The organism is Stecheria intestinalis (assembly GCF_009696165.1).
Classification (GTDB): Bacteria; Bacillota_I; Bacilli_A; order Erysipelotrichales; family Erysipelotrichaceae; genus Bulleidia; species Bulleidia intestinalis.
This window is the reverse complement of record NZ_VUMN01000023.1, coordinates 1-50,488: the sequence shown is the minus strand read 5'-3', so window position 1 is coordinate 50,488 and position 50,488 is coordinate 1. Positions and strand designations below refer to the sequence as shown.

The 50,488-nt window shown below is 49.9% G+C and carries 43 protein-coding genes; 12 read left to right on the top strand and 31 right to left on the bottom strand.

Features of this window, described 5'->3' with window-relative positions; all coding sequences use genetic code 11:
* Positions 1 to 286: 286 nt before the first annotated feature.
* The 11 genes from FYJ51_RS09555 to FYJ51_RS09505 form a co-directional block, all read right to left on the bottom strand.
* Complete coding sequence (locus FYJ51_RS09555) at positions 287 to 895, bottom strand: hypothetical protein (RefSeq protein ID WP_154505275.1); 609 nt, start codon at positions 893 to 895, stop codon at positions 287 to 289.
* 180 nt (positions 896 to 1,075) lie between these two features.
* A complete protein-coding gene (locus FYJ51_RS09550) occupies positions 1,076 to 2,914 on the bottom strand; it encodes a sensor histidine kinase (RefSeq protein WP_205946283.1) in 1,839 nt (612 codons plus the stop codon).
* Between the two features lie 348 nt (positions 2,915 to 3,262).
* On the bottom strand, positions 3,263 to 5,281 hold the full coding sequence (locus FYJ51_RS09545; protein ID WP_154505271.1) for a clostripain-related cysteine peptidase: 2,019 nt from the start codon (positions 5,279 to 5,281) through the stop codon (positions 3,263 to 3,265).
* Positions 5,278 to 5,577, bottom strand: a complete 300-nt coding sequence (locus FYJ51_RS09540) for a hypothetical protein (protein WP_154505269.1) — start codon at positions 5,575 to 5,577, stop codon at positions 5,278 to 5,280. Before FYJ51_RS09540 ends, FYJ51_RS09545 begins: the two co-directional genes overlap by 4 nt.
* Positions 5,578 to 5,623: 46 nt before the next feature.
* On the bottom strand, positions 5,624 to 6,373 hold the full coding sequence (locus FYJ51_RS13875) for a LytR/AlgR family response regulator transcription factor (RefSeq protein ID WP_154505267.1): 750 nt from the start codon (positions 6,371 to 6,373) through the stop codon (positions 5,624 to 5,626).
* A 113-nt stretch (positions 6,374 to 6,486) separates the two neighbouring features.
* Positions 6,487 to 6,756 (bottom strand): hypothetical protein, encoded by a 270-nt coding sequence (locus FYJ51_RS09530; protein ID WP_154505265.1) that lies wholly within the window; start codon positions 6,754 to 6,756, stop codon positions 6,487 to 6,489.
* 107 nt (positions 6,757 to 6,863) lie between these two features.
* Positions 6,864 to 7,562, bottom strand: coding sequence for a TIGR00266 family protein (locus FYJ51_RS09525; RefSeq protein ID WP_154505263.1), 699 nt, complete (start codon positions 7,560 to 7,562; stop codon positions 6,864 to 6,866).
* A gap of 59 nt (positions 7,563 to 7,621) precedes the next feature.
* Positions 7,622 to 8,008, bottom strand: a complete 387-nt coding sequence (locus FYJ51_RS09520; RefSeq protein ID WP_154505261.1) for a hypothetical protein — start codon at positions 8,006 to 8,008, stop codon at positions 7,622 to 7,624.
* 568 nt (positions 8,009 to 8,576) lie between these two features.
* Positions 8,577 to 9,113: a bifunctional pyr operon transcriptional regulator/uracil phosphoribosyltransferase PyrR gene (gene pyrR / locus FYJ51_RS09515; protein ID WP_154505259.1), complete on the bottom strand. Its 537-nt coding sequence runs from the start codon at positions 9,111 to 9,113 to the stop codon at positions 8,577 to 8,579.
* A 17-nt stretch (positions 9,114 to 9,130) separates the two neighbouring features.
* Complete coding sequence (gene mgtE / locus FYJ51_RS09510) at positions 9,131 to 10,543, bottom strand: magnesium transporter (RefSeq protein ID WP_154505257.1); 1,413 nt, start codon at positions 10,541 to 10,543, stop codon at positions 9,131 to 9,133.
* 176 nt (positions 10,544 to 10,719) lie between these two features.
* The gene (locus tag FYJ51_RS09505) at positions 10,720 to 11,811 is read right to left on the bottom strand and encodes an endonuclease/exonuclease/phosphatase family protein (protein WP_154505255.1); all 1,092 of its coding nucleotides are present in this window, start codon (positions 11,809 to 11,811) and stop codon (positions 10,720 to 10,722) included.
* Positions 11,812 to 12,331: 520 nt separating this feature from the next.
* Here FYJ51_RS09505 and FYJ51_RS09500 point away from each other — a divergent pair.
* Both FYJ51_RS09500 and FYJ51_RS09495 read left to right on the top strand, forming a co-directional pair.
* On the top strand, positions 12,332 to 14,050 hold the full coding sequence (locus FYJ51_RS09500; RefSeq protein WP_154505253.1) for a carbon starvation CstA family protein: 1,719 nt from the start codon (positions 12,332 to 12,334) through the stop codon (positions 14,048 to 14,050).
* A gap of 12 nt (positions 14,051 to 14,062) precedes the next feature.
* Positions 14,063 to 15,088, top strand: coding sequence for a branched-chain amino acid aminotransferase (locus FYJ51_RS09495; RefSeq protein ID WP_154505251.1), 1,026 nt, complete (start codon positions 14,063 to 14,065; stop codon positions 15,086 to 15,088).
* 7 nt (positions 15,089 to 15,095) lie between these two features.
* On the opposite strand, the gene FYJ51_RS14010 is transcribed toward FYJ51_RS09495, so the two are convergent.
* Both FYJ51_RS14010 and FYJ51_RS09485 read right to left on the bottom strand, forming a co-directional pair.
* A complete protein-coding gene (locus FYJ51_RS14010) occupies positions 15,096 to 15,602 on the bottom strand; it encodes a [Fe-Fe] hydrogenase large subunit C-terminal domain-containing protein (RefSeq protein ID WP_154505249.1) in 507 nt (168 codons plus the stop codon).
* A 103-nt stretch (positions 15,603 to 15,705) separates the two neighbouring features.
* A complete protein-coding gene (locus FYJ51_RS09485) occupies positions 15,706 to 15,963 on the bottom strand; it encodes a hypothetical protein (protein WP_154505247.1) in 258 nt (85 codons plus the stop codon).
* A 325-nt stretch (positions 15,964 to 16,288) separates the two neighbouring features.
* On the opposite strand from FYJ51_RS09485, the gene FYJ51_RS09480 reads away from it, so the two are divergent.
* On the top strand, positions 16,289 to 16,474 hold the full coding sequence (locus FYJ51_RS09480) for a hypothetical protein (RefSeq protein WP_105304475.1): 186 nt from the start codon (positions 16,289 to 16,291) through the stop codon (positions 16,472 to 16,474).
* A gap of 144 nt (positions 16,475 to 16,618) precedes the next feature.
* Here the strand turns inward: FYJ51_RS09480 and FYJ51_RS09475 are convergent, their stop codons facing one another.
* From FYJ51_RS09475 to FYJ51_RS09465, 3 genes are all read right to left on the bottom strand, one after another.
* Positions 16,619 to 18,253 (bottom strand): putative manganese-dependent inorganic diphosphatase, encoded by a 1,635-nt coding sequence (locus FYJ51_RS09475; protein WP_154505245.1) that lies wholly within the window; start codon positions 18,251 to 18,253, stop codon positions 16,619 to 16,621.
* 110 nt (positions 18,254 to 18,363) lie between these two features.
* Positions 18,364 to 18,900 carry a rhomboid family intramembrane serine protease gene (locus tag FYJ51_RS09470; protein ID WP_154505243.1) on the bottom strand — a complete coding sequence of 179 codons (537 nt, stop codon included), beginning with the start codon at positions 18,898 to 18,900 and terminating at the stop codon, positions 18,364 to 18,366.
* Between the two features lie 104 nt (positions 18,901 to 19,004).
* A complete protein-coding gene (locus tag FYJ51_RS09465; RefSeq protein WP_154505241.1) occupies positions 19,005 to 21,797 on the bottom strand; it encodes an FAD-dependent oxidoreductase in 2,793 nt (930 codons plus the stop codon).
* A gap of 128 nt (positions 21,798 to 21,925) precedes the next feature.
* Between FYJ51_RS09465 and FYJ51_RS09460 the strand changes: the two genes are divergently transcribed.
* Positions 21,926 to 22,810, top strand: coding sequence for a LysR family transcriptional regulator (locus tag FYJ51_RS09460; protein WP_154505239.1), 885 nt, complete (start codon positions 21,926 to 21,928; stop codon positions 22,808 to 22,810).
* Here the strand turns inward: FYJ51_RS09460 and FYJ51_RS09455 are convergent.
* Positions 22,807 to 24,576 carry an ABC transporter ATP-binding protein gene (locus FYJ51_RS09455; protein ID WP_154505279.1) on the bottom strand — a complete coding sequence of 590 codons (1,770 nt, stop codon included), beginning with the start codon at positions 24,574 to 24,576 and terminating at the stop codon, positions 22,807 to 22,809. The genes FYJ51_RS09460 and FYJ51_RS09455 overlap by 4 nt on opposite strands.
* Positions 24,577 to 24,608: 32 nt before the next feature.
* Positions 24,609 to 26,303 (bottom strand): ABC transporter ATP-binding protein, encoded by a 1,695-nt coding sequence (locus FYJ51_RS09450; protein WP_235897272.1) that lies wholly within the window; start codon positions 26,301 to 26,303, stop codon positions 24,609 to 24,611.
* Between the two features lie 149 nt (positions 26,304 to 26,452).
* Between FYJ51_RS09450 and FYJ51_RS09445 the strand changes: the two genes are divergently transcribed.
* Complete coding sequence (locus FYJ51_RS09445; RefSeq protein WP_154505235.1) at positions 26,453 to 27,304, top strand: LysR family transcriptional regulator; 852 nt, start codon at positions 26,453 to 26,455, stop codon at positions 27,302 to 27,304.
* Here FYJ51_RS09445 and FYJ51_RS09440 read toward each other — a convergent pair.
* The 5 genes from FYJ51_RS09440 to FYJ51_RS09420 all read right to left on the bottom strand — a co-directional run bounded on the left by FYJ51_RS09440 (position 27,192) and on the right by FYJ51_RS09420 (position 34,383).
* The gene (locus tag FYJ51_RS09440; RefSeq protein WP_205946282.1) at positions 27,192 to 29,573 is read right to left on the bottom strand and encodes a DEAD/DEAH box helicase; all 2,382 of its coding nucleotides are present in this window, start codon (positions 29,571 to 29,573) and stop codon (positions 27,192 to 27,194) included. The two genes, FYJ51_RS09445 and FYJ51_RS09440, sit on opposite strands and share 113 nt — an antisense overlap.
* Before the next feature lie 39 nt (positions 29,574 to 29,612).
* On the bottom strand, positions 29,613 to 30,632 hold the full coding sequence (locus tag FYJ51_RS09435; protein ID WP_205946281.1) for an NERD domain-containing protein: 1,020 nt from the start codon (positions 30,630 to 30,632) through the stop codon (positions 29,613 to 29,615).
* A 276-nt stretch (positions 30,633 to 30,908) separates the two neighbouring features.
* A complete protein-coding gene (locus tag FYJ51_RS09430) occupies positions 30,909 to 32,243 on the bottom strand; it encodes an ATP-binding protein (RefSeq protein WP_154505231.1) in 1,335 nt (444 codons plus the stop codon).
* Position 32,244: 1 nt separating this feature from the next.
* Positions 32,245 to 33,690 carry a TerB N-terminal domain-containing protein gene (locus tag FYJ51_RS09425; RefSeq protein ID WP_154505229.1) on the bottom strand — a complete coding sequence of 482 codons (1,446 nt, stop codon included), beginning with the start codon at positions 33,688 to 33,690 and terminating at the stop codon, positions 32,245 to 32,247.
* Between the two features lie 30 nt (positions 33,691 to 33,720).
* On the bottom strand, positions 33,721 to 34,383 hold the full coding sequence (locus FYJ51_RS09420; protein WP_154505227.1) for a cyclic nucleotide-binding domain-containing protein: 663 nt from the start codon (positions 34,381 to 34,383) through the stop codon (positions 33,721 to 33,723).
* A gap of 109 nt (positions 34,384 to 34,492) precedes the next feature.
* On the opposite strand from FYJ51_RS09420, the gene FYJ51_RS09415 reads away from it, so the two are divergent.
* The 3 genes from FYJ51_RS09415 (at position 34,493) to FYJ51_RS09405 (ending at position 37,285) form a co-directional block, all read left to right on the top strand.
* A complete protein-coding gene (locus FYJ51_RS09415) occupies positions 34,493 to 35,422 on the top strand; it encodes a nucleoside hydrolase (protein ID WP_154505225.1) in 930 nt (309 codons plus the stop codon).
* 106 nt (positions 35,423 to 35,528) lie between these two features.
* On the top strand, positions 35,529 to 36,854 hold the full coding sequence (locus tag FYJ51_RS09410; RefSeq protein ID WP_154505223.1) for a class II D-tagatose-bisphosphate aldolase, non-catalytic subunit: 1,326 nt from the start codon (positions 35,529 to 35,531) through the stop codon (positions 36,852 to 36,854).
* A gap of 128 nt (positions 36,855 to 36,982) precedes the next feature.
* Positions 36,983 to 37,285 carry a glutaredoxin gene (locus tag FYJ51_RS09405; RefSeq protein WP_105304487.1) on the top strand — a complete coding sequence of 101 codons (303 nt, stop codon included), beginning with the start codon at positions 36,983 to 36,985 and terminating at the stop codon, positions 37,283 to 37,285.
* A 148-nt stretch (positions 37,286 to 37,433) separates the two neighbouring features.
* Here the strand turns inward: FYJ51_RS09405 and FYJ51_RS09400 are convergent, their stop codons facing one another.
* Positions 37,434 to 41,276 (bottom strand): Cna B-type domain-containing protein, encoded by a 3,843-nt coding sequence (locus FYJ51_RS09400; RefSeq protein WP_154505221.1) that lies wholly within the window; start codon positions 41,274 to 41,276, stop codon positions 37,434 to 37,436.
* A gap of 294 nt (positions 41,277 to 41,570) precedes the next feature.
* Complete coding sequence (locus FYJ51_RS09395) at positions 41,571 to 42,275, bottom strand: hypothetical protein (protein ID WP_154505219.1); 705 nt, start codon at positions 42,273 to 42,275, stop codon at positions 41,571 to 41,573.
* Between the two features lie 80 nt (positions 42,276 to 42,355).
* Here FYJ51_RS09395 and FYJ51_RS09390 point away from each other — a divergent pair, with 80 nt between their 5' ends.
* Complete coding sequence (locus tag FYJ51_RS09390) at positions 42,356 to 42,607, top strand: hypothetical protein (RefSeq protein ID WP_154505217.1); 252 nt, start codon at positions 42,356 to 42,358, stop codon at positions 42,605 to 42,607.
* Between the two features lie 88 nt (positions 42,608 to 42,695).
* On the opposite strand, the gene FYJ51_RS09385 is transcribed toward FYJ51_RS09390, so the two are convergent.
* The 3 genes from FYJ51_RS09385 to agaV are packed head-to-tail and all read right to left on the bottom strand — an operon-like array spanning position 42,696 to position 44,872.
* Positions 42,696 to 43,559, bottom strand: a complete 864-nt coding sequence (locus tag FYJ51_RS09385; protein ID WP_154505215.1) for a PTS system mannose/fructose/sorbose family transporter subunit IID — start codon at positions 43,557 to 43,559, stop codon at positions 42,696 to 42,698.
* On the bottom strand, positions 43,549 to 44,343 hold the full coding sequence (locus tag FYJ51_RS09380; protein ID WP_105304492.1) for a PTS mannose/fructose/sorbose/N-acetylgalactosamine transporter subunit IIC: 795 nt from the start codon (positions 44,341 to 44,343) through the stop codon (positions 43,549 to 43,551). Before FYJ51_RS09380 ends, FYJ51_RS09385 begins: the two co-directional genes overlap by 11 nt.
* Positions 44,344 to 44,395: 52 nt before the next feature.
* Positions 44,396 to 44,872 carry a PTS N-acetylgalactosamine transporter subunit IIB gene (gene agaV, locus FYJ51_RS09375; RefSeq protein ID WP_154505213.1) on the bottom strand — a complete coding sequence of 159 codons (477 nt, stop codon included), beginning with the start codon at positions 44,870 to 44,872 and terminating at the stop codon, positions 44,396 to 44,398.
* A gap of 242 nt (positions 44,873 to 45,114) precedes the next feature.
* On the opposite strand from agaV, the gene FYJ51_RS09370 reads away from it, so the two are divergent.
* The gene (locus FYJ51_RS09370) at positions 45,115 to 46,287 is read left to right on the top strand and encodes an AraC family transcriptional regulator (RefSeq protein ID WP_154505211.1); all 1,173 of its coding nucleotides are present in this window, start codon (positions 45,115 to 45,117) and stop codon (positions 46,285 to 46,287) included.
* An 89-nt stretch (positions 46,288 to 46,376) separates the two neighbouring features.
* Here the strand turns inward: FYJ51_RS09370 and FYJ51_RS09365 are convergent, their stop codons facing one another.
* Together FYJ51_RS09365 and FYJ51_RS09360 are read right to left on the bottom strand one after the other, a co-directional pair.
* On the bottom strand, positions 46,377 to 46,823 hold the full coding sequence (locus FYJ51_RS09365) for a PTS sugar transporter subunit IIA (protein WP_105304494.1): 447 nt from the start codon (positions 46,821 to 46,823) through the stop codon (positions 46,377 to 46,379).
* Positions 46,824 to 46,836: 13 nt separating this feature from the next.
* Positions 46,837 to 48,012: an SIS domain-containing protein gene (locus FYJ51_RS09360; protein ID WP_154505209.1), complete on the bottom strand. Its 1,176-nt coding sequence runs from the start codon at positions 48,010 to 48,012 to the stop codon at positions 46,837 to 46,839.
* Between the two features lie 193 nt (positions 48,013 to 48,205).
* Here FYJ51_RS09360 and nagA point away from each other — a divergent pair, with 193 nt between their 5' ends.
* Positions 48,206 to 49,354, top strand: coding sequence for an N-acetylglucosamine-6-phosphate deacetylase (gene nagA, locus FYJ51_RS09355; RefSeq protein ID WP_154505207.1), 1,149 nt, complete (start codon positions 48,206 to 48,208; stop codon positions 49,352 to 49,354).
* Positions 49,355 to 49,388: 34 nt separating this feature from the next.
* The gene (locus tag FYJ51_RS09350; RefSeq protein WP_135358221.1) at positions 49,389 to 49,919 is read left to right on the top strand and encodes a hypothetical protein; all 531 of its coding nucleotides are present in this window, start codon (positions 49,389 to 49,391) and stop codon (positions 49,917 to 49,919) included.
* 76 nt (positions 49,920 to 49,995) lie between these two features.
* Here FYJ51_RS09350 and FYJ51_RS09345 read toward each other — a convergent pair whose 3' ends face one another.
* Positions 49,996 to 50,346 carry an iron chaperone gene (locus FYJ51_RS09345; RefSeq protein ID WP_154505205.1) on the bottom strand — a complete coding sequence of 117 codons (351 nt, stop codon included), beginning with the start codon at positions 50,344 to 50,346 and terminating at the stop codon, positions 49,996 to 49,998.
* Positions 50,347 to 50,488: the final 142 nt, after the last annotated feature.

Below are 50,488 nucleotides of genomic sequence, written 5' to 3'. Positions count from 1 at the left end.
GAGAAATTAGACCGGCTGCTGAATTTGAGTTTTGAAAACCCGAAAACACTTCGCTACAGAGAGCTGTATCGCAAGAGTAAGCCAGATTTGTAAGATCCTCAGCCCCCTTGTGCAAATACGGCTTTTATTTTTATCCTTTCTTAGTTTTAAATCTGATTGCCCAATGACCGAAGTCATTGAGCCATCAGATCGTATAAAAATGGCCGCACCCCCACTGAGCTTCAGCCATGGGATGTGCGGCCGCCTGTGACTATTAACGCTAAACGGTCAGCTGTTAAGCAGCAGGTTACTGTGCCGCCACAGCGATTGCAGCACCAAGATAGGTCACGGCTTCGTCGCCCGTCAGCGGCTGTCCTGCATAAATGTTGCCGTTGGTGTCGTAGACGTAGCAAGCACTTCCGTCTTCCGGCTCTGCCAGGCCGATCACAATCGGATCACCCGTATAGACATCAGCACCGCTGAATACTGTAAGAGAAACTGTTGAGCCGTCTTCCGCTTCCACATCTTCTCTTTGCGTTCCGTCAGCTGTTACCTGAATCGTCCACAGATCGCTGTTGGTCGCATCAACCAGTGTAGCGTAAGTGTTTCCGGACGGCGCATCGTACGTTGCAAGCACCAGCTCGTCACCGTCAGCATTCTGCGCATAGACCGCAGCAGTGATCATGTCACTTGTTACATCGTTGAGCGAGAATCCCTCAGAATCTGCAGACTCTTCCGCTTCAGCTGTTTCCTCTGCTTCTTCCGTTGCAGCATAAGACTCTTCAGCTTCAGCAGATTCGGTATAGACTGCAGTGTCCTCTTCTGCTGCGCTGTCGGAAGAGCCTCCGCAGCCTGATGTCAGCGTCGCTGCCATCGCAGCAGCCATCATAATACCCATAAGTTTCTTGTACGTCATTTCTTTCTCTCCTTTTGTTTTTCTTCCCGATCTGACTCATTCGAGCGCAGTTCTCTTCTGCTGATTCGAACAAGCAGCAACGGAATCTAGTAACATGCTACCAGCACTTCAGAATGCCAAAAAGCGCGAAAAAATGACGGATTCCAGAAAAATCGGCACTTGACAAACAGACAAATGCAGTTAAGAAAAATCTCTCTGCAGTTCGTATTTCTGAGGATCTTCCGGGAACAGTTCCATGTAGACATCCGATACGAACACCCCGTTTTCGCCATGAAATTCAGCATCTCCGCCATGCATTTCCGCAATATTGGAAATACTGCTCAGACCGATGCCGACCTCCTGCCTTTTGCTGGAAATATAAAATCTTCCCCATTTTCTGATCTTTCCGTCCATGCTGTTCTCCATATGAATGATCAGATTTCCCTGATGTTCCACAGCCGAAAGACGGATAAACCTTTTCTGCTCTCCGCCCTTATCCGCAGCACCATTATCCCCGCGGTCCAGTCGGTCTATGGCTTCACAGGCATTTTCCAGAAGATTTCCGAAAACTACGCAGAGACTCTGTTCCATATCCATGGAAAGCGTCGCGGCCAGCTGCAGGTCAATATCCGTCTGCACACCCTTTTTCTTTGCCTGAGAAGCATAGTAGGCAATGACTGCATTGACTGCAATGTTCTGGGTATAGCGGATATCGCTATTCTGCGGAATAGCCTTCATCATCTCAGACAGGTATGCAGACAGTTCCTCTGTTTCTCCATTTCTCGCAAATTCCTGAAGAACCGTAATCTGGTGACGGTAATCATGCCGCAGACGGCGGAGCTGCCTTTCATGGCTGAGCACCATATCCTGATATTTCTTCTGCTCGATAATCTCCTGATTCATCAGCGTGAGCTGACGCTCCAGTTCATGTGCCTTGCGCCTGTCCTCATAAGACCTGCGGACCTGCACTGCCCCGACAAAGCACATGTAGAGACAGAAAATGCCCGTGCCAAAAAGATAATAAAACGAACTATCATACTCCAGGCTCCCGCTGTAATTGAACAGTTCCGCGATGGTCGACAGACTCAGGATCACCATGCCCGGAATCATCTGTCCGGCAGGCCTGCTGCGATACCTTGCCGCTTCCCATATAACGCCGACTGTGAAAGCAAGAATAGAAGCGGGAAGAAGGCACTGATAAATGCGAACACTCTGTGAAAACATGACTGTTCCGGTCAGCTGCAGCATTACCGTCAGCGGCACCATGATGCAGAGTGCATAGTGCAGCGACTGCAGAAGTTTCCGGAAATGAAAATGAACATATTCCTCAAGAAACATCTCCAGCGGAATCAGGATGCTGAAAAAGCAGACATAGCTGACAATATACCAGAGGCTGGGATCATTCAGGAAGAACAGCACAAGATCGCAATTGGATATTCCCCACAGGCCGGTGATGGCTGTGAAAACTCCAATACAGAGCAGAATGACGCCCTCATGGATCAGATGGATGATAAAAACCGAGATGCCCGCAAGAAGCAGGCCGCCGATCAGCAGAACAAAACTTTCGCCCATGACATATTCGAGCTTCTGACTATCGTACCGCAGCAGGCCAGCCTGATTGGAAATCAGCGGAGCAGAAACGGTAAGAAAATTTCTGCTTGTCGGTGATGTGTAATGCAGGGTGATCTCAACCTCGCCCTGCTCTTTGACCTGAATGAACTGGATCATGGTGCCCGGATCCTTCATAAATGAAGGACGCGTATCCTTGGAGCCGAGTTCATAAACCTTTTTGCCGTTTTCATATACGGTGACGGGAGCGAAGGCCGTACGGATCTGCATCCATGTATCATTGGACGCATTATTCAAGGTGAATGTGACCTCTACTGGCGTTCCGGGGTCCAGATTCTTCAATTTCGTCGGAAGACTGCAGGGCTTCGTTTCTCCGTTCACCGTGACTTGAGCAGATTCGATCTGTGTCACGGAAGCTGCCTGCCCCGCCAGGTTTCCATAGCTGTGATAAGCCATGATGCGAAAGATCATGACAATCGTGCAGATCACAAAAAAAACAATACAGACAGAATGGAAAACAATCCCGGATCTGCCAGGCAGATTCCAAACATGATTAGAATTTTTCACGTGCTGCTTCGCCTTCCTGATATTTGATATGCTTTTCCTGCCGCTGAGCGGCATCTATAGTATACGATCACTGCAGCCTCTCAGCCTGCGTCTGACGCTCTTGTTTTTTCAGTCATGTCCTGCAAAGTTCAGACAGCTGCCGCCGGATAATCGAAAATAGCGCAAGAATATCCCTTGCTTCAGGCAGGGATGAATTGCGCTTCTTTTTGATCCTTGCTTTATTTTCCGGACTTCACGTACTTTCGTCTGTGATCATTCCGAAATCTGATAAATGGTATCGCCATCTGCAACCATGACGACCGGTTCCGTATCATATTCCACTCCGAAAACATCGGTAATTTCAAACATATACATATAGGATCCATCCCCCATGTCCTGGTCTTCCATGACGACATCGTCTGACCATGTCACGGCATCCGTGTAATACCAGACCTCTTCCTCCGAATCCGCTTCATAAGCCGGCAGGAGAAACACGATCTCATCCCCCTCCTGCAGCGGGGTAATGCCGCGGCTCGTCATGCTTCCGATCCCGTCACTGCTTTCAACGCCATCATAGGTACCAAGCACCCGGTAGGTCTCTGTGGAATAGTCGTAAATAGCCCGGATGTTCGTCTCTTTCCCGTTGACCTCCGCCGGAATAGAATACCGATTGTAACTTTCTGTTTCCTCGATCAGCTCTGCATTTACATACTCGCCGCCGATCGTCATCCACTGACCGAAGAAATTATCTTTGAACCTGCCGTTTTCCCAGTCGCTGTCGATATTATTATCTTCGCCGAGGTAGACAAATTCCGAAGCAGATCCATCTTCAGATCCGTCGGTCATGTACCAGAGGAGGAAATGAACGGATTTCACAGCCTCCAGTCCGGAGGTAATTGACAGGTGCAGATAGCCATCATCACCACTCGTCTGCTCATACTGCACATCGAAATTGCTTCCGGACACCGGCTGCATATCGGTCAAGAGCTCCTGCACATCCTCCTCGGATGAACTCCACCATACGGACGAATCGTAGTCTGCCCATTCCTGGTCCCAGTCCACATCTCCATAGGTATCCGTAACCGCTGCAATGTACTGCAGATAAGGCGTGTTGTCCGAATTCTGGATGTAGACTGACAGCTCGTCCTCTGTCACTTCGATCGGATAAAACACCGAGATGCCATGTGAATTCTCTCTGCTGTCTCCATGTACGCTGTATACGACCGCTTCATCGATCGCCGTCAGAAGGCCGCTGCCATCCGTCTGCACATAATCCTGCGTGTTGCTGACCAGATCAGCGACATCGACCATGTTGCAATAACCCTCGGCATCTGTATTGCCGCCATAGGATTCGGTCTGATCAGCACCTGATGCCACGCTGTTCAAGGCTTCCACATCGTCGGCCGCCATCGCCATGCCGCTGGTATATTCATCAAAGGTGCGATCCAGCATATCGACAGCAGACAGGTCGATTACGGACAGCGTTGCCTCGTCCGCGCAATCCAGGCGGAGACATTTATCCAAAAAGGCATCGCAGATGACCTGTCCCAGCACATCGCCCTGCATGGAAGGATCCTCCCCGATGGCGTTCAGCATCGACTCATAGTCCCATCCCTGGCCCGGCTCCGTCTCCTCGGATGCTACCATATAATACCCGGAGCCGCTGATCACTTTGGCTGTTTCGAGACTTGCCATCAGGCAGGCATCAAAACCGATGAAATCCAGCGTGCTGCCAGTATCGCTAAGCGCCGATCCCAGCTCAGGCAATGTCAGGTTATCGCCGTCATAGAGTTCGTCATAGCATACGCCGTCCGCATTGCCGCCGCCATGGTCCCAGAGGATCACACCATAATGTTCTGAGGGATAATTGTCCATTCCCCACTGGATAAAATCAGTCAGCGTTGATGGATCTCCCATCGAGGCTAGTTCAGCGGTCTCCGCTTCCTCGAGGCTGCCGTCAACCACCTGATATCGTCCAAGCACATCGGTTTCAATCCCGTCCCAGTACCATGCAGAGGAGCCGCCGGTTTCCACCAGAACGTTAACATTGTCCGGAATCACCGCACTGCACATTTCCTCCAGATTCATAGAGGCCATTCCGCTGCTGCTCTCCAGATCAGACCCGCACAGGTAAACCATAATCGTCCAGCCGGGATCCGTGCTTCCGGCAATTGTCCCTGCCTTCGCTGCCATTTTCTTCGGATCTGATGCAGCTGTCTCTGCGTCTGCGCATCCAGACATGAGCGTGAAGAGCCCTGCAATGAGCAGGGCAATCTGTTTGGTCTTCTTCATAATTTCTGCTTTCCGTCGGTCGGATTCTGCTCCTCCAGATTCTTGCGCACCATTTCCTGAAAGTCCTTCTCAAAGTCTGCGTCTGCCGACCTGCTCAGCTTTCTCATGAGAAGCAGAAGAAATGCATTGAATGCAATCAGGAAAATACCCAGCCCCAATGCTCCCGTAAAGGCGGCGGCTGCTCCGATAATCAGGAAGATGATGACTACGGTGTATAACACGAAACGCAGATAAAGAAGATAATCCTCCCAGAGGATCACGATCCCATCCCATAACATCGAAAGATATTTTTTCATCAGTTCCTCCATGTATCTTCTGCCGCAGCCATCTGCTCTTTTCTGCCTATTCGGAATGATCCTCCTGTACCTGTTTCTTCCACCCTTCTGCAATCGAATACAGATACTGTTCATATGCACGCTTGGCAGAATAAAATCCCTGCCGATGAATATGCACCTGCTGCCCGTCTTCCATGACAAAGGTAAGCAGGGTCCTGTCAATGCAGCGGATATTCGGCAGATTCACCAGATAGCTTTTATGGCACCGGTAAAAATATTTCTCCGGAAACGCTGACTGTACTTCATCCAGCTTTCCCCGTATCGTCAGTTCCTGCCCTTTTTCTAAATGGATGATCAGATTTTTTCCTCTCTGCTCCACGAACTGAATACGATCAAAGGGAATTCTCATTCGCCCATCTGCGGTCTCGCATTCATAATGAGGCCCGAATTCCTTCTGGCTGATCACAAACTGAATGAGATCCCGGATCTCTTTTTTATCAACCGGCTTTTCCAGGTAGCGGGCCGCATGCAGACGATACGATTCAAGTGCAAAATCCTGACTTGTCGTGGCAATCGCAGCAACCACGCGCACATCCGAGCGCCTGATCTGCTCCAATGCCTCAATGCCCGTCATGCCGCTCATATAGATATCAAAAATAATCAGATCATACTTTCCCGGATAAAAAGCAGCCAGCAGATCCTCTGCATTCTCAAATGCCTCCGCAGATAGCTCGGCATACGAGTCTGAAACCAGCCTGAGCAGCCTCACGCGTTCTTCCTTGTTGTCTTCGCAGATACCGATATGAAGTTTTTCCACAATCCGCGTACCTCCTTTCTATTTCTGGGAAACATACGATTGCATATACAGAAGGCGGCGCCGCATCCCGGAAAGGATCGGACGCCGCCCGCTGCATGAAGCAGATCAGAAAATTACATTGATGCCGCAATCAGTCCGCCTACCACAGCAAAGGTCAGGACAAGGAAGATAATTCCGCCGATGAGCGAAATGCGTCCAAGAATCTTTCCTGCGGTGCAGATACCTTCAGTATTTCCGTCTCTGGCTGCGGCCTTGGCAAGCTCTGCAGCAACAATACCAAGGATAATCGACACCACGGACGAATATCCATAGAACCAGCAGATAACACCGATAATACCAAGCAGCAGACTAGCAACTGCTTTCCCATGAGAAGGCTGTTTCATATCATAATCCCCTTTCCGTCAGCGCACCAGCGCTGCAACATGAAGTGCCAGATTAATGGCGGAGAACAAGTCTCCGCCTGACATCTGGCTGCTGAATTGTTCCAGGATCAGTTGGAAGACTTATCCGGAAGGAACGGCTTAACAGCATCTGCCAGCGCATTGATGTTCCTCGTCTGGATCAGAATCTTACCCGATCCGGTAAATCTGTTGACAAGACCCTCGCCGGTCGTAAAGCCGAAGGAACCCGATGCCACTTCAATGCTGTAAGAAAGCGAAGCATCCCAGGCAACAACATGCTCGTTGTCAATCGTAACGGGCTTTGCCGGTGTGCATTCTACTTCAACGAGGTCCCCGTATGCAGCAATCAGCATATCGCCCTGTCCCTCTGTCTCCATGACGAACAGACCGCCGGAACCTCCGAAGAAAGCCTGGCTGAGATCCTGCTTCTGCATCTTGTAGTTAACCGAATCGTCGCAGGCAAAGAAAGCGCCGTCATTCAGGCGGTACTGGCGTGCGCCGACCTCCAGTTTGGCGATTTTTCCCGGAACGGAAGGTGCGATGGCAACCACGCCGTCAGGAGTCGTCCCCGTTACCTGCGTGATGAAAATACTCTCATCGCTGACAATGCTCTTCGCCATAGCACTGAGGAACCCGCCGAGTCCCTTCTTATTGCTATTCAGTTTTCCCTCCAGCGTCACATCCTGCATGTATACCATGGCACCATTTTCGATCTTGGCTGTTTCTCCATTGCCAAGGTGAATCTTTGCCAGCTGAAATCCTGCTTCTCCAACAAGTTCAAAATTCATCTGTATATTCTCCTTCAATTATGATCTATTACGCTAGCTGCGATGTTCTGCGCTGCCGCTTACAGGTTCATCGCATTCAGTTCATCGACTGTCAGATCAACCAGCTTCTCTGCCTTCTTGGCATTTCCGCCGGCAGCACTGCGAAGATTCGTGATCCCGCCGGTCAGGTCACTCAGGATGCCGTTGACAGCCATGTTTCCTACGCCTGCAGCATCATTTTTTGAAATCTGAAATTTAGATGTCGAGGACTTTTTCAAACCGACGATCGGAACAATCCAGACCTGGTTGTGACGATCCAGCGGCGGGAATGTGATGATGGTTGCCAATCCATGCTTTGTCAGTGCTGGCGCGCCAGCGGAAAAGCTGTGTCCCTTGATGGCATCATAGAGTTCCTCAATCGTGTACTCTTTGCTTGTGTTAACCGTTTTGACTTTTACTCCGAACATGATTTTCTCCTTTTCTTTAATAAAGATGATTGCTGATGCTTCTCTCCTGGTTCGTGGTTCCGGCCCTTTCCTGAAGCTGTATTCATCATAAAATTCATGCCGTTGTGAAAAAAGTACGGAAAAGCGCAAAAGAAGGAAAAACTGGTACTTGACAGGATGCTTATTCATGTGATAAGAACTGCATCTCAAGTTCGGGTACCGCTCACCGTCCACCGAAAAACCCCGCCGGGGTAAGAGCGGGGTATGGCTCATAGATTGCATAAAATTCACCAATATATAGTTCTTGCGCAAGGTACGCGTAGAAACAGTATGCCATAGAGTGCAAGTTCTCACATATTCATTTCGCATGAAATCTTTCTGCGCATCTGATCCGGTGCAAAGATCAGGTATTCCAGGAATGCAGAAGAATTCCGATGACAGCTGATCTTCCGCGAGTCAGCTTTGCATATAAACAAAAGTGCAGGAAGGACGTCCGACCACCATGTCCTGCCGCACGCATACGGAATATGCATTGAAAAGGCTCTTCTTTCGCAGAGGGAAGAAAAGCCCTTCATAGCCAGCATCATTTTTATATTTCGTACAGTTCAGCACCGCATCTGCCATCAATCGGGCTGACAAGCACCGAAACCATTTCATTCCGGCTGGTCGGAATATTCTTTCCGACATAATCCGGCCGGATCGGCAGTTCCCGATGGCCTCGGTCAATCAGCACTGCAAACTGGATCGCCTTCGGTCTGCCGCTCTGGAACACGGCATCGATTGCCGCCCTGCACGTGCGGCCGGTATACAGAACATCGTCCACCAGAACGACCGTATAATCCTTCAAGTCAACCGGAATCAGGCAGTCGCTGGTCCTTGGCATATCGCCGAGCTCAGAGAGATCATCCCGATACAGTGAAATATCGACATGTCCCATCGGCACCTCAATCCCTTCAAATTTTCTGATATCTGCCTGCAGCATTTCCGCAAGCGGAATACCTCTCCGCTTGATGCCTAACAGGCAGATTCCTTCTGCTCCGTTATTCTTTTCAATGATTTCATGCGCAATGCGTGCCATGGAACGTTCCAGCTGCGCTTCGTCCATGATTGATGCTTTGAGTTTCATTTCCCACCTCTTGATGATCAGCCCAGATGGAATGTTTCAATTAAGAGAATCCATGCCAGTCCATAAAAGCATACCACACCGACCAAATCTGTGATGGTCGTGATCAGCGGTCCGGACGCAACTGCCGGATCAACCCCGATCTTCTTGAAGAACATCGGCACCGAAGTACCTACTCCGGAACTGATCACCATCGCAACCAGCAGCGAAGACCCGATGCATAGCGAGATCAGAAACGATTGTCCTGCCGGCATCTTCTTCAGCAGCATCAGATATACTCCGACAAATACGAATGCAAACAATCCGGTGATGAGACCATTGATGAATCCGGTCGTCATCTCCTTCCGGATGAACTTGTTCTTTTCTTTATGAGAGAGATTCTCATCCATCAGCACCCGGATGGTCACGGCCAGGGATTGCGTACCGACATTTCCGGACATATCAAGAATCATCGACTGGAATGCCATGATTACCGGCAAAGTCACTACCACGGTTTCAAACAGAGAGACAACCGTAGACACCAGAATGCCGAGCACACACAGCAGAATCAGCCACGGCAACCGCTTCTTCACGGAAACCATGACCGGCTCATTCAGATCTTCTTCTTCTGAGAGACCGCCGAGTTTCGCGTAGTCATCGCTCATCTCATCATCGACGACTTCAGCGAGATCCGCTGCGGTCACAGCACCAAGAATCGTATTCTTTCGAGAAAGAACCGGAATTGCCTCTTCACCATAATCCTGGATTGAAGACAGGCAATCTGCAATCTTCTCATCTGCATAGACAGACGGGAAGGCTGTCACGGTAATATCTTCCAGACTCGTATCCTTGCGGGCAATGATCAGATCCTTGAGATCAATTTCACCACGATAGTTCTTACGCTCATCGACAACGAAGATCTCAGCGATATTATCATGATCTGCCGCCTGGGCAATGACTGACTTCATCGCTTCCGGCACGCTCATATGCATGTATACGGAGACGAAGTTCGTAGTCATGCGGGATCCGATGACATCTTCATCATATGCCGCCATCCGCCTGAGCTGTGCCCCGGTTTCCGGAGGCATCTTGCTGAGAACGCGGTCTGCATAATCCGGTCCGCATTCCTTCAGCAGGTCGACTGCTTCATCGCTTTCCATGCCAGCCAGAATATCCGCTGCTCTGGCATCATCGAGTTCCTTCAGGTAATCATCCGCATTGTCCACGTATTCCATGACTTCGGCAATACGATCTGCTCCGAGGATCTCAAGCAGATGGATGCGTTCTTCCTTCGTCAGCTGAGGAAGAACATCAGCGATGTCGTTTTCATGATATTCATCCAGCTTATCCCGGATTTCATCTTCCGGGAGATTGCTGCGGATAATCTTCAGAATGTCTTCTGAGTAATTATGATGGGTTTCCTGATTTACTTCCTGTTCGGTATTTTCTGCCATATTCCGTTCCTCTTTTCTTTCAGACAGAAACCGCCGGTCTTTACCCTAATAAAAGGCGGTTTCTGCATGTATTGCTTATTCGACCCGACTCACCGCCAGCCATGCAGAAACCACCTCTCTTTCCTTTGTCAAAGGTAGGATATACTCGAACCAAGTCAAATTCAAGAAACAGATTGTCAGTTTAATGTAAAATCCAGGATCACCGGATTATGATCCGTATTCTTAAAGCCTGCATCCTCCGTATGACATGCATGAACCGTGACATTCGGGGAGACGATGAAGCCATCAATCACATAGAACTGAAACTCATTCACATCAGCTCCATCGAGAGCCTTGTCCAGCGAACGGCAGGTCGGCACGGATGGATCCATGCACAGCTGCCACCCTTCATCAAAGTCAGAAGCCTCGATGATACCAGGCTTCCACATCCCCTCTTTCAAGGGATAAGCAGAAAGATCTGCCGAAGAGAACGTCTGATTGAAATCTCCTCCGGCAATCACATAGTTTCCGGCTTCATACTGTTCTTCCAGGATTTCCTTCAGCATTGCTGTCTGAGCCGCTTTCCCCTCGCCATCGTCATACGCTTCCAGATGCAGGTTCACCAAGACCAGACTATGCGTGCTTCCGGAAATCGGAATCGTATTCACGACTGCACACCGCTTCAGATTGCCGAGCCGCTCCGGCCAGGAAAACGGAACCGGCAGCTGATGCCTCACTGCAGAAGTGATTTCTGAAGCAGACATCGACAGAATCCCGCTCTCGACTTTTCCCATCGGCGGAATCGGGTAGGGAATAAACGGAACTTTATAATTATAGGCAAAGTCAGAAATCGGATTTCCGAGCTGCTCTCTCAGGTATTCCTCCTCATTGATCGAATAGGACCGAGCAGAATTGCGATCCACTTCCTGAAGGATCATGAAATCCGCATCCAGATTCTTCAGCGTATCCGCAATTCCTTCCAGATTTTCCTGAACCCGCTCTTTGTCAGAAGGGAATACGCTTGTTCCTCCATCCATGAAGAAGTCCGCATTCGATCCCAGGGCTCCATAGCCGCAATTCCATGTCACCACCCTCAGCGTGCTTCCGGCTTCGATCGATTGCGATGCCTCTCCTGCTGTTTCCAGCGTTTCCTGTGCTTCCGGCTGGTATTCCGCGATCGTCAGCCAGGCAAACAGACAGGCAATGATCAGCACGAGAACCAGCACAATCCTTCCAAGAAGGCGCAGAACTCCTATCTGATGTTTCTTGTTCATATGATCTTTTTCCATCCATTCTGCTTTCAGAATAGCATGTAGTCCTTCTGTACAGGGCCGAACTTCTGGACATCTCTTCGGAAGTGTCCGCACCCAGAAAACAGTTTCGTGAAATATTTTCCATCTTTTTCATGCTGAAAATTTCATTTCATGAAAAATAGTGTAAGAATCCGTTGACTCGTTTCATCACCATGAGTATCATCTGAACTATCAGAAATGAAATGCGACGAACAGAACACGCTGCAGTCTTCTGATCCATAACAGAGAACGGTAGTCAGGTGAGAAACCGTATGGAGAGCGACTGTAAGTATCCTCTGCGAGCAGCAGCCCGAACAAAGTAGGCGTTGCCGGCATCCGGCCGTTATCCAGGAGCCTGTTGATAGACAGGTAAAAGTGCCATGTAAAACCCATGGAATGCAAAGTGGTACCGCGGAAGAGCTGAACGCTTTCGTCTTTGCGCACAGAAATGTGCCGATTTCGAAAGCGTTTTTGTTTACACGATCTCCATTTCATTTCTCAAGAAAGGGGAACTGTCATGAACAGTCTTGTGATCTTAGTCTTTGCAGTTGCAGTACTTCTCTGCGGATACACCTTCTATGGTAAGTGGCTCGCGAAAAAATGGGGCGTTGACCCGAAAGCACCGACACCGGCCGTCGTCCATAACGACGGCGAGGATTATGTTCCGTCTTCCCGTCTGACCGTATTCACCCACCAGTTCTCTTCCATCGCCGGTGCCGGCCCGGTCCAGGGACCGATCCTTGCGGCAGTATTCGGATGGGTTCCGGTTCTCGTCTGGCTGCTGGTCGGCGGAGTCTTCTTCGGTGCAGTCCAGGACTTCGGTGCCCTGTTTGCTTCAGTCAAGAATGACGGCAAATCCATCGGTCTTGTCATTGAGCAGTACATCGGCAAGATGGGCAGAAAATTCTTCACGTTATTCTGCTGGCTGTTCAGCTGCCTGGTCATCGCTGCCTTCACGTCCATGACTTCTTCCACGTTCAATGGATATGTCACCGCTGCAGATGGCACCGTCACGCAGAATTTCAATGGTGCTGCTGCCGCAACCATCTCCTTCCTGTTCGTCGGCTTTGCCTGCGTCTTCGGACTCATGCAGAAAGCACTTGGCAAGAAGATGACAGAACGCTGGAAGTTCGTCACCGCCATCGTCTTCATCGCTCTGATGTTCGCACTTGGCATGAAGCTTCCGGTCTACCTCACCGCTTCTCAATGGAACCTCGTCCTGATGGTCTATCTGTTTGCAGCAGCTGTCGTTCCGATGTGGATTCTGATGCAGCCTAGAGACTACATGACCACATTCATGCTGCTGGGTATGATCCTCGGCGGCGTCATCGGGGTCGTCGTAGGCCATCCGGAAATGAAGCTGAATGCCTTCAACGGATTCGTTCTCACCTCTTCTACCGGTTCCAAGAGCTATATGTTCCCGACGCTGTTCGTCACGATCGCCTGCGGTGCAGTTTCCGGATTCCATAGCCTGGTTTCCAGCGGAACTTCTTCCAAGACCATCTCGAATGAAAAAGACATGCTTCCGGTCGGCTATGGTGCAATGCTCACTGAAACTCTGCTTGGCGTCATCTCTCTGATCGTTGTCGGCGCAGTTGCAGTCAACGGAACGGTTCCTTCCGGACTTACTCCGTTCCAGATCTTCTCTGCAGGTGTTGCCGGATTCATGGAACAGCTCGGTGTCCCGGAAACCTTTGCAAATGTCTTCATGACGATGTGCATCTCTGCCCTCGCTCTGTCCACACTTGATTCCGTCGGAAGAATCGGACGTCTCAGCTTCCAGGAACTCTTCATGGATGAAGACGAAGAACAGCCGGCATGGAAGAAATTCCTCACGAACCGCTATGTCGCTACCGTCTGCACGCTGGTTCTCGGCTATGCATTATGCCTTGGCGGATATCAGAATGTATGGGCACTGTTCGGGGCTGCCAACCAGATGCTCGCTGCCCTGGTTCTGCTTGGCATCGCAGTTTTCCTGAAAGCAACCAGGAGAGAGAATAAAATGGTACTTGTACCGATGGTGATCATGCTCGCAGTTACCTTCACGGCAATCATTCTGAATGTTGTGAACAATGTCCAGGCTTATATGAATGGCACAGCAGTATTCCTGGTCAACGGCCTGCAGCTGATCCTGGCGGTATTCCTGATCATCCTTGCAGTTGTCGTGGTAGTGACCTGCATGAAGACACTGCTCAAGCCGAAGCAGCAGGATGAGATGAGAAAGCAGACGGCTTAAGAAGGAGAAACTATGAGCAAGAAAGATCTGAATTGGAGCAACCTTGGATTTCAGTATCGGAAAACCGATGCACGCTATGTCTCGCATTTCAAGGACGGTGCCTGGGATAAAGGCACGCTGACCGCGGATGCGACGGTAAAGCTGAACGAATGCGCAGGCATCCTTCAGTATTGCCAGCAGGTTTTTGAAGGTCTCAAAGCATATACCTGGGCAGATGGTTCCGTTGTCTGTTTCCGGCCGGATCTGAATGCTGAACGTATCTACAATTCTGCAAAACGCATCGAAATGCCTCCGTTTCCGAAAGAACAGTTTCTGGATGCAGTCGATCAGGTTGTTAAAGCAAACATCGACTGGGTACCTCCATATGGCTCCGGTGCTTCACTCTATCTGCGCCCGTATGAATTTGCAATAAGTCCGGTCATCGGCGTAAAGCCTGCAGAAGAATATGAATTCCGTCTCTTCTGCACTCCAGTCGGTCCGTACTACAAAGGCGGTGCAACCCCGATTGCATTGCAGGTGTCTGACTTCGACCGGGCTGCTCCACATGGCACCGGTGCAGTCAAAGCCGGCTTGAACTACGCCATGAGCATGCACGCTTCCGTGCTCGCCCACGCAGCCGGCTTCGCAGAAAACCTCTACCTCGATCCGGCAACCAGAACCTATGTTGAAGAGACGGGTGGTTCCAATGTCCTGTTTGTTGACCAGGAAGGCCGTCTGGTGGTTCCGAAGTCTGATTCTATTCTCCCCTCCATCACCAGGCGTTCCTTCGTTTACATTGCAGAGCATCTGCTTCATATGACAGTTGATGAACGCCAAGTCGCATTCGAAGAAGTAAAAGGCTTCAAGGAATGCGGACTCTGCGGAACTGCAGCAGTGCTTTCACCAGTCGGCCGCATCGTCGATCACGACGAAGTCATCGACTTCCCTTCCGGCATGGAGCATGCAGGTCCTGTCATGGCAAAACTCTACGAAACCATCACCGGCATCCAGGGCGGAACGATCGAAGCTCCGGAAGGCTGGATTCATCACGTCTGCTGAGCATCATCTATCGGAAGACTGTGCAATCGCACAGTCTTTTTTGCATACGTCTATAGCGGGTGCACTGACATAAGAATCCCCTCCAGGTAGAATAATCGTGATTATCAGTGTAAATCTCCGCAAATTTCACCCATGCCGGGCAGCAGGAAGTAAACTGAGGCAGCGGCTTCGACGCATCTGCATGTGAAAGACGTTCTACCAGCTCGCTAGCCTCCTCCACGATCGTAAGATCTGCCGCAAAATACGTATCCAGAACGTAATATCCCAGAACTGAGATATAGTTCCTGCATACATCACGGCAGTTCCCGCACTTGATGCACTTCTCCTCAATACGCTCAATCGAAGGATTACCCAGCTCAATCGGGACACGAACTTCAGGCGATAAATGATTGCTTATAATAATTACTCCTGTCAGCAGATCACATAGCTTGAAACCAGACCATTTGCTTGAATTTAGTATTAAAATCCTCCCTTTCCTATGCAAGCATTTTCTTCGCTTGATCTCAAAGCCCATGGATCAGCCAATGCTTCTGCACATGCAGAAGATCAAAAAACCGCATTGAGAGATTGCCCGATGCGGTTTCTGCAGAAATATGAATGGATTGTCAGTGAGAAATTCAGTTCTTCGCTGCAGCAGAAGCAGTAGCCTCTGCAGATGCGCTTGCTTCAGCAGTTGCCTCAGCAGATGCTTCAGCAGACTTCTCCGGAGCAGCAGTCTCTTCCTTGACAGCCTCTTCTGTAGCTTCAGCGGACTCCGAAGCAGCCGGAGCAGAAGCTGCAGCAGATGCAGCACTCTTGGAAGCAGTATTGCTTCCGCAAGCTGCCAGTGACATAGTCATCACAGCAGCAGTAACAATTGCAACAATCTTTTTCATATTCTTGATCTTCCTTCCAGTTTCGTTAATTCTGCGTTAAATATTTCTGCAGCGTGATCTGTTCTATCACCGTCCATCTGCAGATGCAAGTCCTTCCCGGTATCATGCATGCATAGGTTCATGCCTGCAGGATAAGCTTTGAAATTTCCCATGAATATGCCTGTTCTGAACGTTTATTGCTTAAAATGACAGCGCTTACCTGCAAATTGTGAAAAATTCTTAAGATGTTCTTCCTTTTCTTAAGAATTCGTGATTATGATTGCGAAAATTCACATAAAGTTCACTTCTGATGTATACTCTTTTACCGTGATTCAGGAGGTGCTGAATGATAGAACTGATTGCATTATGCGGGCTTGTCCTGACAGTATGGATTGCAAGTATCCAGATCCTCGGAAACCTGGGCATTACGATCGGATTGATTTTCACCATCCTCTGTGCAGGATTGCTGATACTGAATATTGCTGAAAACCGGAAAGAAGAACGGGAAGCAAGAAAAAGGTCTCTGCAGTAAAAACTGCTGGTTTTCACAAGTCTGACACAAACGCCTGGTAGAATACTCTTGTCTTCAGAAAGAAGACATCAGATCTTTCCTCCCAGACAGGCTGATTATCATTTCTGAAAAAGCTTCTGCAGTGCAGAAGCTTTTTTCTGGTTTCTATTCGGATATTGCCCTGGTAAGTGCTGGCAGGATCTGACTCTTGCGTGAAAAGATTCCCTTCTGCAGATCATGACCGCCCTCAGAATGATCCGGGAATGCCTCCTGGCACTTTTCTCCTTTTTCTCCTGCAGAGAAGAAGATGGAGCCTTCATCTGCAATCGAAGTAAAAGCAACCACAAGTAAGTCCAGGCCTTTCTGCTTCACGAGACGATCAATGGCTTCCTGGATTTCTTTTTCTCTGCCCTTCACATCATTTATCGAAGCAACCATGCACTGGCTGATCATCGAACTGCATCCTGAGATGTCATAGTATTTGATATCTTGCACGATCATCTCATGAATGCTCTGGTTCATATTGGCTGCGGAAGCAGAGAACATCTCACGGCCGAACTGATCAATATCAAGATCCGCAAGAGCCGCCAGGATATTCGCAGTATCGATATCTTTCTTCGTCGTAGTCGGAGACTGGAAAATCAGCGTATCAGAAAGAATTGCTCCAAGCATCAGACCAGCAAGTTCACGCGGAATCGGAATCTGATTCTCACGGAACATCGTGGCAATGATCGTTGCGGTAGAACCGACAATCTCATTTCGGAAGGAAACCGGCTGCGTCGTCGCGAAGTCATTGATACGATGATGGTCCACGACTTCCAGAATCTGAGCCTTCTCGACTGCGCGTACCGACTGAGAGAACTCATTATGATCGACAAGGATGATCTTCTTGTTTCTGTATTCCATGATGTGGCTGCGGGTCACATAGCCGACCAGATGGTCTTCTTCATCAATGACGGGATAGCTGCGGAACCGGGTCTTGGCCATCTTTGCGCCAGCTTCTTCCGCAAGATCATCTTCATGGAAAACGACCGGCTTTCTGCGCATGACCAGTTCAATGCACGGCGCAAAGAAGATATAACGGGACGTATTCATACTGCCATGTCCGGAGATGATGACCGGACAGTGATACTTCTTCGCTTCTTCCAGGACTTCGGATTCGATTTCCTCTGCCCATACGACAATCAGCATCCCGGCGCCTTTCTGAATCAGCTTCCGTTCAGATACCGGATCATTGCCGACAATGACAATGCGATCTTTGATTTCGTAGTTATCCGTTCCGGACTTTGTCATCGCAATGATCGAGACTTTGCCGTTCAGATGTATTTCAGGATCATCATAGATGATTCTGCCGCTGATTGTCTTCGCAATATCTTCCGTGGAAGTCTGCTGCAATAGATCAATGCCGACTGCGGTATCGCCAAGTCCGATCTTGGCCAGATCGCTCTTTGACACGAAACCGATGACCTTTTTCTCGTGATCCGTAACTGCAAAGGCAGAACGTTCCGTTTCATGCATGAGACGGATCGTCTCATAGACCGTAGTTTCCGGAGAAATCGCCTCCGGAGAATCGAGATTGATTTCCTTCAGTTTCTTTCTGGCATCTTCCAGCAGCATCGGTTCTTCAAACCCGAAGCGCTTCAGAAGATACTTGGTTTCATTGCTCAGCTTGCCAAGCCGGCAGGGAATTGCCTTGACTCCCATCGCCCGCTTGAAAAGCGCATACGCAATTGCCGAGGCCACGGAATCCGTATCCGGATGCTGGTGGCCGGTAATATAGACAGGATCCTGCTGTTCCATTTTCTGAACTCCTTTTCGAATATGAGCCTGCTTCTATTTTAATGATACCGAAGGTCCCGGCAAGTTACCGAGACCTTCAGAACATTGTATCAATTCACAAATTTCAAGAATCAGAACATATAAATTCTGAGCACTGCTAGCAGAATTCCAGTGATCAGTCCGCCCAGATGTCCGGTTCTGGAAATATTCGGCATAAAGTTGATGATCAGGTTGGCAATGCACATTCTCAGCACGCTGGTCAGCACATACGGATTGCTCAGGGAACCCGAACGGACGAGCAGAAACAGATAAGCACCCATCAGTCCGTAGAGGCCTCCGGAGATGCCGATCGTGCTTGTCCCATCATCTCCGAAGAACGTCGTCACCAGAGAACCCCCGATGATGGAACCGAACAGGATGATCGAGTACCAGAGCGAACCAAACATCGATTCCATGTAAGAACCGAGACTGTATAGCGAATACATGTTCATGATCAGATGCCAGGGCTGCACATGCAGAAACCCTGACGTGATCAGACGATACCATTGTCCCCGCTTTACCTGCATCGGAATCAGTGTGTATTTGTAGATCTGATCACTGCCCGATCCGAAATGGATCCACAGGAAATTCGCAATGCAGATGATCAGAACAATCATGGTTATACTCATGAGAATTCCTCCGATGCCATAATCCTACCATGAAACCACGGATCTGGCATTCATTCAGAAAACGCCTCCGTTTCCGGAAGCGCCTTCTCTTCAGTGCTATCTGATTACTGTTTCTTGCTGAACCTGATCTTCAGTTCCCGCTTCAGTGCATATGGCAGAATTGCCTTGACCATGCCATCTTCTGCGGAATACATCCTGGTGTTCTGAGGCATATCACGCTGCAGATGAATCGCATCAAATTCACACCTCGTCGTGCATAGACCGCATCCGATGCAGCGATTCACATCAACCGTTGTAGCGCCGCACTTGAGGCAGCGGTTCGCTTCTTTTCTGACCTGCTCTTCGGTGAATGCCAGACGGAAGTCTTCATAGCTGTGCGCTGCGTCACCAGGCTTCATGCCCGGTGCCTGACGCTTTGCATTGTCATAGCTCTCCACCTGAATATCATCCCGGTCAAGCTCGATGAAGTTCCTGAGATCTCTTCCGAGCTTCAGATCGCCCTGTCCCGGATGCACGAACCGATGCATGCTCACCATGCCTTCACGGCCATCCGCAATCGCATCAATCGCAAACTTCGCACCATGATTGATATCGCCGCCCACAAAGATATCAGTCTCTGCGGTCTGCAGCGTTACCGGATCTGCAACTGCAGTTCCGTTTCTTCTGAGCTCCACTTTTGTTCCATCCAGCAGATTGCCCCATACCGGTGCCTGACCGATCGAGATCAGCACATTCTCACATGGGACTGTAACGATGTTGGTTTCATCATAGATCGGATGGAATGCATGGTTCTTGTCGAACACTTCCGTGCACTGCTTCAGAACGATGCCGGTGATCTTTCCGTCTTCCGCAAGAATTTCCTTCGGTCCCCAGCAGTTATGAATGACGATTCCTTCTTCCTTCGCTTCTGCCACTTCATCGGCAGCGGCAGGCATCTCAGAAGGGCCTTCCAGGCAATACAGATCTACAGATTCTGCACCGGCACGGAGAGCAGTTCTTGCCACATCGATGGCGACATTTCCGCCGCCGATGACTACCGTTTTTCCGCTCAGGATCTTTCCATGATCTGCTTCGCTATGTCTCAGGAAGTCAACGCCGGATACTGCCAGCTCTTCGTTCGGTATGCCTGCCTTTCTTCCTGTCTGCATGCCGATGGCAACAAAGAATGCCTTGTATCCTTCTTTTCTCAGCTGATCCAGGGTCACATCCCTGCCCACTTCAGTATTGAAGCGGAATTCAGCTCCCATTGTGCGGATCACATCGATCTCGGCATCAATCACCCGGCGGTCGAGGCGGAATGAAGGAATGCCATATCTCAGCATGCCTCCAGGCTCAGCATTCTTTTCGAATACGGTGACCGGATATCCCTTTTCTCTGAGATAATACGCAGCACTTAAGCCGGCCGGACCAGCTCCGATGACTGCAACCCTGAATTCCTCTCCCCACTGATCGCCATGTTCATTGCAGCACTCCGGTATATACCGGTTTTCTGCTTTCAGCTCCTGAGCAGCGATGAACTTCTTGATCTCATCGATCGCAACTGGCGAATCAATCAGTCCTCTCGTGCAGCGATCCTCACACCTGCGATTGCATACCGCTCCGCATACTGCCGGCAGCGGATTATCCTGCTTGATGAGCTTCAAGGCATCCAGGTATCTGCCCTCTGCAGCCATGCGCACATAGCCCTGAACGGCAAGATGCGCCGGGCAGGCCGTCTTGCAGGGCGAAGTTCCGGTCTCATAGCAATTGATCTTCGCATCATCGCGGTAGTTCTTATTCCATTTTTCCGGACCCCATTTCACTTCATCAGGGAGTTCTGTCTTCGGATAGATCACCTCAGAACCATCCTTCCGGCAGAGCTTCTGACCAAGCTTTGCCGCACCGACGGGACACACCTCAACGCACTTTCCGCAGGCAACGCACTTCTCATGATCCACGTGCGCCCGATATGCACTGGCAGAGAGATTCGGCGTATTGAACAGCTGAGAAGTACGCAGCGCATTGCACGTCGTATTCGAGCAGTTGCAGATGCCAACGATCTTATCTTCGCCATCGAGATTGGTGATCTGATGCACGAAGCCGCTCTTCTCAGAACGTTCCAGCAGAGCCATGATTTCCTCATAGGAAGCAGGTTTCGCATCTTTCTTCGTATCAATCAGATACTGCGCCATATCGCCGACTGCTATGCAGTAGTAATCCTCGATGTCACCACCGCCTTCGCCGCGGATGCGCTGCTGTCTGCGGCAGGAACACACATCCACCGCATACTTGTCATACTTATTCAGCCAGTGCGAAAGCTTTTCCAGAGATACGGATTCACTGACATGCTCGATCGCCTTCTCGACCGGGATAACATGCATGCCCAAGCCTCCGCCGCCAGGCGGAACCATATGGGCATTCTTGCCCACCGGAACCATGCTTGCATAATTGAAGAACGTTGCGACTTCCGGGTGCTCTTCTGTGAGTCTGCCATTCATCATCATGTATTCGCCGGAGCCGACTACCCACTTCGGCACGAAATACTGCTTTTCATGATCCTTGTTCTCGAAGTCGAATTCCAGAAGACCGATCTCTGCAATGTGCTCTGCGATCGTCTCTGCCCGGTAAGTGCTCATCAGGTTGCGCTCGCCAAGCTGAGCAGCGGTCAGCTTGACGGCACGCTTCTTGCGGAAGCTCAGCATGAACTTCACTTCCTCTTTCGTCAGCAGCCGGTCCAGCAGCCAGAAATCCGGAGTATTTTCCGTCACATTTTCCGCTTTGTGCAGGTCTCGGTCATCCGCAATCATCATGACCAGCTTCTTCAGAAGCGCGGCCTTCTCCGCATCATCGCAATGATAGTCCTGAGGCAGAAAGTCATTGTCATTGAACAAATAGTTCCTGTACTTTTCTGGGATCATGATCTTTTTCTCCTTTTTGTGAAATTCTTCACCTGATTTCATCATAGCATCCCATTCTCTGGTTTCCGCGTCATTTTTCACTGATTCATGCCTGTTTCAGCTTGATTATTGCAGCTTCTGCATAAATAATGAAAACAGCTATGGATCTTGCCTATATCAGAGAGTTCGTCGCACTCGCTTCTTCGTTAAGCTTCAGTGAGACCGCCGAACAGATGCATATCTCCCAGTCTGCCCTCAGCCGTCATATCCAGGCCCTGGAGAAAGAACTCGGAGAACCGCTTTTCATCCGCTCCACCCGGAAGATGGCACTGTCAGATCTGGGAACCCGGCTGCTGCCGTTTGCCGAAGACATCACGAAGTCTGCTGAACAAGCCGAACAGCTTCTGAGCCAGGATCGGAATTCCATTCTGATCGGAACGGCCCATAACCCTCACCTGTATCTCATCACGGATTCCATCATCCGCTTCTGCAGCGAATACCCGGATATCCATATCAGAATGATCGAAAAGGATCTGGATGAACTTCAGAAAGACTTTCTGGAACACCGTCTTTCACTTGTCACGATGGGCTTCCGCAGCGGTGAAAAGATTCCTGCCCCGTTCATCCAGGCAGGCATCAGCAGGATTGCTGCCCTGGTTCCAAGGCAGCACTTCCTTGCTGATCGGAAAGTCATCAGCATTCATTCCCTTAGCGGCATTCCGCTGATCATTCCTCCGGAAAATTCACTTCTGACCGAAAACCTTCTCGATTGCTTTGAGAGGGAAGGAATTTCTATGCGCATCATCTATCAGGGAAGTACGCAGGGAGGCATCCGGTTTCTCAAGTTTCATATGGGCATCATGCTTGCCGATGAAAAAGAAGCAGGCCAGTATCTTGCCGATGATCTGGTTCTGCTTCCTATTGCAGAAGATATCAGTTATGTATTCGGGCTGGAATATCAGTCCCGCGTTTCTGTTCCCGAACAGAAGTTCGTGAGTTTCATCCGTCATCTCTTCGAGACACCGCGCACCTAATTCACTTTTGCAAACTGGCTGTTGTACAGACTGGTATAGAAGCCATTCTCTGCCATCAGGGAATCATGCGTTCCCTGCTCGATGATCTTTCCATCCTTCATAACCAGAATCAGATCCGCATTGCGGATCGTGCTCAGACGATGCGCTACCACAAAGCTTGTGCGTCCGGTCATAAGCTTATCAAAAGCATTCTGAACCAGCAGTTCCGTGCGGGTATCGATGGAAGAAGTTGCTTCATCCAGAATCAGCATCGGCGGCAGGCACAGCATGACTCTGGTGATGCAGAGCAGCTGCTTCTGGCCCTGGCTGAGACCGTCATCCTTCAGCACCGTATCAAGGCCTTCAGGGAGTCTGCGGATGAAGTCCCAGCTGCGTGCTTCCTTGCACGCATGAATAATCTCTTCATCAGACGCATCCGGTTTTCCGAACCGGATGTTTTCTCTTACCGTCGTATTCTTGAGCCATGTCTCCTGAAGCACCATGCCGTAGTTCCTGCGCAGGCTTCTGCGGTTGACCTGGTAGATTGATTTTCCATCTACCCGGATATCACCATGATCGGCATCATAGAACCGCATCAGGAGATTGATCATCGTGGTCTTGCCGCATCCGGTCGGACCGACAATCGCAATCCGCATGCCTGGTTCTGCATGCAGGGTATAGTGTTCAATCAGCTTCTGGTTCGGCACATAGCTGAAATACACATTGTCGATATCCACCGTTCCCTTCGCAGCTGGAAGATCCGGCAGCGTTTCGGTTTCTCCTTCCAGAGGAATCGCATCCTTCTCCGGGGCTTCATCAATCAGGGCAAAGATTCTTGCCGCACAAGCCATTGCATTCTGCAGTTCCGTAACCACGGAGCTGATGTCATTGAACGGCTTCATGTACTGATTGGAGTAATTCAGCAGCACCGACAGCCCGCCGACCGTCAGCCTTCCATCCAGGATCCGATAGGAGCCAAGCAGTGCGACTGCCGCATAGATCACACTATTCACAAAACGCGTGGAAGGATTTGTCAGCGAAGAATAGAAGATTGCTTTCTGGCTGTAAACTCTGAGTTCTTCATTGATCTTCTCAAAGCGCTCGGAGCTTCTCTGTTCATAACCGAAGGCTTTTACCACTCTTGCCCCGCTGATCATCTCCTCGATCAGGGCGGTTTCTGCTCCTCTTGTTTCACTCTGTTTCCGGAACATCGTATACGAATGCGTCGCAATGAAGCGGGCTACAAAGAAGCTCAGCGGCGTCAGAACNACGACAAGCAGCGATACTTCCAGCGACTTCCGGAACATGAAGATCAGCGTGACGAGAATCGTGATGACACCGGAAAACAGCTGCGTGAATCCGAGCAGCAGTCCGTCGCTCAGCTGATCCGCATCCGCAATCACGCGGCTGACCAGATCACCGGTGCTGTGACCATCCAGATACTTCAGGGGAAGACACTGGATCTGCCGGATTGCCTTTGCCCGGATCTCCTGAACTGTCCGGTAAGTGATGCGGTTGTTGATGAGATTCATGACATACGTCGCCGCTCCAGCCGCAGCAACGAGCACGAGGATTTCCGTGAGAACCCTTGCAACTGAGGCGAAGTCTACTTTTCCGGCGGCGATGATGCCGTCAATTGCATCCCCGAAGAGAACCGGCACATACAGCTGCAGAATCACGGAAACAGCTGCCAGCACAATGCTCAGAATCACAAGCAGACGGTAATTAGAAATGACGCCGATCACCTTCTTCAGCACTTCTTTCGAAGAAACCTGATCGCCTTCCATCTCCACGGTCTGATTCAGAATCGATTTCCGCTTCATGCCAGCACCGCCTTTCCCTCAGGCTTCTTCTCAGGAAACTGCGAATAGAAGATTTCCTGATAGATCTCGCAGTTCTGCATGAGTTCTTCATGCGTGCCTTTTCCTGCCAGCTTTCCGTCATTGAGCACGAGGATCTGATCCGCCTGCATGATCGAGGAACATCTCTGCGAGACGATGAACGTCGTGCATGGATGCGGAAGGGAACGCAGAGATTTGCGCAGTCTGGCGTCCGTCGCAAAGTCCAGCGCACTTGCACTGTCATCCAGGATCAGGATCTCCGGCTGCTTCACAAGAGCTCTGGCAATGGTGAGACGCTGCTTCTGGCCACCGGACAGATTCCGGCCGTTCTGCTCCAGCATGTAATCGAGCTTTCCGACTTTGCCATTGACCACTTCTTCCGCCTGCGCCGTCCGGACTGCTTCTTCCAGCTGCTCCTCTGAAGCATACTCATTGCCCCATTTCAGGTTGTCGCGGATCGTTCCGGCAAACAGTTCTGCCTTCTGCGGAACAACTCCGATCTTTGCGATCAGTTCGCCTTCCCCATAGTCTTTCACGTTCACACCATCTACACAAACCGTTCCGGATTCCGGATCATAGAAACGCGGAATCAGATTCACGAGCGTGCTCTTGCCCGAACCGGTGCCGCCGATGATGCCGATCGTGGAACCAGGCGCTGCCGAGAAGCTGATATCCGTCAGCGACTCAGCCCCTGCTCCCTGATAGGAAAACGAGACATGATCGAACACGACGCTGCCGCTATGATCTCCTGCTCTGCTCTCTTCCGGATACTGCATGGAAGACTTTACATCCAGGATATCTGCCACTCGGTCTGCACAGGCCAGAGATTTGTTCAGCGTGATGATCAGCGAAGCAAGCTTGATCAGCTCCACGATCATCTGCGCCATGTAATTGTACAGAGCCACGACATCGCCCTGCTGGATCGAACCGAGATTCACCTGAATGGCCCCTCTCTGAATCAGCAGAATCGTTGCCAGGTTGATCAGCACATACGTAACCGGATTCAGAAGTGCTGAAATTGCTCCGACTTTCTCGTTCTGCATCGTCATCACACGGTTGGCTTCATCGAATTCCTTCACAGAATCCCGTTCCCGCCCGAAGGCCCGGATGACTCTGACACCAGTCAGATTCTCTCTGGTAAGACCCGTGATGCGATCCAGTCCCATCTGCACCTTGCGATACATCGGAACCGTGACCACCATGATCCCGTACACCACGGCAAGCAGAATCGGCACCGCTGCCAAGAAGATCAATGCGCACTTCACATCGATCGTAAACGCCATGATCACCGATCCGAATACGATGAACGGACTTCTCAGCAAAAGTCTCAAGCCCATGTTGACACCCGTCTGCACCTGGTTGATATCCGAAGTCAGACGGGTGATCAGCGTTCCGGTACCGAGCTGGTCCAGCTCGGTATATGAGAGATGCTGAATGTGATCGAAGACTGCCTGCCGTACTTTCGTGCCGAAGCCGACTGCCGCCTTTGCGGCGAAATACTGAGCCGTGAAGCTGCTCAGCATGCCAGCTGCCGCCAGCAGGATCAGCACGCCTGCTTCACGCAGAATATATGCCTGATCGTCTCCGGCGATGCCGATGTTGATGATCCGTGCGACCACGATCGGCACCAGGAGATCGAAGAACGCTTCCAGCATCTTGAATAGTGGTGCCAAGATGCTTTCCTTGCGATAATCATGCAGAAAAAGCCATAGCCGTTTCATAAAACTCCCCTTTTCTCTTCTCCAGCATACTCATGTTTCGAAAATACAGAAACTATTCTTTTTAATCATTTGCCATATAATTTCTGTATAGGAGGAACCTTATGGACCTGAAACAACTCGAATACTTCGTGGCCATTGCGGATGCCGGCAGTATCAGCGAAGCTGCCCGCCGTCTGCACCTTTCCCAGCCGCCGCTTTCGTATCAGATGAAACAGCTTGAAGCCGAACTCGGCTGTCCGCTCTTTCTGCGCGGCCACCATGAAATCGAGCTCACTGCTGCCGGAAAGCTCCTGTATGAACGGGCCACCCACATCCTGTCCTATGCCGACAGCACGAAGCGCGAAGTCGCTGAAACCGGAAAACGCCGGGTGCTGCGCATCGGCGTCACGAGTTCCACCTCTGCCATCGTGCTGCTGCTCGTCCATGCATTCTCGCTTGCCCACCCGGATGTCCGCTATGAAATCACCGATGCCACTTCCTTCCAGATGCTTGATCTCCTGGAAGAACGTGTCCTTGATGCCGGCATCGTCCGCACTCCTGCCAAGCTGACCGGCCTGGAAACGATCCGGATTTCTTCGGATTCGATGATTGCGGTGGACCAGTGGTCTGCAGATGAAGACCCACTGACATTAAAAGAGCTGTCAGAACGGCAGCTCGTATTATATCGTCGCTATGAATCTTTCATTCTGGATGCCTTCGCAGGAGATCATGCAGAACCGGATATCTTAGTTCTGACGGATGACGCAAGAGACTGTCTCAGCTGGGTAAGAGGCGGAACCGGAACCGCCATCGTTCCAAGTTCCATGAAGTCCTCCTGCACAGATCTCCGGGTCCATCCGATCAATGACTCCCGTCTTTCAACAGAGATCCTGCTTGCGGCCCGGAAAGATGAATATCCCTCCCCGCTGCTGAGTCAATTCTGTTCCTTTGTGCGTCAGCACAGAGCTGACTGACGCGCGCTTTCATCTGCTTCAGATCCAGCACGCCATACGCAAATCCCTTCCGGACAAGTTCCGGCGGAAGATACTGATCATACTTTTCAAATAACGGTACTTCTTCCGGATACAGCAGATCCATCGCATCATTCTCTTTCTCTGCTTCTTCTCCAAGTACCTGCCAGAATTCTTCTTCGCCCGCATCCATCGTGAACTGCATCCAGTACGGTCTCGCACTGTCAAAGCCCTTCAGGCCAAGACGGGACTTGCAGCGGATTCTCAGCAGTCTCTCCAGCGCCAGAAATGCATACGTGCCAAGCCATGGGAAAAAGCACCACATCCGTCCGCCCATATTCACTAATGGCTTTCTTGACAAGCCAGCATCCCGCCATTGCGTTCTTGCGGTGATCAGTCTGGAAGCGGCGTGTTCCATCAGATACGGATACATCGTATCTTCATCGAGCACCTGCTTCATGCGCTCGATGATCCGCGTATGGATATCTCCCGGCACATCTCCGAAATAAGCAGGAATCCTGCCTTTGACTTCATGCACGTATACCTGGAAATGCTTCAGATCCACCTCTTCGACGACCCAGACCTTGCCGGCAATCGCAATCTTATCGCCAGCCGGGGGCGGAGCCACAATCGTACCGAGCTCCTGGGAATCACAGCGCACATGAAACTCCTGATTCTCCTGGAAGACGGCATAGAACCTGAACGAATTCGTGATCCGCTCTCCTTCCAGTCCGACAATCAAGCCGCCGTTTTCCGTCTTCTCGATATGGTCGATCGATATCAGATGCCTAAGCAGAGTTCTGTAATCGTCCTGCGTGATCTTCCGGAACGGAGAAAGTGTCAGAACTCTGGTCGCAAGTTCAGCCGGCGACATCTCTCCATCTGCCGCCAGCGTGCTCATGGTCTGATGGTAGAGCAGGCTGTAAGGCAGACGATCCAGACGCGGCGGTTCCACCCAGCGCTCTTCCGCATACAGCTGCACGAGCGAGATTCCCTGAAGCAGTTTCCAGGGCAGAATCTCCGGCAGCAGTGCTCTAGGCTCGGGCTGTTCTTCCCGCATCACGAACCACATCTCCGGCGGTTCGCCTCGGCGCCCCGTTCTGCCCATTCGCTGCAGAAACGATGAAACCGTAAACGGCGCATCAATCTGGAATGCCCGTTCCAGTCTGCCGATATCAATGCCGAGTTCCAGCGTTGCCGTCGTGCAGACCGAAAGATTCCGGTCTTCATTCTTCATATCCTCTTCTGCCGTCTCCCGGAAAGAAGTGGACAGATTGCCATGATGGATCAGGAACCTGTCCGGTTCCTCCCTTGCCTCACAATACGCCCTGAGAGACTGGCAGACACTCTCGCACTCTTCTCTGGAATTCGTGAAGATCAGGCACTTATGCCCCCTCGTATGCTCGAAGATATACGCAAGCCCCGGATCTGCCGCCTTCGGTGCTTCATCCGATGCAGGCTCGATTTCCTGCTGCACCTTCATCGGATCTGCCCCCTCTTCCTGAGGTCCGCTGAGATAGAAATGCTCCATCGAAAGACGCCAGGTCTCTTTCGGTGCGTTCAGCTTCGGGATCACCGTGCCTCTGCCCGTTCCTGCAGCCAGGAATTCCCCCGCCAGCTTCGGATCCCCGATTGTCGCCGATAAGCCGATTCTTCGCGGATTGACCCCAGCCAGATGACTCAGCCGTTCCATCAGGCAGAAACACTGCCCGCCTCGATCGCTGCGTAAGAGCGAATGCACTTCATCAATCACGATGAACCTGAGATCTCCGAACAGTCTCGGAATATCCATGTGCTTATGCACCAGCATCGCCTCGAGCGATTCCGGAGTGATCTCCAGAATGCCTCTCGGCTTTGCCAGCATCTTATGCTTGCGGCTCTGCGAAACATCGCCATGCCAGCGATAGACAGGGATATCTGCCTCTTCGCATAATTCATTCAGCCGGGAGAACTGATCATTGATCAGCGCCTTCAGCGGCGCAATATAAAGCACGCCGATGGAAGAAGGAGGATCTTCATCCATCAGCGTCAGAATCGGAAAGAATGCGGCCTCGGTCTTGCCTGAAGCCGTTGACGCAGTCAGCAGCACATTCTGATCCGTATTGAAAATCGCATCCCCGGCAGCCACCTGCACTGCTCTGAGGTTCTGCCATTGATGACGATAGATGAAATCCTGGATGAATGGTGCATATCTGGAAAATACATCCATAGTCTTTTCCTTTCTCAGATGATACAGCCGAACATTCACGGTATAAGCGTAGATGTAATGCATTTTTTCCTGTTTCAAGCTTTACATCAGATCCGGCTTCTTCTATTTTTCAGTAAGCGCGCTGATGATTTCTTTCCCATGGCAATTCACTTTAACAGCACTTAGTATCCTCGCAGCTCGCAGTTCCTCCAGAGTTTCTGGCTTTTCAGCGATCAGCTGATCCAGTTCTGAGTTGGTGAAAATATAATATGCAGGGATATTCATCTGAGTGGACCTTTCTTTCCTGAAACGAATCATTTTTTCCCTCAATGCAGAGTCATCCCGATTTACCTGTTCTGCAGATTCATCTGTTTTTTTCAGAACAGCAGTGACGGCTGTTTTTTCAGCATATTCCCAATATTCCGTTTCATAATCTCTAACAACTTCCTTATTGTAGTATTTCAGGATGTTGTCAGCGATTTTCTGCATATCTTTCTGTGAGGAAAGGAAATCCTTATTCGCAGCGATGTCTTTCTTCAGATAATCCACCAGCTGATCAGAACGGACAACTCTGTTTCTGACTTCCTTCGGTGCATATCTGGAATTCAGAATGTTCTTTTCATTAGCCATCACCACAAGCGGGATATCCCACTGATCCAGGCTCCTGTATGCCAAGCTGTTCAGCAATCCGCCGCTATTTCTGGATTTCCAGATTTTCTTATATACCTCAATATGTCGTTCCGCTTGCCTTAAAGGAGAATAAATCCCCTCTCTGATCTTATGACCGTTATAAGTCCACTCCCGGATAAAATCACCATTGCTGTTGATTGTTATAGTGCCCACAAGATTCTTGCATTCGATAAAATAAATCTTTGCAGGTGTAATGACGACATAGTCGATTTGTGCTTTCAGATCCTCATATTCCAGATTGATATCATGCAGAACATACATGCCGATGTTGGCATTTTTCAATTCAAATTCAATTTCCTTCTCACCTTTCAGCCCGATCTCACAGAGTTTAAGTTTCTTATTCAGTTCTGCATTATCAGGGTATTCATCAATTACTTTGTTCAGTGCATCAATCTGCTTTTCCAGTTCTGTTCCCTCTTTATAAATGACAGTTTCTCTGAATTTGCTGAACATCCCCATATTTTCTTTTTTTCCCTTAAATTCTGATCTCTTCAGGCCACATGATGCAACCATAGGAGAACTCTCTTTTTCTACAGCTATGACTCTGGAGGCAGCTGCCCTATCATGAATTAACTTATTAATCTTCGGCAATTTTCAAGATCGAAGGAACGGTCCGGAAATCCGTTTGTTCCACAGATAGTATCAGCACGGTCCTCTTTGATAAAGGAGATTTCATGCCGAATCTGACACGAGGATAACATGGTCTTCTCTCTGGTCTAAGTTTCTTCATCAGATCGTGAATTCTGCAAATGCTTCCTCTTTCTGATCGCTCACCGCATCCGGCTTCGCATAGCTGAACTGATCCGAATTCAGCAGCTCTTCCGCCGTCAGCTCCGGATGCTGGTAGAGAATATCAAGCAGCTCGATGAAATCCCGGATCACTTCGCGCGGCGTGATATTGGCATCCGCTCCGATCCGGCTGTATTCGATCCGGATGAACGTCTCCAGATCTTCCGTCTGCAGTTTTCTCTCATACCCGTATAACCCTGCATGCATATCAGCCAGCTTTTCGGTCAGCACCATCATCTCTTCCGCCGTCAATGGTTCGAGCCGGATCACAGGCGCCAGGAGATCTCTTGCCCCTTCTCTGGAGAACTTTCCTTCAGCTAATCTTGAGCGCAATGCCTCATAGCTATACACCCCTCTTCTAGGATCTTCGATAGCCTGCGGAGTTCCGCACATCAGGATGCCGAGATACTTTGCTTTGCCCTGCAGCGTATCGTTGTACATCATCAGAATCTTCTCGTAGTTGTACTGCCGGCTGATGGCATTCGGAATCTTCGAGATGTTCACGAGCTCATCAATCATGATCATCATGCCTGCATACCCAGCCTGGCGGAAGAAGAATGCAAACAACTTCAGATACTCATACCAGTCATCACCTTCGATGATGATATTCACGCCGAGTTCTTTCTTCGCATCAGAACGATGCTCATATTCTCCGCGGAACCACTTCAGCACCGCTGCCTTCATCTGCTCATTGCCTTCTGCATAGCTGCGGTAGTACAGGATCAGCAGCCTCGAGAAATCAAAGCCATGAACCAGCTCGCTCACGCTCGACACAACCTGATAGATCTTCTGCTCCACGGCTTTTGAGAACGCCGGATCGTCTGCAGAAAGACCTGTCTCTTTCGCAATCTCCGTCTGCACAGAACTGATCCACCGATCCAGCACCAGTCCTAGAGCTCCGCCCTCAGGTCTGGTCTTCGTACTGAGATTGCGAATCAGCTCCCGGTAAGTTGCAAGCCCCTGGCCATTGGTCCCCTGAAGTCTGCGATCCGGGGAAAGATCCGCATCCACCACAATGAAACCCTTGTCCATGACATAGTTGCGGATCGTCTGCAGGAGAAAACTCTTTCCTGATCCGTACTTGCCGACAATGAAGCGGAAGGAAGCACCTCCTTCTGAAATGATATCCACATCATGAAGCAGTGCTTCAATCTCATGCGTTCTTCCTACGGTAATATACGGAAGGCCGATCCGCGGAACCACGCCGCCCTTCAGGGAATTCAGCACCGTCTGCGCAATCCGCCGCGGTACTTTCCGATTCTTCTGTTCTTCCATATCAGTCTGAAAACTCCTTCTTCAGCTCTTCTGCATAGTCTTCGACGATCACCGGATCATCTCCATCAAAGATGATGACACTGTCTCCGAACTCCTCAAACAGCTTCTCATTCACGGCATCTGCAGCCACCGTCACTAAGAGATGCGCCTCCTTCAATCCGGTCTGATAATCTTTTCCCTCAATCAGATCCTTCAGGAAGCGCTGCTCGGCAGGGCTGAGATCATATTTCGTTTCCATCTCTGCTTCTGTCTCACTTGATTGCGAAGTTTCAATGGGTTCCGCATCGTCTTCCCGTTCTTCATCGGTCAGAAGGCGTTCTCTCGTGATGCCTGCTTCCGAGCGGATTCTGCCGAGATCGTCCATATGAATCTCGATCTTCGGCCGTTTCTTCTCTTCCTCTTCTTTCAGAAAGCGGATCGTTTCTTCATGAATGAGCTGCTGCAGTTCCTGGCTGATGCGCATCTTTCCGGGCTTCAGCACCTTGCCTGAACCGCAACACTTCCGCAATTCCTGGTCGATGGACTTCAGCACGTCTTTCAGGGCTTTCTCGGAATCATTCTTCTTCCGGAATGCCGAAGAAGTCCAGCGGCCGTTTCTGCATTCATAGATCCGGATCGGGCTGACTTCAAAGGTCCGGTCTTCCTTCTTCTGATCATAGAACATCGCATTCCAGAACATGGCTTCCGGATATGGTTTCAGGCTGCCGATCAGTTCTTCTGACAGATCGATTCCATGATTCTTCTGCCAGTCTTCTCCCAGCATTCTCCAGATCTCTGCTTCGGCATGTTCAAGAGCTTCCGGCTGATGTCTGTACCAGAGGTTTCCCTTCGGTTCATACATCGCATACTGTCTCAGCGACATCGACAGCATATGATCATCTGCTTCTTTCTTTCCGGATACCACGGAAGCCAGATCATCCACCTTCACTTCTTCCCGGAAACATTCCTGCACATGATCATACAGTCCGTAATACACGGTATACTGGGCCATCCATCTGCGCACATACTGGATCAGCACCGTCTTCTGAAACTGCAGCAGATACGTTTCGAGAAACACCTGGATCTTATGATATCCATCTTCCGGATCCTTCACGCCGATCTGATTCAGCAGCTCATACAGATAGACCAGGGCAAACGAATCGCAGGTCTCCCGGATTGTTCCATGCCGGTAGTCCGTACGCCAGGAGAAATACCCTCTGAGCTGATCGACCCGCATATCATGATAGACCGGGAAGGCCCGTTCAAAGAATCCATTCCATTCATAATGGTCTTCATAGTTCTCCATGAACTTTCCCTGCACATAGAAGTTGCGTTTCCTATCTTCTGCCGTATAAGTTCCAGGCTGAAACAGTGCTTCCATATTACGGATCTGTACCGGCACGGTTTCCTTCTGCCAGGAAGCAGGAGCCCGGGGAATCGGCACATCCGAATAGCTATGATCATCCATCCGCACAGATCCCCCTTCCTTCCCTTCATGTTACTCCAGTTCGGTTTCTCTCTGCATCAGTTCAGAAAGCCCATCTGACAGTTCCCGGAGTTTGGCCTCATCTCTGATCAGATACGTGCACCGCTCTTTCTGCAGCACCCCCTGCTTCACGAAATCATCCATCAGCTTCTCGATATGCCGGTACGACGCACCGAGGCTGTCCGCGATCTCCGTCTTCTTCACCCGGAACACGGAACCCCGGCAATGCTCGAGAATGAAGAACGCCAGCCGATCTGCCAGCGGATACGCCTCAGCACAGATCAGCTTCACGGCATTCTCATGTTCCTTGCGGATCGTCAGCACACTCAGCTTCTGCAGAAACGCATGATCTGCACACAGAATCCTCCGGGCCTCCTTCATGTCAAAGGCAAGCAGGCTGCACTCCCCGATGGCCCTGACGGTCATCATCGCCGGTTCATCATTCAGCAGCTCCATCTCCCCGATGAGACATGGCGCATGAGCGGTGCGGATCAGAATTGTCTTCCCATTTGATAAGTCGCACGAAATCCCGCACTTTCCATTCGTTATCAAATAGAACGTGTCCATATGACTGCCCTGTCTGACCAGACACTTTCCATCCGGAACCGACCGTACGGTTCCTCGTTTCAGAAATCCTTCCGGGAATAAGTCCCTGAGATGATCAGTCTGCTGCATAAGCCTCCGGAATCATCAGAAACAGGAGATTTCTCCTATTTCTGAAGTTCTGACTCCAATTATACTGATCCCGTAAGAAAGAAGCCATATCGGCAAAGGAGGAGATCCTATGAAACCAACCAGAATCATTCTTGACTGCGATACCGGACACGATGATGCCATAGCCCTGATGACCGCTGCAGGAAACCCTGCGATCGATCTGATCGGCGTCACCTGCGTAGCCGGCAATGCAACTCTGGAGCACACGCTGCCTAACACCCTGCACGTCTGCCAGCATCTCGGCATCCATGTTCCGGTCTATGCCGGCTGCGATCGCCCGATGGTCCGCGACCGGATCACTGCCAGCGACATCCATGGCAGCAGCGGCCTCGATGGACCTGTCTTTGAAGAACTGACATGGAAGATGGAACCGGAGCACGCGGTACACTACATCATCCGCACGCTGATGGAATCCGACGGTGATATCACTCTCTGCCCGACCGGACCGCTGACCAACATTGCGATGGCACTGCGCATGGAACCGAAGATCGCTAAGAAGATCAGTCGCATTGTCTTAATGGGCGGTGCAGTCGGTCTTGGCAATACGACTCCGGCTGCCGAATTCAACATCCTGGCAGATCCGGAAGCAGCGCATGTCGTCTTCACTTCCGGAGTTCCGATCACGATGATGGGACTTGATCTCACCAATCAGGCCCTGGCAACTCCGGAGATCATCTCACGCATGGCCGCCATCGGCAACAAGGCCGGGGCTTTATTCCATGACATCATGAGCTTCACGCTGAAGAGTCAGGCGCTCAACGGCCTTTCCGCCGGTCCGGTACATGACGTCACCACGGTTGCCTGGCTGATCGACCCTTCCATTTTCCAGACCAGAGATCTCTATGTCGAAATCGACCTCTCGCATGGACCATGCTATGGCAGAACCGTATGCGACTATAACGGGCGCCTCCATCATCCTGCAAACGCCACGGTCGGACTCGGACTCGATCTGGATCGGTTCTGGGATCTCGTCGAACATTCTCTGAGAAATCTTGCCTGAGGCAGTTTTCGGCAGAACGTTTTTCAAAACTGAGCGAAAAGTACAACCAGATGAATCAATAGGTTCCTATCTTCCTCTTATAATGAAGAAGAAAGGAACCTTTATTATGCCAAGAGAAAATCCATTGAAGAACATCGTCCGGCTTCAGAAAGAAGGAAAGGCCATCGGCATCTATTCTGCCTGCACCGCCAACGACCTTGTCCTGCGCGCCTGCATGCAGAGAGCGAAAGAAACCAATTCCATCCTGCTCATTGAAGCAACCGCCAACCAGGTAGACCAGTACGGCGGCTATACCGGCATGAAACCGAAAGACTTCATCCGCTTTGTCGAGAAACTCGCAGCAGAAGAAGGAATCTCCATGAATCAGATCATTCTCGGCGGCGACCATCTCGGCCCGCTGACCTTCACGAAGTATGGGGAAGACAAAGCAATGGCAGAAGCCTCTGAGCTGATCCGCCAGTTCGTCGCTGCCGGCTTCACGAAGATCCATATCGATACTTCAATGAAAGTTGCAAGCGATGACCCGGATACCCGGCTCTCTGATAACGTGATCTCGAGAAGAGGTGCGGAACTCGCTCAGGTTGCAGAGAATGCCTACCAGGAACTTCTGAAAGAGAACCCGGAAGCCATTCATCCGGTCTACATCGTCGGTTCAGAAGTGCCGATTCCGGGCGGCTCCCAGGAAGCCAAGGATATGGGCCTTCAGGTCACGAAACCGGAAGACTTCCGCAACACCGTTTCCATCTTTGAAAAGTCCTTCCGGGAACACGGACTGGAAGATGCATGGAACCAGGTCATCGGCTTTGTCGTTCAGCCAGGCGTAGAAGAAAAAGACGCAGGCTGCACCGAATATGATCGTTCCAAAGCAGTTGACCTGATGGCTTCTATCAAAGACTATGATTCCTTTGTCTTCGAAGGACATTCCACCGACTATCAGACCAAGTATAAGCTCCGCGAACTCGTCGAAGACGGTGTCGGCATTCTGAAAGTCGGACCAGGACTCACCTTTGCCATGCGTGAAGGCCTGTTCTCCCTTGCCTATGCAGAAAAAGAAATGCTGAAAGACAAGCCACAGCAGCAGTCTCACTTCATGGAAGTGCTGGATGCTGCAATGGTCCGCGATCCGAAGTATTATCAGAAGCATTATCACGGAACTGATTCCGAGATTGCCTACAAGCGCAAGTTCTCCTTCAGCGACCGCTGCCGCTACTACCTGCCGCAGGAAGACGTTCAGGCCGCGATGCAGAAGATGTTCGATAACTTCAAGGGCGGAGTCCCGTTAGGACTGCTGAGCCAGTTCATGCCGGATGCTTACACGAAAGTCCGCGAAGGCAAGCTGTCCAATGACCCGATCTCCATTGTCAAGGACCGTGTCATTCATACCGTAGACGAATATCTCTACGCAAGCCAGCAGCAGGAAATCAGATTCTGAGCCCCTCTCTTAAGACAGTGCGAACCTTCTTCACACTGTCTTTTTTCATGCAGAGGCTGAGCATTTTCTATGCAGAAGCAATCTGATTTCCTTAGAATAAAGTTAGAAAGATCAGAGGAGGAACTATTATGATCAGAATTTACGGAATGCCTACCTGCCCATACTGCAGCTATGTAGAAGCACAGATCAAAGGCAGCAGCAAGTTTCAGTATATTGACATCGGCTCTGATGTCAGATATATGCATGAATTCCTGGAACTGCGCGACCATGACCCGGTCTTTGACCATTCCAAGGCAATCGGAGATGTCGGCATTCCATGCTTTGTACGAGAAGACGGCACCGTCTCTCTGAAGCCGGAAGACTTCGGTCTGAAGGAATATGGCTCAGAAGAAACCGGAAAGGCATGCAGCATTGACGGAAAAGGCTGCTGAACACCCCTGAACAACGAAATGCCCGCAGACAGCCTGTCTCCGGGTTTTTCTTTCCAATCTTTTTAACATTTCCATACATACAAAAAGCCGCCCGCTGCTTCAGATCTTTCCGATCCCAGAAGCATCCGGCGGCTGATATTCTATCTGATTATCTCCGGAACAGTTCTTTTCTCCACTTTGTCAGCATCATCAGAATCACTGCAGAAGAGACAAGGAACATGCCTGCATAAAGCGGCACTGAAGTCTGGTCGCTTGTATTCGGAGTGTATGGACGCGCAGCAGAACTTGTGCCTGCAGCTGCCGAAGTGTTCGGCGTATAGATCTTCCCGCTTTCCGGATCTGACGGAGACGGAGCCGGAGAGCTTGGGGTACTTGTCGGCGTCGGAGCTGGAGTCACCGCATGCGTATTCGTCAGTTCCTCACCATTTCTGACAGATTCCTTGTCCGCAGTATATCCGGAAATGGAATTTTCTCTCACGGTGTAGATAATTGCAGATCCATCTGCATACTCCGGGAGATCGCTGTAGGTCACAGTATACGTGTTATTCCCGTTATCCGTTACAGTCGGTGTCAATCCGGTCACTTCCGTATCACCGCTATACAGATGAAGCGCTGCTGCAAAGCGCTCTGCGCTCGGCCGAAGACCATCCCGGTTATTGCTGTCATTCCAGATCTTCGTTATAGTCACGCTGGTCTTTCCAGGGGTATAGCTGTTCGTGATGTGATAACCTTCAATCGTGGTGCTGTAGTCTGCAATTGCTTCTTCCGAAACCGTATAGACAATCTCTTTGCCGTCCTGGTACTTTGGCAAACCAGCAAAGGAATAGGTCCAGCTTCCATCTGCTCCGGCTTTAACGACGGTGCTGTCAATTTTTGTACCATCCGCAAGCAGATTCACAGTGATGCTCTCAGGGCGTTTGCCATCCTGATTATTTCCGTCATCCCAGGTCTTGGTTCCTGAAATATCAACGGTTTCAGGGACATGCGTATTCGTAATGGTAAAACCATCTGCTGCATTTCCGGAAATCTCTGGAGAATAACCAACAGGTACCTGTACCTCATCGACGGTATAGACAATCTCTTTGCCAGAACTCTTTTCATCAAGATTGTTCCAGGTATAAGTCCAGCTGTTGGCATCATTCAAGGTGATTGCATCACCAGACTTTTTGCCATCTGCATAAAACTGTACCTGAACACTTGCAGGACGAATTCCATCCTGGTTATTGCTATCTGCCCAGGACTTCGTCACCGTGACACTCGTCTTGCCTGGCGAATAGCTGTTCGTGATGTGATAACCTTCAATCGTGGTGCTGTAGTCTGCAATTGCTTCTTCCGAAACCGTATAGGCAATCTCTTTGCCGTCCTGGTACTTTGGCAAACCAGCAAAGGAATAGGTCCAGCTTCCATCTGCTCCGGCTTTAACGACGGTGCTGTCAATTTTTGTACCATCCGCAAGCAGATTCACAGTGATGCTCTCAGGGCGTTTGCCATCCTGATTATTTCCGTCATCCCAGGTCTTGGTTCCTGAAACAACAACTGTTTCAGGGACATGCGTATTCGTAATGGTAAAACCATCTGCTGCATTTCCGGAAATCTCTGGAGAATAACCAACAGGTACCTGTACCTCCTCAACGGTATAGGCAATCTCTTTGCCAGAATTCTTTTCGTCAAGATTGTTCCAGGTATAAGTCCAGCTGTTAGCATCATTCAAGGTGATTGCATCACCAGACTTTTCGCCATCTGCATAAAGCTGTACCTGAACACTTGCAGGACGGATTCCATCCTGGTTATTGCTATCTGCCCAGGACTTCGTCACCGTGACACTCGTCTTGCCTGGCGTATAGCTGTTTGTAATATTGTAGCCATTGATCTCTATGCTGTAGCCATTCACTGCATTTTCCGTAACAGTGTACGTGATTTCTTTCCCATTCTGATACTTCGGCAGATTCTGAAACTGATAAGACCAGATCCCATTTCCATCTGCCTTTACCACGGTGCTGTCAATCTTCGTACCATTCGCAAACAGGTTCACGGTGATACTCTCAGGACGCTTGCCGTCCTGATTGCCCTGATCATTCCAGGTCTTTGTACCCGAGATGGTGACCGTTTCCATACTGTTAGTCAGTGTCCCGCCATTTTCAACTGAAGCTTTATCACTGCTATAGCCGAGGATATCACCTTCTGTAACTTGATATGAACTTCTGCTCCTCAGGCCTGGAAGCTGCTGATACGTAATAGTCCATGTACCATCTCCATGATCCGTAATCACAGGCTCGTATCCTTCCATCTTGACTCCGTCTGCCTGCAGCGTAAGCTTAGAAGCAAATTCTGAAGCAAGCGGTCTGTTTCCATGCTGGTTGCCGCTATCGTTCCATACCTTGGTGAATGAGAATGAAGTTTCTGCAGCTGACAATTCGAAGGAATTTGAAATAACAGTCTTATGGATCACCGCCCCGATCATGTTCTGAAATGCTTTTCCATCAGGAGCCGTTACATTGTTATCCGCCACATATACTTTCAGATCCTCATTCGGATCCATCCAGGGGATTTCTGCAGACAGCGACAAAGTTGCAGAGTCTTCCGGTTTCTGAGAAGAAACCAGAGAAAAGACATCACCATTCTGCAATTGGGTTTTGCCTGACTCTTCAGAAACACCCGCAGGCAGATCAAGCAAGAACAACGCATGATAATTCTCAGGAGCAGAGAATGTCAGGATGCCAGTATGCCATTTCTGATCATCCGGATTATAGTAGAAAGTCAGATCTCCCAGAACTGTTAAGCGATTTGCGTCAGGTGTTTCTTTTAATACAGAATCCTTTGCAGTGCTCGAATTAGCAATCTTTTTTGTCAGATCTGTATTCAGAACCTCTGTTCCATTATTTTTGAGACCAGCATTCTTCAGAAGAGTCCAGACTGCATCACGTGTGCTCCCATATGCCTGAGCCTGCGTAACATAATAATTTGCCAGATACGTGCCAGAATAATTGGCGATCGGATCTCCCGAAAAACCTGCCATGGAATATGCCGCACGCCAGAACGGAAGCTTGATCAGCTGCTGATAAGTCAGCCCGGAAGGAGTCGTGCCTCCGGAATAATAGCTTCCAGCTTCCACAAGGAACTTTGAAAGGAGCCCCATCTTGGCGCTGTCTGTACGATCCGCATAAGTAAAGGTATTATTCCCGATACTATCAGGGAAATCAGCTCTCAGATACTGCGGCGGAACAAGCAATGCATTGAAATCAGCTTCAGAAATAGCCGGGGCGGTCTCAACTACCTGATATAATCCGAATCCATTATACGGATAGCCAGCATAGAGAACATTCTCAATCCAAGTTTTCAAGTCCTGAACATTAACATTAATCGGATTCGCATTAAAGAAGTCTTCAAAGGAAACCTCTGTATAAGTCGGAACAGCTGGAATCGAAGGAGTAGTATGCGGCCAGTGGAGTTCATTATTCATGCAGAAAAGGATAATGGTATTCCCTGACTCATCCGTAATGGAATGAATATCCGTTTTCTGATCATAAGCAATGGTTAAACCGCTATTTGAAGTGCCAGATGACGACAGCAGGTTTACGACTGGTGCTTCAGAATTGCTCTCAGCACCTCCGGCTGAGGTATCTGTTTCTTCAGTTGCTGTTTCAGACTCTGCATCAGGTTCTTTGTCAGAACTGTTTTCCGAATCAGAAGTGTTCTGATTCAGTTCATTGATATCTTCTGAAGTTCCTTGAGACCCATTTCCATTCTCTTCTGAGGAAGAGGTATTTTCAGCAGCTCCACCTGCTTCCGCAGAAGAAAAATCCGAAGAACTGACAGTGTTCTCGCTGGTCTCACCGGTTGAACCTTCCGTATGGTTCTCTTCTTGTGAACCGGCTGCTGTCTCAGCAGCGGACGGGTTTGAATTTTCAGTATTCTCTTCTGCAAGCACGCCTGGCTGGAGGCCGCCCGACATCAGCGCAAGAACCATTGCCAGCGTCCTCAGTTTATTCATCTTTTTCAAGTTATTTTCCTCTCTTCTGGATCATTCAGAACTTTGCAGTCATTTTTTTCGGTAACATCATAGCGAAAACAGAAAGAATGATGCAAGTGATTTGCAATCGGGTTTTTTCATTATTTACTTCATTTCCGACATGATGCTTTCTCACGTAAAATCAGTCTTCAAAGGTGAAAAAATCCTTCAGAAAATTCAGCTTGATCAGACCGGATTTGACCGTGCAGAAAATCACAAGTTTCAGCTTCTGCAAGAAAGCGTTTTAAAGCCGGAACTCTCCGGCTTTCTGGATATCTAGATGACTCTCGGATCAAGCAGGTCATCGCTGATTCCGTCTTTCAGCAGACGATTGATCTTTGCTTCATAGGAAGTATTTTTCAATCTGGTCTGGGCTCTCTTCAAAGCATCGGTGCACTTTCTCATATCTTTTTTCAGATAGTAGGATTGTGCTGCTTTGTAGTAGTAGACCCCTGCAGGAATGTCATCCTTGAGTTCTTTGGCCTTCCTGACAAGGTCATCTGCATACTTGCCGCTATGTTCCAGATAGATCGCATTCATGTAATCTGCTTCCAGGAAGGAGTCAGTGTACCGTTCCCGGTTCTTTTCCTTCATGCGGCCTTTCAGATCCTGGATTCTTGCATAGACATCTGCCGCCTTGTCCATCTGTCCCAGTCCGAGTCTCCAGGACATTTCTTTCTGCAGAACAAGAAGCTTATCGCCTGCTGCCATCGGCTTATCATCCACCTCGCTGAATACAACTTCCAGTGCATCATTATCATTCTTCTGCAGATAGGCATCAATGGTCATGAGCGTGCGGAGGCGCTTTCCGAAGAAGAACTTGCTGGAAAAAGAATCAAGCTCCTTCAGATACGCATCTGCGTTTCCCTGCTGATAAAGCAGGATGGAAAGATAAGCAGCCTGTCTCTGAGAGAAGAAGAGATAAGCAACTACCAATGCTGCACCTGCAGCAAGTGCTACCCAGAATACTGTCCAGTTCATAAGTTCAATTTCCTCCGTAAGGACATTTTTGGAAAACATGCCTTCTAGTGATACACTGTCTCTGAAAGGCAGAAGCTGATATGAATAGTGCTGTAATCATTGCAGCGATCCTGTTTGTGCTCATTCTGCTCTCGTTTGCGAAGAACCGCAAGAAGCAGGAACAGCAGGTAGAACAGAAGAAGACCGATTACAAGGTTCCGCTGAGCGATGATGTTCAGAAGATCTACTTCGAGAAGTATGAGAAGCAGATGCAGGAAGAACAGAATGCTCTGAAACAGGAGCCGAAGGAAGACCGGTCTTCTGAAGAACACGATTCCCTGCAGGATCTCTAAGGAAGAAAGGCAGATGATTCTGTCTTTTTTCTTTAAAGAAAGAGCAGCCTCAATCTGAAGCTGCTCTTCTCCTTTTCACTGAAGTGAATTATGCGTGCCAGGGAACCGGAACCAGAGAGGTATAATTACCGGACCAGATACCGAACATGCAGCCGACAACACCGATGACAAGGAACAGAAGGATGCACTTGGTTGGAGTCCACTTCTTGTTCTTGATCAGCTGGTAGCACATCAGCGTGAATGCCAGCGGGATGAGAGCCGGGAGAATTCCATCCAGTTTCTCCTGGATGACAACCGGAGCATCACCATTCGGGACAGACATTCCGAGCGTCGTAGCACCATAGTTGCAAGTCAGAGCACCGACAACGAAGACACCGAGCAGAGAAGCAGCGTGCGTGAATTCACGTGCGTTCTTCGTGAGCACTTCGATTGCGCTCATGCCCATGTCATAAGACCAGTACATCAGGTAGAAGCGAAGCAGCATTTCTACGCCGAAGACGATGATGAAGAACATGATCGGTCCAGCCCAGCTGCCGTTGATTGCCTGATTAGCGGTAATACCAGCAGTGATCGGAACCAGTGTGAACCAGAACAGTGCATCACCGATGCCGCCCAGAGGTCCCATTGCTGCGACACGTACGGCACGGATGGAGTTGATATCAGCCTTGTTCTGCTCCATGGAGAGGACAATACCCATAACGAACGTTACGAGGAACGGGTGAGTATTGAAGAACTCCAGGTTATGCTGCATGGAGATCGAGAGATCTTCCTTGTTGGTATGAATCTTTTCCAGACCCGGAAGAATGGACCACAGCCATCCTGCAGCCTGCATGCGTTCGTAGTTGAAGGACGCCTGCAGCATCAGGCAGCGCCAGACCATCTGATTGAGGGTCTTCTTATCAAGCGGCTGTGCCGGGGTAAGATCTTTATAAGTAAGTGCTTCAGATGCCATCTTCGTCTCCTCCGTTTCCGCCAGCTCCCTTGAGCTCCTTGATCTTTACGTTGGTATTATAGTCATACAGCGCAATTGCAATACCGATGAATGCAACGAGGATCAGGGTAGCACCAGAAGTAGCCGATACATTTCCGAACAGTGCTGCTGCAGCGAAACCAGCAAGGTAGATACCCCACATATCGTCTGCAAGCATGATCTTCAGAAGAACTGCAAATCCGACATAACGCATCATTCCGCCGGCTGCACCGAGACCACCCATGAACCAGGAAGCACTCTCAGAGAAGTTCTGCAGAGCTGTTCCTGCAGCTTCACCGCCGAAGTATGCAACTACAGCAATGATTGCGAACAGACCGCCGAGAATGCAGCAGGAGATCACATTGACACGAGTGATTCCCTTCGGATCTGCCTTTTCAGCAGCTTCATCAGCCTGCTTCATGAGACCAGACATAACCGTGAAGGTCAGAGTTACAGCGTACTGTCCGAAGATGGAGAATACGACTGCAAGACCGAGAGCCTGATCAACCGGAAGCTGAGACTTGACTGCGAAGATCATTGCAACGATGGAACCTAATACCGCATTGGGCGGCTGAGCTCCGCCGACAGGCATGTTGCCGATCATCATGAGTTCGTAGGTACCGCCTACGACCAGACCGGTCTGTGCATCGCCGAGAATAGCGCCGATAATCGGGCAGGCGCAGATCGGACGATACAGTGTTTCTGTCAGCGAGAACTGGTCAATTGCAAAGATGAATGTTACTATTGCGAGCAAAATAACCTGCATTTGATTCAATCCTCCTCAAATAAGATGAATTTTCAGAACTGCTGTGAGAGTGTTACTGGAAAAGCTTTTCGATGTCTTCAGCTTTTTCCTGCGGAACTCTGCGGATCTCAAGTTCAACGCCGAGATCACGAAGCTTGCGGAATGCTGCTACATCTTCATCGTTGACCGCAACGGATGTTGCCACCTGGCGTTTTCCCTCTGCCATGTGCATGTTTCCGATGTTGACTTTCTTGATCGGAACACCACCTTCGACAAGTTTCAGTACGTCTTCCGGGGTCTCGCAGATCAGGAAAATGTGCTGCTTCGGCGAAGCCTTATGAATTGTGCTGATGGTCTTATCCAGAGTCCAGTAGCGAGTCTGTGCATAAGACGGAGCAGCCATATCCATCAAGCCCTGCCGCAAGGAATTGCCGGCAACCGCATCGTTTGCCACAAGAAGCAGATTCGCTCCCACCGATCCGGCCCACTGAGTTGCCACCTGACCGTGGATGAGACGGTTATCAATTCTTGTAAGTACAATGTCGGGCATTCTTGCTATCTCCTTTCTTTGATTATCACGTGATATTCTGGACTGCCTGCACCCTGTCAACTTCGGGGGTAAGCGCTTTCCATGACCATATAGTATTCCAAAGGCAAACCTGAATCTTTATCTTTTTTATTGTCGAGTTTGCAATTTTCGGTACAAAAAATATTTTTATTTTCGATTCTTTTATTTTGTGGGAATTTTGTGTTATATTTCAGTCAGAAAGGTTCACTTTTCGGTATTCTATCATGCTCGCAAAAACAACAAGTGCCACATTCCTCAAATTCGGCGCTGTATCCAGCGCTTTTCGCGGACAGCAAGGGTTCATCAAGAAGGAATATACCTTAAGTGATGATACGATCTACCGTCTCTATTCCTATAATGAGCCTGTCTATGTAGAACCAATGGAAGGCATGGCAATGCTCCGGATCACCCGGAACCCGGAAATCGAAGAAATTGAAAACTTTGCCCTGCACCGGGACATCCGGATCAATAAAGGAAACTGGTTTGCCCTCGCCCCGATGAGCAGCTACACCATCTATAACCTCTACATTCCGGAGAATGCAGAACGCCAGGTTCTGAAACTGGATAAACCCATTCTGTACAATCACATCACTCCGACTCTGCGGATCAATGAGATTATTGCCTACTATTACGTCGTCAAGCGGCCGGGATACGTGTTCCCTGGCGAAGTGCATAATTACTTCGAGCTCACTTATGTAGATCATGGCTCGCTTCTGACCCACGTCAACGGAGTCGATTATGAAATCAGCAGCGGCCAGGTCATGATGTACGGGCCAGGGCAGTTCCACAATCAGCAGGTTACTTCCTCGGAAGCATGTTCCTATATGACGGTCATCTTCCAGGCCGACGGGATCAACCGTGACAAAGTGCTCAATCGCGTCTTCACCTGCAACCGGGAAATGGTCAACGATCTGAACACGTTCGTCAAAGCAACCGATGATACCGGCGAATATCACAATGATGCGATGATCATCTCACTCCAGTATATTCTCATCGAAATGCTGGTCTCCAATCAGGAAGAATATCAGCCAAAACCAATCTCTCCGATCAACCAGCACTTTGAAGACAACCTGATGGAAGAAATCATCGACTACATCAATCACCATCTCTATGAACCGCTTCCCATCGAGCAGATCTGCGCCAAGTTCTCAATTTCCCGCAGCACGCTTCAGAATCTGTTCAAGAACAACCTGCAGATTCCGCCGAAGCAGTACATCAACAACGCCAAGCTCAGTCATTCCAGAGCTATGATCCGCAAGGGTGATCATACAATCTCTGAGATTGCCTCGATGCTCGGCTTCACCTCAATCCATTACTTCTCCAGAAGATTCACGAGCTATTACGGCATCACCCCATCCGAATACGCACGCAAGATCTATCCGGAATCAGAAGAGTAGAATATCCTGCATGCAGGTATCATGCATGCAAAGGAAAAGGCATCCGCCGCAGAATATCATTTCTGAAGCAGGATGCCTTTTCTGATGGTTCAGATTCCGTCTCCGTCTTCCGGTTCTTCATGAGCCGGAGCGGCGAACTCATAGTGAATGACCTGTGTCTTGCCGGTTTCGACCAGGCTGTCTGCGAGGTCATTCAGATCTTCCATGAAGCTGCGGGACATATTTCCTTCCACCAGCATGCCGAGGTTTGTTCCGGAAAGCACTGCAATCGGAACAGAATCCTTCAGTTCAACGGAGAGTTCTGCGCTGACCTTGAAAGGAGAGCCGCCGACCAGGTCCGTGAAAATCAGGATGCCGCTGCAGGAAGCTTTCAGAAGATCAATTGCCTCACGCAGTTCGCGCTCAAGATCATCCGTGGACTTATCCTGGGTGAAGTCTACCGGAACATAATTTTCCGGAGAACCGGCAATCAGCTTGACCGAGGAGGTCAGACCGGTTGCGAAGTTGCCATGGCCTGTGACAATTACTCCAATCATTTCTTTATTCTCCTTATTTTGCGTATGGATACAGTGTAACACCCTTGACGACACGGTTCACTTCGCCAGTCGGGCATGGGTTATCCGGAGTGTTCTTGTTCTGCAGCGAGCGGAACAGCGCAATCAGCTGAGCACAGACGACATAGTCCAGTCCGAGGAAGACATTATCCTTTGCAGAAGTATTGAAGCAGTAATAGTAATCTGCGAGCTCTTCTGCCTCCTTGCAAGGCGTATTGCACACCACCATGATTTTGTTGCCCTTGCGCTGGCCAGCCATCTCGCGGATCAGATCCGTCTCATACTGTCTCTGATATGCGCCATCAGACAGATAGACAACTGTGAGGGTCTCATCGTTGACGATGGACTTCGGGCCATGACGGAATCCCATCGGTGTATCGTACATCGTGACGATCTTGCCGGAATTGAGTTCCAGCATCTTCAGAGCAGACTCCTGGGCAATTCCCTTGAGGCAGTTCGTGCCGAGATATACAATGCGGCTGTACGCAAAGTCTTCATCAACCTTCAGCATCTGTCCGTAATTCTCATCCAGCAGCGTGCGAGCTGAGGAAATCACCTCACGCATCAGTGCAGCCGTTTCATCGAAATGATCAAGGCTGAAGCACAGCAGGCAGGCAAGATACATATTCGAGAAGCTGGAAGTCATCGCAAAGCTCTGATCCAGAGTTTCCGGAGTCAGATCGATGGCCAGGCAGCGATCTCCCTCTTCTGCAGCACGTCTGGAAAGCGCCCCATCCTTGTTGCAGGTGATGAACAGATGATAAACCTGATCATTCACTGCTTCCACGGACTGAATGGCCCCGATGGATTCCGGAGAATCACCAGAACGGCCAAAACTGATGAGCAGCGTCGGCTTATGCGCACTGACGAAGTTCTCCGGAGTCGGAGTCAGATCCGTGCTTGCATAGCTCTTCACTTTATAGTTCAGCGAACGATTCAGATAAGAATACAGTGCATTTCCGACGAATTCACTGGTTCCTGCACCGGTCAGAATGATGTCATAATCCGGCTGATCGAGGACCTTGGACAGGAATGTCCGGATCTCTTCTTTCATGGAACCGATCTGGGCAATGGTCTTCTCCCAGGTGTCCGGCTGCTGATGAATCTCAGTTGCAGTGAATACTGCTTTCATTTCCTTCAGCTCTTCGGGTGAATAATTGAAAATCTTCATGATCTCTCCTCCTGATTACTTGCACTCGCATTATAGCAATGCCATTTTGCTGTGGGAACATTTCAATTGAAAGATGCTAAAGGTATACCGAAAAGTGCAAGCAGCATCAAAGACAAACGGAAAAACTCATGCTACAGTGATAGCAGAAATCATGAATCACCAAGGAAAATAAAGAAAAAAGGAGGCATATGAAATGTTGATTCAGAGCAAACGTGTATVGTATGCCGGGAACTTCATTCCGGCAGAACTCGAATTTGAAAACGGAAAGATTGTCAGAGTATACGGATATGGCGAAAAGCCTGCCGACAAGGATTACGGCAATCTCAGAATCGTTCCGGGATTCCTGGACATCCACTGTCATGGATATCATGGCTGGGACACCAACTATGCAACCCCGGAAGGACTTCAGAACTGGGCAAAAGGAATTGTCCGTGAAGGCGTGACCGGATTCCTCGCTACGACCGTCACCGAAAAGCATCCGGTCCTGGAAAAGGCAGTCCGCAACGTCGCTGCGGTCAAGAAGAATCACATCGCCGGGAAAGACGGTGCTGATATTCTCGGTATCCACTTCGAAGGCCCCTATCTCGATATGAAGTACAAAGGAGCTCAGCCCCCGGAGGCAATTGTTCCGCCTTCCGTCGAAGAATTCAAGGAATATCAGGACGCTGCTGACGGCCTGATCAAGATCATCACGATGGCACCGGAACATGACCCGGACTTCGCCCTGACCCGCTATTGTGCAGAACATGGCGTTATTCCTTCCATGGGCCACTCCGGCGCTACCTTGGAACAGGCTTCGCTGGCAATTGCCAATGGTGCCAAGTCCATCACGCATACATTCAACGGCCAGTCTCCGTTCCTGCACCGTGCAAACGGTCTGGTCGGAACCGCATTCCGCTATCATGATCTGTACAGCGAAGTCATCTGCGACACGCATCACAGCACTCCGGAAGCCCTGAATATCTTCTTCACCTGCAAGGGCAAGGACCATGGCATCATGATCAGCGATGCTCTGCTCTGCAAAGGCGGAAAGCCAGGCGACAAGTTCATGTTTGGCGGCCATGAAGTCGTGATCGATGAAACCGGAACTGCACGTCTCACTGAAACCGGCGGCATTGCCGGCAGCACGATGCAGATGAATGTCGGTCTGCGCAATCTCGTTGAAGTTGCTCAGGTACCGTTCGAGACTGCGATCAATTCCTGCACGATCAACCCGGCAACCCTGCTTGGCCTCAATGATCATCTCGGCAAGCTCCAGGTCGGCTATGACGCAGATGCAGTCGTCCTGAATGACGATTACACCGTAGCAGAAACCTACGCAAAGGGAATTGCACAGTTCTGAACTCTGCTATAATCATTCCCAGGGAGAGTTTGCAATGACTCAGAAGAAGACAGACAACCGCCGTATCGTATCCGGCAGAAACATCTATATTGATGACAAGGGACAGGCAGTCCTTTATGACAAGAAGACGAAGATCGGCTATGTCATCAAGGAAAGCGACGCAGAAAGCTACCGGCTCTATCAGAACCGCATCGCCATCTCGATCGCCGTATTTATGCTGCTGACAAGTTTCCTCAATGACTGGAAGCTTCCATTGATTGCCGGCGTGATCCTTGCCGCCCTGCTGGAAGTCCGCTACCGCAGATGGCTGCCGACCCTGACCAAGCGCACGAAGTTCCGCCCCGAAAAGAAGAAGACATTCCTGCAGGGCGTCATTGAATCCAATGACAGCGGCCGCTGCATCCTGCTCGGCTTCCTGTATATCATCTTCGGCATCCTGCTCGTCGCAAATGGCTTTGTATCCAATCAGCCGTTATTTGCAATCATCTGCGAATTCGGCGTCCTGGCATACTGCCTTTACATGGGCATCACCTACTTCTACGCAGTATCAAAGATGAAGCACTGAAAAAGCACTGCCCATCCGGACAATGCTCTTTACCAAAGCCTGAAGCAGTTCCGGAACAAATCCGGAACTGCTTTTCTTATTTCTCTTCTTCCGCCCGGTACCGGATCATTTTCCGGATCAGCTCTTCCGGAAGAGGCTTCGCATATGGAAACTGAACTGACCCCTTCGAGGTATGGTACTCCTTCAGATCTTCCGCATAATGTTCAATTGGCCCTGGAGTCGGATAGAAACCAAGATGATTCTTTCCTGCCGCAAAATATACGAGAACCTTCTTCCGCCGATATGCAGGCATGTTATAGGAAATGCATTCCTCTGCATCCGGGAGCTCTTCCCGGATCAGTGCTCTCATCTTCTCCAGATATGGCTTCTCTTTCTCATCCGCCGCATCCAGGTATTCCTGCACACTCTCCCACTTTCTCTTTTCCATAAAGAATTACTTCAGTTCCTCATCATGGAAGCCAGTCCATACCGGCTTGCCGGTATAGTGCTTCGGCTCCATCTCGCCTCTTAATACCTTAAGCGCATTATACGCCAGTGCTTCCTGCTCGAATTCTCCCGGATACACTGCA

Bases quoted from the DNA above. Each gene is read 5' to 3' on its own strand.
- FYJ51_RS09395 (WP_154505219.1), bottom strand. From the start codon at position 42,275: ATGAACTGGACAGTATTCTGGGTAGCACTTGCTGCAGGTGCAGCATTG.
- FYJ51_RS09545 (WP_154505271.1), bottom strand. From the start codon at position 5,281: ATGAAGAAGACCAAACAGATTGCCCTGCTCATTGCAGGGCTCTTCACG.
- FYJ51_RS09465 (WP_154505241.1), bottom strand. From the start codon at position 21,797: ATGATCCCAGAAAAGTACAGGAACTATTTGTTCAATGACAATGACTTT.
- pyrR (WP_154505259.1), bottom strand. From the start codon at position 9,113: ATGAAACTCAAAGCATCAATCATGGACGAAGCGCAGCTGGAACGTTCC.
- FYJ51_RS09420 (WP_154505227.1), bottom strand. From the start codon at position 34,383: ATGCAGCAGACTGATCATCTCAGGGACTTATTCCCGGAAGGATTTCTG.
- FYJ51_RS09530 (WP_154505265.1), bottom strand. From the start codon at position 6,756: ATGAAACAGCCTTCTCATGGGAAAGCAGTTGCTAGTCTGCTGCTTGGT.
- FYJ51_RS09370 (WP_154505211.1), top strand. From the start codon at position 45,115: ATGCTCGCAAAAACAACAAGTGCCACATTCCTCAAATTCGGCGCTGTA.
- FYJ51_RS09350 (WP_135358221.1), top strand. From the start codon at position 49,389: ATGACTCAGAAGAAGACAGACAACCGCCGTATCGTATCCGGCAGAAAC.
- FYJ51_RS09435 (WP_205946281.1), bottom strand. From the start codon at position 30,632: ATGTTCAGCAAATTCAGAGAAACTGTCATTTATAAAGAGGGAACAGAA.
- FYJ51_RS09385 (WP_154505215.1), bottom strand. From the start codon at position 43,559: ATGGCATCTGAAGCACTTACTTATAAAGATCTTACCCCGGCACAGCCG.
- FYJ51_RS09480 (WP_105304475.1), top strand. From the start codon at position 16,289: ATGATAGAACTGATTGCATTATGCGGGCTTGTCCTGACAGTATGGATT.
- FYJ51_RS09525 (WP_154505263.1), bottom strand. From the start codon at position 7,562: ATGAATTTTGAACTTGTTGGAGAAGCAGGATTTCAGCTGGCAAAGATT.
- FYJ51_RS09460 (WP_154505239.1), top strand. From the start codon at position 21,926: ATGAAAACAGCTATGGATCTTGCCTATATCAGAGAGTTCGTCGCACTC.
- FYJ51_RS09505 (WP_154505255.1), bottom strand. From the start codon at position 11,811: ATGGAAAAAGATCATATGAACAAGAAACATCAGATAGGAGTTCTGCGC.
- FYJ51_RS09390 (WP_154505217.1), top strand. From the start codon at position 42,356: ATGAATAGTGCTGTAATCATTGCAGCGATCCTGTTTGTGCTCATTCTG.
- FYJ51_RS09440 (WP_205946282.1), bottom strand. From the start codon at position 29,573: ATGCATTACATCTACGCTTATACCGTGAATGTTCGGCTGTATCATCTG.
- FYJ51_RS09495 (WP_154505251.1), top strand. From the start codon at position 14,063: ATGAGCAAGAAAGATCTGAATTGGAGCAACCTTGGATTTCAGTATCGG.
- FYJ51_RS09485 (WP_154505247.1), bottom strand. From the start codon at position 15,963: ATGAAAAAGATTGTTGCAATTGTTACTGCTGCTGTGATGACTATGTCA.
- FYJ51_RS09405 (WP_105304487.1), top strand. From the start codon at position 36,983: ATGATCAGAATTTACGGAATGCCTACCTGCCCATACTGCAGCTATGTA.
- FYJ51_RS09555 (WP_154505275.1), bottom strand. From the start codon at position 895: ATGACGTACAAGAAACTTATGGGTATTATGATGGCTGCTGCGATGGCA.
- FYJ51_RS09445 (WP_154505235.1), top strand. From the start codon at position 26,453: ATGGACCTGAAACAACTCGAATACTTCGTGGCCATTGCGGATGCCGGC.
- FYJ51_RS09400 (WP_154505221.1), bottom strand. From the start codon at position 41,276: ATGAATAAACTGAGGACGCTGGCAATGGTTCTTGCGCTGATGTCGGGC.
- FYJ51_RS09380 (WP_105304492.1), bottom strand. From the start codon at position 44,343: ATGCAGGTTATTTTGCTCGCAATAGTAACATTCATCTTTGCAATTGAC.
- FYJ51_RS09500 (WP_154505253.1), top strand. From the start codon at position 12,332: ATGAACAGTCTTGTGATCTTAGTCTTTGCAGTTGCAGTACTTCTCTGC.
- FYJ51_RS09475 (WP_154505245.1), bottom strand. From the start codon at position 18,253: ATGGAACAGCAGGATCCTGTCTATATTACCGGCCACCAGCATCCGGAT.
- FYJ51_RS14010 (WP_154505249.1), bottom strand. From the start codon at position 15,602: ATGGGCTTTGAGATCAAGCGAAGAAAATGCTTGCATAGGAAAGGGAGG.
- FYJ51_RS09415 (WP_154505225.1), top strand. From the start codon at position 34,493: ATGAAACCAACCAGAATCATTCTTGACTGCGATACCGGACACGATGAT.
- FYJ51_RS09425 (WP_154505229.1), bottom strand. From the start codon at position 33,690: ATGGATGATCATAGCTATTCGGATGTGCCGATTCCCCGGGCTCCTGCT.
- FYJ51_RS09430 (WP_154505231.1), bottom strand. From the start codon at position 32,243: ATGGAAGAACAGAAGAATCGGAAAGTACCGCGGCGGATTGCGCAGACG.
- mgtE (WP_154505257.1), bottom strand. From the start codon at position 10,543: ATGGCAGAAAATACCGAACAGGAAGTAAATCAGGAAACCCATCATAAT.
- FYJ51_RS09550 (WP_205946283.1), bottom strand. From the start codon at position 2,914: ATGATCTTTCGCATCATGGCTTATCACAGCTATGGAAACCTGGCGGGG.
- FYJ51_RS09360 (WP_154505209.1), bottom strand. From the start codon at position 48,012: ATGAAGATTTTCAATTATTCACCCGAAGAGCTGAAGGAAATGAAAGCA.
- FYJ51_RS09470 (WP_154505243.1), bottom strand. From the start codon at position 18,900: ATGAGTATAACCATGATTGTTCTGATCATCTGCATTGCGAATTTCCTG.
- FYJ51_RS09520 (WP_154505261.1), bottom strand. From the start codon at position 8,008: ATGTTCGGAGTAAAAGTCAAAACGGTTAACACAAGCAAAGAGTACACG.
- FYJ51_RS09540 (WP_154505269.1), bottom strand. From the start codon at position 5,577: ATGAAAAAATATCTTTCGATGTTATGGGATGGGATCGTGATCCTCTGG.
- agaV (WP_154505213.1), bottom strand. From the start codon at position 44,872: ATGCCCGACATTGTACTTACAAGAATTGATAACCGTCTCATCCACGGT.
- FYJ51_RS09410 (WP_154505223.1), top strand. From the start codon at position 35,529: ATGCCAAGAGAAAATCCATTGAAGAACATCGTCCGGCTTCAGAAAGAA.
- FYJ51_RS09365 (WP_105304494.1), bottom strand. From the start codon at position 46,823: ATGATTGGAGTAATTGTCACAGGCCATGGCAACTTCGCAACCGGTCTG.
- FYJ51_RS09345 (WP_154505205.1), bottom strand. From the start codon at position 50,346: ATGGAAAAGAGAAAGTGGGAGAGTGTGCAGGAATACCTGGATGCGGCG.